The 55,837-nt window shown below is 46.2% G+C and carries 62 protein-coding genes and 1 pseudogene; 28 read left to right on the forward strand and 35 right to left on the reverse strand.

Annotated features, from left to right (window positions below; genetic code table 11):
• The 5 genes from CXF70_RS05620 to CXF70_RS05640 all read right to left on the reverse strand — a co-directional run.
• Positions 1-194, reverse strand: a 194-nt coding sequence (locus CXF70_RS05620; RefSeq protein ID WP_145990704.1) for a ParA family protein, incomplete at its 3' end; no start/stop codon positions are given.
• Positions 195-306: 112 nt separating this feature from the next.
• Positions 307-1,500 (reverse strand): restriction endonuclease subunit S, encoded by a 1,194-nt coding sequence (locus CXF70_RS05625; protein WP_101801869.1) that lies wholly within the window; start codon positions 1,498-1,500, stop codon positions 307-309.
• Positions 1,475-3,058, reverse strand: coding sequence for a type I restriction-modification system subunit M (locus CXF70_RS05630; protein WP_101801870.1), 1,584 nt, complete (start codon positions 3,056-3,058; stop codon positions 1,475-1,477). Before CXF70_RS05630 ends, CXF70_RS05625 begins: the two co-directional genes overlap by 26 nt.
• A gap of 168 nt (positions 3,059-3,226) precedes the next feature.
• Complete coding sequence (locus CXF70_RS05635) at positions 3,227-5,986, reverse strand: type I restriction endonuclease subunit R (protein WP_101801871.1); 2,760 nt, start codon at positions 5,984-5,986, stop codon at positions 3,227-3,229.
• Positions 5,987-6,144: 158 nt separating this feature from the next.
• The gene (locus CXF70_RS05640; protein ID WP_101801872.1) at positions 6,145-6,603 is read right to left on the reverse strand and encodes a hypothetical protein; all 459 of its coding nucleotides are present in this window, start codon (positions 6,601-6,603) and stop codon (positions 6,145-6,147) included.
• Positions 6,604-6,808: 205 nt separating this feature from the next.
• Between CXF70_RS05640 and CXF70_RS05645 the strand changes: the two genes are divergently transcribed.
• A complete protein-coding gene (locus CXF70_RS05645) occupies positions 6,809-7,297 on the forward strand; it encodes a DUF2975 domain-containing protein (RefSeq protein ID WP_101801873.1) in 489 nt (162 codons plus the stop codon).
• Positions 7,298-7,702: 405 nt separating this feature from the next.
• Here the strand turns inward: CXF70_RS05645 and CXF70_RS05650 are convergent, their stop codons facing one another.
• Positions 7,703-8,920, reverse strand: a complete 1,218-nt coding sequence (locus CXF70_RS05650; RefSeq protein WP_101801874.1) for an aminotransferase-like domain-containing protein — start codon at positions 8,918-8,920, stop codon at positions 7,703-7,705.
• 337 nt (positions 8,921-9,257) lie between these two features.
• On the opposite strand from CXF70_RS05650, the gene CXF70_RS05655 reads away from it, so the two are divergent.
• Together CXF70_RS05655 and CXF70_RS05660 are read left to right on the forward strand one after the other, a co-directional pair.
• Complete coding sequence (locus CXF70_RS05655) at positions 9,258-9,554, forward strand: DUF4190 domain-containing protein (protein WP_101801875.1); 297 nt, start codon at positions 9,258-9,260, stop codon at positions 9,552-9,554.
• A 45-nt stretch (positions 9,555-9,599) separates the two neighbouring features.
• Complete coding sequence (locus CXF70_RS05660; RefSeq protein WP_101801876.1) at positions 9,600-9,917, forward strand: DUF4190 domain-containing protein; 318 nt, start codon at positions 9,600-9,602, stop codon at positions 9,915-9,917.
• 456 nt (positions 9,918-10,373) lie between these two features.
• Here the strand turns inward: CXF70_RS05660 and CXF70_RS05665 are convergent, their stop codons facing one another.
• The gene (locus tag CXF70_RS05665) at positions 10,374-10,658 is read right to left on the reverse strand and encodes a putative quinol monooxygenase (protein ID WP_101801877.1); all 285 of its coding nucleotides are present in this window, start codon (positions 10,656-10,658) and stop codon (positions 10,374-10,376) included.
• A gap of 3 nt (positions 10,659-10,661) precedes the next feature.
• Positions 10,662-11,339 carry a type 1 glutamine amidotransferase domain-containing protein gene (locus CXF70_RS05670; RefSeq protein WP_101801878.1) on the reverse strand — a complete coding sequence of 226 codons (678 nt, stop codon included), beginning with the start codon at positions 11,337-11,339 and terminating at the stop codon, positions 10,662-10,664.
• Between the two features lie 380 nt (positions 11,340-11,719).
• On the opposite strand from CXF70_RS05670, the gene CXF70_RS05675 reads away from it, so the two are divergent.
• Positions 11,720-12,097, forward strand: a complete 378-nt coding sequence (locus CXF70_RS05675) for a hypothetical protein (RefSeq protein WP_101801879.1) — start codon at positions 11,720-11,722, stop codon at positions 12,095-12,097.
• Positions 12,098-12,258: 161 nt separating this feature from the next.
• A complete protein-coding gene (locus CXF70_RS05680; RefSeq protein WP_101801880.1) occupies positions 12,259-12,975 on the forward strand; it encodes a 3-ketoacyl-ACP reductase in 717 nt (238 codons plus the stop codon).
• 122 nt (positions 12,976-13,097) lie between these two features.
• Here the strand turns inward: CXF70_RS05680 and CXF70_RS05685 are convergent, their stop codons facing one another.
• Together CXF70_RS05685 and CXF70_RS05690 are read right to left on the reverse strand one after the other, a co-directional pair.
• Positions 13,098-13,877, reverse strand: a complete 780-nt coding sequence (locus CXF70_RS05685) for a 2-keto-4-pentenoate hydratase (protein WP_101801881.1) — start codon at positions 13,875-13,877, stop codon at positions 13,098-13,100.
• Between the two features lie 157 nt (positions 13,878-14,034).
• Positions 14,035-14,661: a hypothetical protein gene (locus CXF70_RS05690; RefSeq protein WP_101801882.1), complete on the reverse strand. Its 627-nt coding sequence runs from the start codon at positions 14,659-14,661 to the stop codon at positions 14,035-14,037.
• A gap of 1,071 nt (positions 14,662-15,732) precedes the next feature.
• Between CXF70_RS05690 and CXF70_RS05695 the strand changes: the two genes are divergently transcribed.
• Entirely contained in the window at positions 15,733-16,074 is a 342-nt protein-coding gene (locus tag CXF70_RS05695; protein WP_101801883.1) for a hypothetical protein, read from the forward strand.
• Between the two features lie 483 nt (positions 16,075-16,557).
• Here the strand turns inward: CXF70_RS05695 and CXF70_RS05700 are convergent, their stop codons facing one another.
• Positions 16,558-17,448 carry a glycerophosphodiester phosphodiesterase gene (locus tag CXF70_RS05700; protein WP_369916922.1) on the reverse strand — a complete coding sequence of 297 codons (891 nt, stop codon included), beginning with the start codon at positions 17,446-17,448 and terminating at the stop codon, positions 16,558-16,560.
• 277 nt (positions 17,449-17,725) lie between these two features.
• Between CXF70_RS05700 and CXF70_RS18125 the strand changes: the two genes are divergently transcribed.
• From CXF70_RS18125 to CXF70_RS05710, 3 genes are all read left to right on the forward strand, one after another.
• Positions 17,726-17,887 carry a hypothetical protein gene (locus CXF70_RS18125; RefSeq protein WP_158241158.1) on the forward strand — a complete coding sequence of 54 codons (162 nt, stop codon included), beginning with the start codon at positions 17,726-17,728 and terminating at the stop codon, positions 17,885-17,887.
• A gap of 24 nt (positions 17,888-17,911) precedes the next feature.
• The gene (locus CXF70_RS05705; RefSeq protein ID WP_101801885.1) at positions 17,912-18,184 is read left to right on the forward strand and encodes a hypothetical protein; all 273 of its coding nucleotides are present in this window, start codon (positions 17,912-17,914) and stop codon (positions 18,182-18,184) included.
• Positions 18,185-18,311: 127 nt separating this feature from the next.
• Positions 18,312-18,701: a VOC family protein gene (locus CXF70_RS05710; RefSeq protein WP_101801886.1), complete on the forward strand. Its 390-nt coding sequence runs from the start codon at positions 18,312-18,314 to the stop codon at positions 18,699-18,701.
• Between the two features lie 334 nt (positions 18,702-19,035).
• Here CXF70_RS05710 and CXF70_RS05715 read toward each other — a convergent pair whose 3' ends face one another.
• The 4 genes from CXF70_RS05715 to CXF70_RS05740 all read right to left on the reverse strand — a co-directional run bounded on the left by CXF70_RS05715 (position 19,036) and on the right by CXF70_RS05740 (position 23,136).
• Positions 19,036-19,401 carry a hypothetical protein gene (locus tag CXF70_RS05715; RefSeq protein WP_101801887.1) on the reverse strand — a complete coding sequence of 122 codons (366 nt, stop codon included), beginning with the start codon at positions 19,399-19,401 and terminating at the stop codon, positions 19,036-19,038.
• Positions 19,402-19,551: 150 nt separating this feature from the next.
• Positions 19,552-20,031, reverse strand: a complete 480-nt coding sequence (locus CXF70_RS05720) for a DinB family protein (RefSeq protein ID WP_101801888.1) — start codon at positions 20,029-20,031, stop codon at positions 19,552-19,554.
• 297 nt (positions 20,032-20,328) lie between these two features.
• Complete coding sequence (locus CXF70_RS05730) at positions 20,329-20,763, reverse strand: DUF4181 domain-containing protein (protein ID WP_101801890.1); 435 nt, start codon at positions 20,761-20,763, stop codon at positions 20,329-20,331.
• A gap of 303 nt (positions 20,764-21,066) precedes the next feature.
• The gene (locus CXF70_RS05740) at positions 21,067-23,136 is read right to left on the reverse strand and encodes a penicillin-binding transpeptidase domain-containing protein (protein ID WP_101801892.1); all 2,070 of its coding nucleotides are present in this window, start codon (positions 23,134-23,136) and stop codon (positions 21,067-21,069) included.
• 171 nt (positions 23,137-23,307) lie between these two features.
• Here CXF70_RS05740 and CXF70_RS05745 point away from each other — a divergent pair, with 171 nt between their 5' ends.
• Positions 23,308-24,102, forward strand: coding sequence for a DUF817 domain-containing protein (locus tag CXF70_RS05745; RefSeq protein ID WP_101801893.1), 795 nt, complete (start codon positions 23,308-23,310; stop codon positions 24,100-24,102).
• Positions 24,103-24,299: 197 nt separating this feature from the next.
• Here CXF70_RS05745 and CXF70_RS05750 read toward each other — a convergent pair whose 3' ends face one another.
• The gene (locus CXF70_RS05750; RefSeq protein ID WP_101801894.1) at positions 24,300-24,854 is read right to left on the reverse strand and encodes a hypothetical protein; all 555 of its coding nucleotides are present in this window, start codon (positions 24,852-24,854) and stop codon (positions 24,300-24,302) included.
• A 124-nt stretch (positions 24,855-24,978) separates the two neighbouring features.
• On the opposite strand from CXF70_RS05750, the gene CXF70_RS05755 reads away from it, so the two are divergent.
• The 4 genes from CXF70_RS05755 (at position 24,979) to CXF70_RS05770 (ending at position 27,926) form a co-directional block, all read left to right on the forward strand.
• Positions 24,979-26,028: a hypothetical protein gene (locus tag CXF70_RS05755; protein WP_101801895.1), complete on the forward strand. Its 1,050-nt coding sequence runs from the start codon at positions 24,979-24,981 to the stop codon at positions 26,026-26,028.
• A 53-nt stretch (positions 26,029-26,081) separates the two neighbouring features.
• Complete coding sequence (locus tag CXF70_RS05760; RefSeq protein WP_101801896.1) at positions 26,082-27,194, forward strand: hypothetical protein; 1,113 nt, start codon at positions 26,082-26,084, stop codon at positions 27,192-27,194.
• A 112-nt stretch (positions 27,195-27,306) separates the two neighbouring features.
• Positions 27,307-27,540, forward strand: a complete 234-nt coding sequence (locus CXF70_RS05765; protein ID WP_101801897.1) for a hypothetical protein — start codon at positions 27,307-27,309, stop codon at positions 27,538-27,540.
• A gap of 14 nt (positions 27,541-27,554) precedes the next feature.
• Entirely contained in the window at positions 27,555-27,926 is a 372-nt protein-coding gene (locus tag CXF70_RS05770) for a hypothetical protein (protein WP_101801898.1), read from the forward strand.
• A gap of 414 nt (positions 27,927-28,340) precedes the next feature.
• On the opposite strand, the gene CXF70_RS05775 is transcribed toward CXF70_RS05770, so the two are convergent.
• Entirely contained in the window at positions 28,341-30,449 is a 2,109-nt protein-coding gene (locus tag CXF70_RS05775) for a M14 family zinc carboxypeptidase (RefSeq protein WP_233208557.1), read from the reverse strand.
• Positions 30,446-30,706 (reverse strand): hypothetical protein, encoded by a 261-nt coding sequence (locus CXF70_RS18430; RefSeq protein WP_233208558.1) that lies wholly within the window; start codon positions 30,704-30,706, stop codon positions 30,446-30,448. Before CXF70_RS18430 ends, CXF70_RS05775 begins: the two co-directional genes overlap by 4 nt.
• A 622-nt stretch (positions 30,707-31,328) precedes the next feature.
• On the opposite strand from CXF70_RS18430, the gene CXF70_RS05780 reads away from it, so the two are divergent.
• Together CXF70_RS05780 and CXF70_RS05785 are read left to right on the forward strand one after the other, a co-directional pair.
• Complete coding sequence (locus CXF70_RS05780) at positions 31,329-32,135, forward strand: alpha/beta fold hydrolase (RefSeq protein WP_101801899.1); 807 nt, start codon at positions 31,329-31,331, stop codon at positions 32,133-32,135.
• The gene (locus CXF70_RS05785; protein WP_101801900.1) at positions 32,132-32,764 is read left to right on the forward strand and encodes a CPBP family intramembrane glutamic endopeptidase; all 633 of its coding nucleotides are present in this window, start codon (positions 32,132-32,134) and stop codon (positions 32,762-32,764) included. Before CXF70_RS05780 ends, CXF70_RS05785 begins: the two co-directional genes overlap by 4 nt.
• A gap of 248 nt (positions 32,765-33,012) precedes the next feature.
• Here CXF70_RS05785 and CXF70_RS05790 read toward each other — a convergent pair whose 3' ends face one another.
• The 3 genes from CXF70_RS05790 to CXF70_RS05800 form a co-directional block, all read right to left on the reverse strand.
• Positions 33,013-33,318 (reverse strand): hypothetical protein, encoded by a 306-nt coding sequence (locus CXF70_RS05790; protein ID WP_101801901.1) that lies wholly within the window; start codon positions 33,316-33,318, stop codon positions 33,013-33,015.
• Between the two features lie 187 nt (positions 33,319-33,505).
• Complete coding sequence (locus tag CXF70_RS05795) at positions 33,506-34,162, reverse strand: DUF4085 family protein (protein WP_101801902.1); 657 nt, start codon at positions 34,160-34,162, stop codon at positions 33,506-33,508.
• 221 nt (positions 34,163-34,383) lie between these two features.
• On the reverse strand, positions 34,384-35,298 hold the full coding sequence (locus CXF70_RS05800) for a TIGR01777 family oxidoreductase (protein ID WP_101801903.1): 915 nt from the start codon (positions 35,296-35,298) through the stop codon (positions 34,384-34,386).
• 185 nt (positions 35,299-35,483) lie between these two features.
• On the opposite strand from CXF70_RS05800, the gene CXF70_RS05805 reads away from it, so the two are divergent.
• On the forward strand, positions 35,484-35,705 hold the full coding sequence (locus CXF70_RS05805) for a hypothetical protein (RefSeq protein WP_101801904.1): 222 nt from the start codon (positions 35,484-35,486) through the stop codon (positions 35,703-35,705).
• A gap of 236 nt (positions 35,706-35,941) precedes the next feature.
• On the forward strand, positions 35,942-36,676 hold the full coding sequence (locus tag CXF70_RS05810; RefSeq protein WP_101801905.1) for a hypothetical protein: 735 nt from the start codon (positions 35,942-35,944) through the stop codon (positions 36,674-36,676).
• Positions 36,677-36,724: 48 nt separating this feature from the next.
• Here the strand turns inward: CXF70_RS05810 and CXF70_RS05815 are convergent, their stop codons facing one another.
• Positions 36,725-37,270, reverse strand: coding sequence for a 2'-5' RNA ligase family protein (locus tag CXF70_RS05815; RefSeq protein WP_101801906.1), 546 nt, complete (start codon positions 37,268-37,270; stop codon positions 36,725-36,727).
• Between the two features lie 123 nt (positions 37,271-37,393).
• Positions 37,394-38,221 (reverse strand): undecaprenyl-diphosphate phosphatase, encoded by an 828-nt coding sequence (locus CXF70_RS05820; RefSeq protein WP_084242911.1) that lies wholly within the window; start codon positions 38,219-38,221, stop codon positions 37,394-37,396.
• 195 nt (positions 38,222-38,416) lie between these two features.
• Between CXF70_RS05820 and CXF70_RS05825 the strand changes: the two genes are divergently transcribed.
• The 3 genes from CXF70_RS05825 (at position 38,417) to CXF70_RS05835 (ending at position 39,509) form a co-directional block, all read left to right on the forward strand.
• Positions 38,417-38,635 carry a hypothetical protein gene (locus CXF70_RS05825; RefSeq protein WP_101801907.1) on the forward strand — a complete coding sequence of 73 codons (219 nt, stop codon included), beginning with the start codon at positions 38,417-38,419 and terminating at the stop codon, positions 38,633-38,635.
• Positions 38,636-38,739: 104 nt separating this feature from the next.
• Positions 38,740-39,042 carry a TIGR04104 family putative zinc finger protein gene (locus tag CXF70_RS05830; protein WP_101801908.1) on the forward strand — a complete coding sequence of 101 codons (303 nt, stop codon included), beginning with the start codon at positions 38,740-38,742 and terminating at the stop codon, positions 39,040-39,042.
• Positions 39,043-39,065: 23 nt separating this feature from the next.
• Positions 39,066-39,509: an HIT family protein gene (locus tag CXF70_RS05835; RefSeq protein WP_101801909.1), complete on the forward strand. Its 444-nt coding sequence runs from the start codon at positions 39,066-39,068 to the stop codon at positions 39,507-39,509.
• 264 nt (positions 39,510-39,773) lie between these two features.
• Here the strand turns inward: CXF70_RS05835 and CXF70_RS05840 are convergent.
• Positions 39,774-40,217 (reverse strand): annotated as a pseudogene (locus tag CXF70_RS05840) (DUF4385 domain-containing protein); the annotation flags it as partial.
• Between the two features lie 542 nt (positions 40,218-40,759).
• Between CXF70_RS05840 and CXF70_RS05845 the strand changes: the two are divergent.
• Complete coding sequence (locus CXF70_RS05845; protein ID WP_101801910.1) at positions 40,760-41,320, forward strand: maltose acetyltransferase domain-containing protein; 561 nt, start codon at positions 40,760-40,762, stop codon at positions 41,318-41,320.
• A gap of 303 nt (positions 41,321-41,623) precedes the next feature.
• On the opposite strand, the gene CXF70_RS05850 is transcribed toward CXF70_RS05845, so the two are convergent.
• Together CXF70_RS05850 and CXF70_RS05855 are read right to left on the reverse strand one after the other, a co-directional pair.
• Complete coding sequence (locus tag CXF70_RS05850) at positions 41,624-42,052, reverse strand: helix-turn-helix domain-containing protein (protein WP_101801911.1); 429 nt, start codon at positions 42,050-42,052, stop codon at positions 41,624-41,626.
• Positions 42,053-42,118: 66 nt separating this feature from the next.
• Positions 42,119-42,520 carry a hypothetical protein gene (locus CXF70_RS05855; RefSeq protein WP_101801912.1) on the reverse strand — a complete coding sequence of 134 codons (402 nt, stop codon included), beginning with the start codon at positions 42,518-42,520 and terminating at the stop codon, positions 42,119-42,121.
• Between the two features lie 124 nt (positions 42,521-42,644).
• Between CXF70_RS05855 and CXF70_RS05860 the strand changes: the two genes are divergently transcribed.
• From CXF70_RS05860 to CXF70_RS05870, 3 genes are read left to right on the forward strand one after another with little or no spacing between them, the layout of a single operon-like run.
• Positions 42,645-43,001 (forward strand): DUF1801 domain-containing protein, encoded by a 357-nt coding sequence (locus tag CXF70_RS05860; RefSeq protein ID WP_084242917.1) that lies wholly within the window; start codon positions 42,645-42,647, stop codon positions 42,999-43,001.
• A 12-nt stretch (positions 43,002-43,013) separates the two neighbouring features.
• Positions 43,014-43,271, forward strand: a complete 258-nt coding sequence (locus CXF70_RS05865; RefSeq protein WP_084242918.1) for a hypothetical protein — start codon at positions 43,014-43,016, stop codon at positions 43,269-43,271.
• 38 nt (positions 43,272-43,309) lie between these two features.
• Positions 43,310-43,492, forward strand: a complete 183-nt coding sequence (locus CXF70_RS05870) for a hypothetical protein (protein WP_101801913.1) — start codon at positions 43,310-43,312, stop codon at positions 43,490-43,492.
• 148 nt (positions 43,493-43,640) lie between these two features.
• On the opposite strand, the gene CXF70_RS05875 is transcribed toward CXF70_RS05870, so the two are convergent.
• A complete protein-coding gene (locus CXF70_RS05875) occupies positions 43,641-43,979 on the reverse strand; it encodes a YobA family protein (RefSeq protein WP_101801914.1) in 339 nt (112 codons plus the stop codon).
• Between the two features lie 521 nt (positions 43,980-44,500).
• Between CXF70_RS05875 and CXF70_RS05885 the strand changes: the two genes are divergently transcribed.
• Both CXF70_RS05885 and CXF70_RS05890 read left to right on the forward strand, forming a co-directional pair.
• The gene (locus tag CXF70_RS05885; protein WP_101801916.1) at positions 44,501-44,980 is read left to right on the forward strand and encodes a DUF2975 domain-containing protein; all 480 of its coding nucleotides are present in this window, start codon (positions 44,501-44,503) and stop codon (positions 44,978-44,980) included.
• Positions 44,981-44,990: 10 nt separating this feature from the next.
• Positions 44,991-45,215, forward strand: a complete 225-nt coding sequence (locus tag CXF70_RS05890; RefSeq protein ID WP_084242922.1) for a helix-turn-helix domain-containing protein — start codon at positions 44,991-44,993, stop codon at positions 45,213-45,215.
• 48 nt (positions 45,216-45,263) lie between these two features.
• Here the strand turns inward: CXF70_RS05890 and CXF70_RS05895 are convergent, their stop codons facing one another.
• The 6 genes from CXF70_RS05895 to CXF70_RS05920 all read right to left on the reverse strand — a co-directional run bounded on the left by CXF70_RS05895 (position 45,264) and on the right by CXF70_RS05920 (position 49,393).
• Positions 45,264-46,022: a class I SAM-dependent methyltransferase gene (locus CXF70_RS05895; RefSeq protein ID WP_101801917.1), complete on the reverse strand. Its 759-nt coding sequence runs from the start codon at positions 46,020-46,022 to the stop codon at positions 45,264-45,266.
• Between the two features lie 360 nt (positions 46,023-46,382).
• Positions 46,383-46,577 carry a hypothetical protein gene (locus tag CXF70_RS05900; protein WP_101801918.1) on the reverse strand — a complete coding sequence of 65 codons (195 nt, stop codon included), beginning with the start codon at positions 46,575-46,577 and terminating at the stop codon, positions 46,383-46,385.
• A gap of 138 nt (positions 46,578-46,715) precedes the next feature.
• Positions 46,716-47,003 carry a DUF5316 family protein gene (locus CXF70_RS05905; protein ID WP_084242925.1) on the reverse strand — a complete coding sequence of 96 codons (288 nt, stop codon included), beginning with the start codon at positions 47,001-47,003 and terminating at the stop codon, positions 46,716-46,718.
• Between the two features lie 72 nt (positions 47,004-47,075).
• Positions 47,076-48,113, reverse strand: coding sequence for an ABC transporter permease (locus CXF70_RS05910; RefSeq protein ID WP_101801919.1), 1,038 nt, complete (start codon positions 48,111-48,113; stop codon positions 47,076-47,078).
• A complete protein-coding gene (locus CXF70_RS05915; protein WP_101801920.1) occupies positions 48,110-48,832 on the reverse strand; it encodes an ABC transporter ATP-binding protein in 723 nt (240 codons plus the stop codon). The genes CXF70_RS05910 and CXF70_RS05915 overlap by 4 nt, the downstream gene beginning before the upstream one ends.
• 18 nt (positions 48,833-48,850) lie before the next feature.
• Positions 48,851-49,393 carry a GNAT family N-acetyltransferase gene (locus tag CXF70_RS05920; protein ID WP_101801921.1) on the reverse strand — a complete coding sequence of 181 codons (543 nt, stop codon included), beginning with the start codon at positions 49,391-49,393 and terminating at the stop codon, positions 48,851-48,853.
• A gap of 248 nt (positions 49,394-49,641) precedes the next feature.
• On the opposite strand from CXF70_RS05920, the gene CXF70_RS05925 reads away from it, so the two are divergent.
• Positions 49,642-51,120, forward strand: coding sequence for a phytoene desaturase family protein (locus CXF70_RS05925; protein ID WP_101801922.1), 1,479 nt, complete (start codon positions 49,642-49,644; stop codon positions 51,118-51,120).
• A gap of 1,845 nt (positions 51,121-52,965) precedes the next feature.
• Here the strand turns inward: CXF70_RS05925 and CXF70_RS05935 are convergent.
• Positions 52,966-54,918, reverse strand: a complete 1,953-nt coding sequence (locus tag CXF70_RS05935; RefSeq protein WP_101801924.1) for a bifunctional 2',3'-cyclic-nucleotide 2'-phosphodiesterase/3'-nucleotidase — start codon at positions 54,916-54,918, stop codon at positions 52,966-52,968.
• A 402-nt stretch (positions 54,919-55,320) separates the two neighbouring features.
• Complete coding sequence (locus CXF70_RS18515; RefSeq protein ID WP_255400065.1) at positions 55,321-55,449, reverse strand: hypothetical protein; 129 nt, start codon at positions 55,447-55,449, stop codon at positions 55,321-55,323.
• Positions 55,450-55,837: the final 388 nt, after the last annotated feature.

The raw sequence follows: 55,837 nt of genomic DNA on the forward strand, positions 1-55,837 counted from the left end.
TAGTCTAGACTAGAATATTGGTCCATCAGTGTTTGAGTCGCATTAAACTGTGGATCAATATCTATAAGTAAGACTTTTTTATTTTCGTAATTTGCTAAGTAATCGGCTACTCCGACACAAAGTGTAGTTTTCCCAACTCCTCCTTTCATATTTATAAAAGAAATTATTGACGCGTTATGAGAAGTTGTTTCCATATAAATTTCCCCTTTTTTAAAATTAATTGTTTAAGACAAAAATGAAACATCTAGCGGATTAATTTATATTAACCCTGATTTTTGCGATTCTTAATAATATCCACAAGTTCTTTCAGATAAACATCCCCTGCATAAACCCTTTCTTCTGCTCCTCCAGAACCATCAACTTTTCTTTTTCCTTTTCAATTTTAAAGTCAAAAGAAGTTAATGCCATATGGATTTTTTGTTGTTCTTCTACAGAGGGAATTTTAATAGTAATATTCCCCATTACTCCATTCATTAATTTAGGATTACCAACATAAGAAACATGTTTTGGAGTTTCTAAATTTAGAATTTCAGCAAGTAATAAATTTGCATAACCTTTAGTTTCTTTTTTTTCTACAAGAACTCCACATACGTTAGTACATCTGAATTTTCCATCCCTTGAAAAGACTCTACCAGCATTCGCTCCATCTGTAGTCCATGTAAGAAAGTCTCCTTCAAAATCGTAAGTGGAAGCCCAGCCTAAAATACCTTTATTTTTGGTTTGGGAAGAATATACGGGATAAGGATGGGTACTAGATTTAATTTCATTAATACTAGGTTTTGCAATTACAGTACCTCTCGTAATTTCAAAAATATCTCTAACTTTCTTCTCTTCCCACTCCGAAAACTCCCCACCATCCTCATCCTTAAACCGCAGCTCCTGCGAGAAAATTTTCTGCATCATACCTTTTTTAAATTGCTGCAGTTTTTCAATTTTCTCTTGCAGCTTTTCAATTTTCTCATCAATTAGCTCAAAGAATTCAGCAATTTTATTTTGCTCATTTATACTTGGAATTCCTATTAAATAATCTTGCAAATCTGGAGTGTTAACCGATTGAACTGTTGTCCCACCTTTAACGACGTTACTCAACATCGCTTTTTCATTTTTCTTCATCCACTGATACAAAAATAATGGGCGAAGTTTCTTATCTTTAATAATCATGGCTTTAATATCCTGATTTATTGCCATAGGAACCGAAGTTATAGATAATGGAATTTTTCTTACAAGAATGCCGCTTCTAACTACTAATAATAGAGTATCCTTGTCAACCATCTTTGTTGATGTTTCTGAAACGGCTGCTTCTGTAATATTAAATGTCGTCTTATCTAGTTTTTTAGATCCTACCTCTTGTGAAGAGACCCAAGGAATATGACCATCTTGCCAATACCTTTTTTCAGACTTCAAAGGAGTCGCTCCACCTTCTAATTTAACGAGCTTTTTTAACTCGAAATTCTCCCATTTCCCATCAAACCCACTAAATCTCAACTGAGGTACGTTCACCTAAACCAACCCCCAATTCCCTAAAATACTCCTCAAGCTCCCGGTCAATCTCCTCTATCTCCTGGTCGATCTCCTTCAGCCTCACCTGCACCGCTTCCAAGTCCACCGGTTCTTCCTCGACAAAGGTATCGACATAGCGCGGAATGTTCAGGTTATAGTCGTTTTCTTTGATTTCTTTCAGCGTCGCAGCATAGGAATACTTATCGATCGTTTCGCGCGATTTATACGTATCGACGATTTTGTCGACGTTTTCGTCTGTCAGGTTGTTCTGGTTCTTGCCTTTTTCGAACTCGTTCGATGCATCGATGAAAATCACATCGGCACCCGCTTTGCGGTTCTTCTTGAAGACCAGTATGCATGTCGGAATAGACGTGCCGAAAAAGACGTTGGCCGGCAAGCCGATGACTGCATCCAGATAATTCTTTTCTTCGATTAGGAATTTGCGAATAACCCCTTCAGCCGCTCCGCGGAATAAAACACCGTGCGGCAAGACAACAGCCATCGTGCCTTTATCGTCCAGTTGATGGATCATGTGCTGCACAAAAGCGAAATCCGCTTTCGATTTCGGCGCCAGTTTGCCATAATCGCTGAAACGTTCATCGTCCAGGTATTTAGCGTCTGCGCTCCAGTTAGCGGAATACGGCGGATTGGCTACAACCGCTTCAAAGCGCATATCGACATGTCTCGGATTTTCCAAAGTATCTTCATTCTGAATATCAAAATCCGTATAGCGCAGGTCATGCAGCAGCATGTTCATGCGCGCCAAGTTGAACGTGGTTGTTGTCAATTCCTGTCCGTAAAACAGTCGGACATTCGACTCTTTGGCAACTCGCAGCATCAAAGAACCCGAACCGCAAGTCGGGTCATAGACATTCTTCAAATTCGACTTTTCGTGTGTGACGATTTTCGCTAGGATTTTGGACACTTGCTGTGGCGTGTAGAACTCGCCTGCTTTTTTTCCTGCGTTCGCCGCGAACTGCGAAATTAGATACTCATAGGCATCACCGAGTACATCAATATCGACGTCATCGTGCAGGAACGGAATATCGTTGATGCTCAGCATAATTTTTGCAATCAGTTTCGAACGCGATTTCACGTCACGGCCAAGCTTCGTTGAAGTCAGATCCATGTCGTCAAACAGATGCTCAAAATCCTGCTGGCTGTCTGTCCCAAGTGTCGATTCCTCAACCGCTTTGATCGCTTTATGTAAAAGCTCCACATCGAATTTGCCCAGTTCGCCTTTTGGTATTTCTTTGATCATCGTAGAAAACAGGAAGTCCGGTTCGATGACGAAACCGATTTCTTCAAGCAAAGCTTCCACTAAGCCTTCGCGGTACTCTTCGTCTTTCCATGCATCTTCATATGAGATATTGTCTTCTTCCAAGAACTTCTCGATACGTGCTTCCGTCTTTTCCGACAGGTATCGGTAGAAGATCAATCCGAGAATATAGTTCTTGAAATCATATGCTTCCATCTGGCCACGCAGATCATTGGCCATCGTCCATAGCTTTTTATGCAGTTCAGCCTGTTGCTGGCGCTGCTTTTCTGAAGTTGTCATTTTTGTTCTCCTTTGAATGGGTATATATTTTTTTACTACTCTCGAATTGCGCCCCCGCGTAAAACGCAATTTGAGGAACAATTGCGTTTTTCACCGTGGCGCGAGGTATTGGTGTACCGCCCCTATTTGAGAAACAACTGCGTTTGTCACCGTGCCGCGAAGAGAGCGTTATGAATATTTCTTTACATTCGAATAGATGAAATCCTTCAATGCCTGCACGCGTTTTCGTTTCTCCTTGAATGGTGCTTTGATGGCATCGTTGATTTCCTGGTCAGGTGATACGCCGGTGAACTCATATTCTTTCATGAAATATTCCAGCTTGTCTTCCCCGACCTGCAATTGCTGCGACATGGCCTGGATTTCGTGCTTGCGGCGCTCGTTTTCGAAGTCGCGGTATTTCTGATCGACGGAATCGTTGTTGGTCAGTGTCGGTGCGACGCCTTTCAGGAATTCGAGCAGCAAGTCGCGCTTCAAGCGCATTTCATCGCTCGATGCTTCGTTGACTTCTTTAATCGCACGGCGAACCGCTGCGTCCCGCTCATTTTTATTCTCGAAGTTCGTATTGCGCAAGAGCTCGAGAATGTAGTCTACATTGATGCGGTCGGTCTGCATCAATTCGATTTCGAAATCGATGTCATTGATGACAGAAACTTTTTCTTTTTCACTTTTCTCTTTTTCATACAGATGCAGGTATTTGCTGCGGAAGTCTTTATAGGTCTGCTCGCTGATGCCCATGTCGGCCTGATTGAAATCATACTCAACAAACGTCTTCAGTTTCGTCAGGACCCGCGTCAAATCACGGAATGCGATGACGAATTCTTTCTGTTTCGTCTCACCTTCCAGTTCATCAACTGATTCCGGTGTTAATGCGACATCGAGCAGCTTATCCAATTGGTCTTTAAAGTCGGCCAAGTATTCATTATAACTCTTCATGAGTACTGTTCCTGTATCACCGGTTTGAGAGAATAAGCGAACTGCAATGTCGGTCGCTTCTTTCAAATTGCGGTAACAGACAATATTGCCGTACATCTTCTTCGGACCTGCAACGCGGTTGGTGCGCGAGTATGCCTGAATCAAACCGTGATGCTGCATGTTTCGGTCGACGTAAAGCGTGTTCAAGGTTTTCGCATCAAATCCGGTCAGGAACATATCGACCACAATCAGCAGATCAATCTGTGCCGTCTTCACCTTTTTCGAGACGTCAGCAAAATATGACGAGAAGTTCTCCGTATTATGGTTGGTGCTGAATTCTTTATTGAAGTCCTGCATGATGCGCTCAAGTGAATGGCGCGTATGCTCTTCGCCTTCAACACTTTCTTCGTTTGTGCCAAAACTGAAAATCGACGTGATTTTCATATCTGAATTGATCTTTTTGAATGCGTCGTAATATTTGATGGCTGCCGGAATGCTTTCCACCGTCAATAAGCCTGTGTACTTCTTGCTATGGGTTTTATTCGAATGGATCTCCGCAATGTGCTCGGCAACCATTCCGATGCGCGAATCCCCCATCCACAATTCCTGCTGGTCGATGCCAGGCACTTTCGTGACGTCATCGACGCCTTCCTTGCCTTTCATTGTGCTGATGTATTCCACGGAGAAGCCGAGAACATTGCCGTCATGGATTGCATCTTTGATGAGATAGGTATGGAGGCAATCCTGGAACAAGTCGGAAGTCGTGCGGCCGTCCTGCGATTTATTGTCGACAAAACGCGGTGTGCCGGTAAAACCAATATACTGCGCACGTTTAAAATGGCGTTTGATCAGCAGATTCATCTCGCCGAACTGAGAACGGTGGCATTCATCGATAACGAAGACGACTTTTTCGTTTTCATACATGTTCATTATATCCCGGTAACGTTCAGTTTTGACCGCATGCGCCATCTTTTGGATCGTCGTGATGATGCGTTTGCGGTTCGGATCTTTTAATTGCTTCACAAGGACACCGGTTTTCGTCGTGCGGTCTACCGAGTCTTTCTCGAATTTATTGAATTCCTCCATTGTCTGGGAATCGAGGTCTTTCCGGTCGACGAGGAAAATCACTTTCTTGATGTCTTCCTGCTGCGCCAGAAGTTCACTCGCTTTGAACGACGTCAACGTCTTCCCGCTACCCGTCGTATGCCAGACATAGCCGTTTTCTTCTTTCTGGATTGTCTGGTGCAGAATGCGCTCGACGGCATAGATCTGGTAAGGGCGCATGACCATCAGGTGCTTATCAGTTTCGTTGATGATCATGTATTTGGAAAGGACGTTCTGCAGCATCACCGGTTCCAGGAATGAAGCGGTGAATTCGTCGAGTTTCGTGATACGTTTATTGGCATCGTCCGACCAGAAAAACATCAGGCTCTTCATAGGCTCGCGGTCAGAGTTCGCGAAATACTTCGTATCGACGCCGTTCGAAACAACGAAAACCTGCAGAAAGTTAAATAAGCCACCGTAGGAATCTTTCCGGTAGCGCATGATCTGGTTATAGGCTTCCGCAAAATGGAGGCCGCGTTTTTTCAGTTCAATCTGCACAAGCGGCAGACCATTGATGAGCAGCGTCACGTCATAGCGGTTCGTGTAGCGACCAATGACGGTTGTCTGGTGGGTTACTTGGAGTTTGTTGTTTTGGTAGTTTTGCGTGTCGAACATTAATATGTATAGTGTGCTGTCATCATCGCGTGTAATGATTTCTTTATCGCGAAGAATTTTCGCGGATTCAAATACGCTCTTCCCTTCTATCTTCAGAAGCAGGCGTTCAAATTCCTTATCGGATAAAGGCTGGCCATTCAGTCTTTCTTCGTTCAGCCGGTTGATCTGTTTGCGGAAATTGGCCTGAAGCTCCTGGACGGAAGGAATTGAGACCCGTTCAAATCCCTGTTTGACGAGCTGCGCAATCATCTCGTTTTCCAGCTGCGCTTCGGACTGTGTTCGTGTTTGATGTACCATAGATATCCCCCTCTTATGGTAGTCATTCTATTTAGATAATTTTACCACATTTAAGCTGAGGTGTAACTGCTATGAAAGGCTATAGTAATATAAGAAAAGGAACCAAATCCATATGGACTTGATTCCTTAGCTATGTGTCACTTAATTTTTGAGGAAGTTTATTTCAAGTTAGAAATGTCAGTGGCAGTTTCTATGCCCGTGTAATTTTCTTTTGAAGTTAATTCAATAGATTGGTTTTTCTTATTTAAATCGAATAGATCTTCCGCTTTCATTTTCGAAGTTGCCTCAGCCACCAACTTCACTGTTTTTTGTTCGATTTTGGCGAAGTCTTTAGCAAGTTCGTTTATTTCATTCGATTTTAACTCTGCTTGTTTTTTATAGAATTCATATTCAAATAGATGTTTATTCTTAACTTCTTCTGTTTCAGCTTTCTCAGCTTTTGCAAAACTTTCCTTTGCACTATTTAAATGGTCTTCCGCTTTCTTCTTCTCTCGTTCAGCCATATATGTAAAGATAACTTTAGTTAAACCTCTTACTATCTCTTCACCGTACACTTTAAGCAATTCTAATATGATTGGAAATGCCTTCTTTAAAAACCATTCGATAACTTTACCCACAATCTTCACCTTCTCATCAAAATTTTTTAGAAAACTTATATAACTCATTTAATAATAGCATTTATCAAAAAATTTACATTACTTTCCTAAAAATTTATTTTTAATTTTTCTAGTTCAACGAACTCAATTATCAACATTTATTTATTGATATTCAATAAATTAAATGCTATATTCAACGTACCAACAAATGAACGGAGTGTTTTCTATGACACGCAAACAAGCTTTGACGCTCTTCCTGAAAGTGGTCCTGCTGCTGATGGCTCTTGCATTGCTCGTCTTGTGTGTATTCGGGTTGCCGGGAATGGCAGCAATGGATGCCAAGCTGCATCCGGAGACGGCTTATCTGCAGTATCCGTTTTTGATATCGGCTTATGTATTTTTCATTCCCATTCTTATTGCCATGTATCAGGCCTTCAAGTTATTGACCTATATCGACCGGAACCAGGCGTTCTCGGAACTGGCGGTGAAATCGCTGAAGATCATCCGGTATTGCGCGTATGCGGTCATCGTGTTTATCGTGCTTGGCGAGCTGGCGACGATTGCACTGATTCGGGGTGAGGACATTACGCATATCATCACGCTGGGTGCTATCGGTTCGTTCGCCAGCATTGTCGTTGCGGTTTTTGCTGGATTGCTGCAGAAGCTGTTGAAGGATGCGGCCCGTATCCGGTCGGATAATGAGATGATTGTATAGCAGGATTCGCGAAGTAGAGAAGGGTGTATCATGTTATCAGCCGCAAAACTTAAGCATGTATTTCTTTATAGAAAGTGATCAGAGGTATGGAGCAAAACAGCGAAGACTCCCAGAGGAGTAGAAAGGGAGTTGGCATTCCAACTCCCTTTCTAGCGAAGTGCTGAGATCCACTCGGTCGAAGTGGAACGAGACCGAGTTAGCTCAGTGCAAGCCCCCAGGAAAGCGAAGCTGTTTTGCGGAATATCGGCTGCTACAGATTATTTACTTCAACTTATATAGAGGAAAATTTTCATGGCGAAGCTGGATCGAGTGATCGCAGAAGCGATATTATAAATCTATAAAGTAAGAGCCCCTTCTTTGTGGAAGGGGCTCTTTCAATATGACTCGCTGCTGGAGTCACAGCGTTTATTTGACTAATTCTTCAATAGGTCGATTCACTGAACTGAATTCACGGTGCAGCACTTCAGCAATGCGCTTCATGCCTTCTTTGATCTGCTCCGGATTAGAGTTGGAGAAGTTCAGCCGCATCGTGTTTTTTTGTGCTCCTTTGATATAGAATGGTGCACCGGGTACAAATGCCACGTTATTTTCCATGCATTTCAATGCTATGTCGCCGGCATTCATGGAATCAGGAAGCTCTGCCCAAATGAATAATCCGCCCTCTGGTTTATTGAATGAAATGTTTTCAGGGAAATAGTTAGCGATGCAATCCAACATGGTTTCACATCGTTCCCTGTAGACGGCTTTGATGGTTTCGATATGGGCATCCAGATCATACAGTTCCATATACTTGGCGGTCATCTGTTGTGCCAGGCCGTCGGTATGCATGTCAGCGGATTCTTTGAAACCTGCATACTTTTCGAGTATTTCCTCTTCTGCACATATCCAGCCCAAACGAAGGCCAGGTGCAAAGATCTTCGAAAACGAACTGAGGTAAATGACGCGTCCTTCTGTATCAAATTGTTTGATGGGCGGAATCGGGGTTCCTGAAAAACGGATGGCTCCGTACGGATCGTCTTCCAGGATCAAGACATCGAATTGATTGGCGAGTTCAATCATCCGCTTTCTTCTTTCAAGCGTAAGCGTCCTGCCCGTTGGATTCTGAAAATCAGGAATCGTATAAATGAATTTAGCCTTCGGATTTTCTTGAAGGCACCGCTCCAGCGCATCCATTTTCATGCCGTCTTCATCCATTTCCACGTCCACGATATTTGCATGATAGGCGTTAAAGGCGTTGATGGCCGCAAGATAAGTCGGACTTTCGCAGATGACGGTATCGCCTTCATCCAGAAATACTCTTCCTGTCAGGTCAATCGCCTGCTGGGATCCTGATGTGATCATGACTTGCTGCAAATCCGATTGGATTCCGATGGCTTCCATTCGCTCCATCACCGCTTGTCGTAGCGGGATATACCCCATCGTGGATGTGTATTGCAGAGACGCAGCTCCCTGATCCGTCAGGACCGCATGGCTTGCCGCTTTCAGTTCTTCGATGGGAAACAGCTCCGAGGCCGGAAGCCCGCCCGCAAACGAAATCAATTCCGGCCGTTCCGAAGAAGATAAGATCAGGCGCATTTCAGATGGCTCCAGTGCATTGGCTCTTCTTGCATATTTATGTTGCATATTTTATTCCTCCACCCGAAAATCCTTTTTCATATTTCCATTCGATTCATAAGATTGCATTCTTCACTAGTGGCATGCATTTAATTGGCATTGCAAATATAGCAGTATAATTTGCTATTCCTCACATTGTACAAGCTTTCGAGTTGAAATGAAATCACCGATGCAGCTGTTCACAGCAGTTTTTTTAGAATTCAAATTTAAGCCCCTTCTGTTGAAGGCGCTGTTTTTATTTGAATGAAAATTTAAAATTCTTCTATATTAGATGGAAATTATTGGTACAATGAATAGAAGAAGATATGAAAAGAAATAGAAGATTGAACGAGGGGGAGAGATTAAATTGGTTGAAGAAAATTATAATAGCAGGAAGCTGGAGACCAACAGCAATTCGATCATTACGTTAACGTTGGGAATCCTTTCAATCCTGATCCCATTGCTGGGGCTGTTTCTTGGAATCATCGGCTTGGTGGTCTACCGAAAAGCGAGAAAAGAGATAGCCTTGACTGGTGAAGGCGGCAAAGGACTGGCAATTTCCGGCTTGATCTGCAGTATCGTCGGGATTCTTTCACAGTTGTTCATGGTATTGATGTGGTTCCTGTTTTCATCTATAGCATTCTTTGACATGGCGATTATGTAATTCCGCTTTTATAGCTGTTCCATTAAAATATTGAGGAGAATAAAAATGGTCGATAACACGCCTCCAGATAATAGTTCGGTGACTAATGGTAAAGCTGTAGCCACTTTAATAGTTGGGCTGCTTTCAATTCCGCTGCCATTTTTCGGTTTATTTTTTGATATTTTTTCATACGTTTTACCTTTTTTCGGGATAGCTATCGGCATCTTCGGTATCGTGTTATACAAAAAAGCTATTAATGAGATGGCATGGACAGGCGAAGGCGGCAGAGGCATAGCAGTCGCGGGCCTCAATTTCAGTATTGCCGGGATTCTTATACAATTGTTTATGATAATGGGTGTAATAATATTCAGGTCTATTTTTTGATATTGGAAGTACTATATGGAAGCAAATTAAAATTGATTCAGCACCGTCATCCGGCGGTGCTGTTTTTATTCTTTGTTATGGTTTTCGGTTTTTATCTTACGTTTTGGTTGTCTTATCTTACGGTTTCGCCTTTGTATCTAACGAATCCATTTTTTGCCCACTCTCTGATAAAAAGCTGAATGGTCGCCGTCCGCCGGGGCGGACTGCTTTGGGCGGGGCTGCAGTCCCGCCCGTTTTTCGGATAATAAATGGGGTTGTTTTCGTATAGCGGGGATTTGTTGTCGTATAGCCGGGTGATGTTGTCGTATAGACTCTGTTTGTTATCGTATAGAACCCTTTTAGTGTCGTATAAGCGGATTCACTTAATATTTACACCTCCCCCCTCCCCTCCGTCTGACAACAAAAAATGCAGAACTCCGCAATCGTTCGCGGAGCTCTGCATTTGGTTTTATTTATTTAAAGTGCCTTCAGCTTGAAGACTTCCCGCTTTTCCACCAGATCCGCCGTATTCGTGCGGTATTCCTGGTAATGGGCGGAGCCGATGTGGCTCTGCAGCGCGTCGATGTCCTGCCATGTTTCGTGGAGGACAAACGTGTCGTCTTCAATCGATTGGTGGAGTACATAGTGCAGGCAGCCGGCTTCAGCGCGCGACGCTTCCTGTACTTTGTTCAGTTCCGCCAATAGCTGCGTTTCCATATGTTCCTTGGGTTTCAGGATGGCTGTAACGACGATGGGTTCCATCGCTCAGTCCTCCTTTTTGCTGCGTTTATCCAGTGCTTTCACCAATTCGTTGCCCAGATCTTCAGCGGAAAACGGGTCGCGTCCCGTCAATAATTGCTCATTGCCCCAGACCACTTTTTGGTCTGCTGAGTAGTTCCCCACTTTATCCATTTCTTCTTCAAGGCTGAATGGCAATAAAGCCGGAAGGCCTTCGGGTTCAACGTTTTCAGGATAGCCCGTTACGTCAAGTCCATCGATGATGCTTTTGCCGTCCGGACGTTTCGTCCAGATCAACGGAGCCGGTCCGTGGCAGACGGCCGACACGATGTTGCCGTTGTCGTAGACGCCATTGATAATCTTGTGCAAGGTCTCGTTTTTCGCCAGGTCAAACATGGCACCGTGGCCGCCTACGATGAACACTGCATCATAGTCTTCGGGATTGATGTCCGACAGCTTTTTGGTATTGTCAGCCAAGCCCGCTTCATACATTTTCTTGTACTTCCCTTGTGGATCCGTTTCTTCCGTCAGGCTCGCCTGATCGATCGTCGGTTTGCCGCCGAGCGGTGAAGCCAGTTCCAATTCATGCCCCGCCTTTTCCAATATCTCCATCGGCGCAAACAATTCTTCACCCCACCAGCCGGTTTCGTAATTGTTTTCCTCGTCTTTGTGTCCGCTTGATAGGACTGCTAATACTTTAGCCATTTATGTTTCCTCCCTTAAATTAAAAATCAACTTGTCTGGTAGTGTTCCCGAATTTTTCAGGTGTAAACAAACTGTGTATTAAGAATACTGATAATAAGATACTTCCTTTATTTGGTTGTTATGCTTACAATTTATATAAAGAGTGTTTCAGATGAGCAGAATAGAAATGTTTATAAGTTAAGTTCATTACTAAAGGAGGCATTTATCTGAACAAAATAATACTGCTCTTCGCTGCTATAATTGCTGTAGCGGTTATAGGGTTTTCTATTTATTATACGAATGAATATTATATCGAAGATAATGAAGCAGCCATTCAATCCAATCTGGATACCTGGCTGAACCGGCCACCCAGCGAAGAGCTTAATCCTGAAGTATTAGAGGTGAAACAAATAGCGGATACCACTTCCCATATCATCTTTTTTCAATTGGATGATGGGGATTTCGGTTATGCGCGCTTGTTGAAAGGGTTGAATGGAAAGTTTAAGATCGACCATGCAGGATATGGCTCCGGTTTCCTTAACTCTTCTTATCAAGTCATTGAGACCAATAAAGGAGAATATTTGATTTTATACGGCGAAAATCCTGATTTGACGGTTGACCATGTTTTAGCAACGGCTCTCAGCGGGGAGTATGATATTACATTCGATATATCGGATGATCAAAGATTTTTGCAATCCGTGAAGATACCAAGTGACGTGGAACGAGCTTTTCCGGTTGATTTAACCTTTTATGATGAGGGAGATAATTTGATTGAATAATTTCTTCCACCATATATGAACAATTAAATCACCTTCCACTAACAGCAGACCCCCACCCTGCTGTCTTTTTTATTCCTCTCAAGTTCTCAACTTGGATTTCCACCTGCCTTCTTTGCTACACTAGAGGACGAAACTGATTGAAATTAGAGGAGCTGTTCACTATGCAAGATATAAAAGGGAAAAACGCATTAATTACAGGAGCCGGTAAAGGGATCGGCAGAGCTACGGCAATCGCTTTCGCAGCAGAAGGCATCAACGTCGGACTTGTCGGACGCACGGCGGCAAATTTGGAGAAAGTGGCTGCGGAGCTTGAACAATACGGCGTGAAAACGGTATTCGCTGTGGCGGACGTCGCGGATATGGAAGCGGTCAACGCAGCAGTTGAACATATAACAGAAGAACTTGGATCGATCGATATTCTGATCAACAACGCCGGCATCGGCAAATTCGGCAAGTTCATGGAACTGTCGCCGGAAGAATGGAAAGCGATTATCGATACAAACCTGATGGGCGTTTATTATGTGACGCGTGCCGTTCTGCCGCAAATGATAGAGCGCGAGTCTGGTGAGATCATCAATATCGCGTCGACTGCGGGCCAAAAAGGTGCACCGGTAACGAGCGCGTACAGCGCATCGAAATTCGGTTTGATGGGACTCACGGAATCGTTGATGCTGGAAGTCAGAAAGCACAACATCCGCGTGACTGCCTTGACGCCAAGCACCGTTGCGACTGACCTCGCGATCGAGTCTAATTTGACGGACGGCAATCCGGACAAAGTCATGCAGCCGGAAGATATGGCGCAGATGATGGTTGCCCAGTTGAAGCTGCACCCTCGAGTGCTGTTGAAATCAGCTGGACTTTGGTCGACGAATCCTTAATCTCAAATAAATAAAACACCTCCAAACCGGTACAGTCGAAACTTGTACCGATTCGGAGGTGTTTTTTTGCGCACATAAATGCAGAGCCCTGCAAAGTTCTGTAGTATGTACAAGCGATTTTATTATGCTGAAAAAGTGATTTCCGCTTGGCCCAAAGTGGAGTATTTCACCGTATATGTGCCTTCTTCGGCGGCGAGCGGCGAGATGAATGTGCCCGATGAAATCACCATGCCTTTTGTTAAGGCTTTCCCGTTGGCCGCCAGCTTCCGGGACAGCCAGGCAACAGCTGAAGCGGGATTGTCCAGCACGGCAGAAGCCGTTCCTTCACTGATTTTCACGCCGTTGTGAAACAGTTCCATCTGGATATTCGCCAATTCCTCGAAGGATGGCGGGTACACAGGTTCTGAAATTACGACCAATCCGACCGCTGTGTTATCACAAATCAAGTCAGCCAAAGAGAAATTGGGAAACCAGTCTTTATACCGGGAATCCGGAACTTCAATACCGGCGGCAATCTTGCTTTTCCGTAAAACCTCTTCCTCGTCTGCTCCTGCAGAAAGATCTTTCGTTAAGATGAACATGATCTCGGTTTCAATCAGCGGCGAAAACAGGCTTGGAAGTGAAACCGTCTCCCCACTTTTTAGCACGTGCGACTTCAGCAACGTTCCATATGCCGGCTCATGCGTATTCGCGATCGCCTGCGTCGCCGCACTGGTCATGCTGATCTTATACCCGGCAAGCTCGCCTTGCCCGGCCGCGCTTAATGCATCGACCACTGCATCCTGTACAGCATAAGCCGTCTGTTCATCCACCGTATACTGATGGCGGATAAATTCTGTGGCCTCCCCCGCTTCATGTGCTTCTGTAATCTTTTCGGAAACTTCCTTCACAAGATTCGTCATTTTCACATCTCCAATTCAGTAAGGTTTAAAAATGATCATTTCTGCTGGATGCATCATTTAACTATAAACTATCCCTCATTTCCCGGTGAGAGTCCAGTGTTAATTTGGCAGAATATTTCGCGTTAAATATTTTGTTACTGATTGGAGTTGCTTTTGTTTACTGCTGGGATTCCTGCAGTTCAATCAACCGTATGACGTCTTCATCATTTCCCGTATCAATCGCCACGAGTTCGGTGTCGTTGATGATTTCTTCATAGAAATCCTCCCCCGCCGGATACTGTCCGTCCCAGCGCAGCGGCACATTATAGACATTAATCGTGCCGTCCCCGTTGCCGCTGTATGTCACGGATCCATCGACCAGACGCGAACCGGCCAGCTGGATGACGTCTTCCGGATAAACGCCGCTCGTCTCATCATCGGGGTTGAGCGGCGTGCCCGCCGGGATTTGCTTCACGTACAAGCCGTCGAGTTCCTGGTTCGGCCCAAGCTGCAGCCACACTCTGGCGTATTCGATCTGTTCGCTGGAGTAGGCGTCCAGTGCTGATTCCGCTGTTTCAGCATCCGTGTTTTCTTCGTCTGCCGTCTCGGATTCTTCGGCCTCGGAGTCGTCTGTTTCTTCTTTTTCATCTTGGTCAGCTGCCGCGTTTTCATCTGCTTCCTCTGCTGGCGTTTCAGTTGCAGCGTTCGGAGTGGAATCTGTCACTTCCGGCTCCGGATCGTTGCCGCAGCCTGCCAACAGGGCGATTGCTGCGCTGAAATAAAAGGCTCTCGTCATCTTTTTCATGTGTTTTTTCGTTCCTTCCCAATATTGTTATTGGTGCAATGAATTATGTATGGTCTTGTGTCGGTGAGTGAGCACCTTTCTACCAATTTAACCCAAATCAAGGGAGGGTTCAAGATGGATTTGTGATTTGTGATTTGTGATTTGTGATGACGTTTAGAATGGAGTTGGTGTCGTATAGCGTGATTATTGTGTCGTATAGATCTGTTTTAGTGTCGTATAAAATGTTTTTCCTCACGGATAGCGCATTATACTTAACGACTCCAAATTTTCATCGCTTCTCTCCAGGGCAAAGAGCTGATCGGTCGCAGTCCGCCCCGGCGGACTGCTGGGGGCGGGTCTGCGGCCCCGCCCATTTTTCGGGCAATAAGGGGTTGGGTTTTCTCGTATAGCATGGATATGGTTCGTATAGCTTCCTTATTGTGTCGTATAGACTCGTTTTGCTGCTGTATAAAATGATTATCCTCACAGATAGCGCATTATACTTAACGACTCCCAATTTTCATCGCCTCTCTCCAGGGCAAAGAGCTAAATGGTCGCAGTCCGCTCCGGCGGACTGCTTTGGGCGGGGCCACCAGCCCCGCCCGTTTTTCGGCCAATAAGGGGTTTTGTTTTCTCTTATAGAATGGATATGGTGTCGTATAGCGTAATTATTGTGTCGTATAGACTCGTTTTGGTGCCGTATAAAATAATTTACCTCACGGATAGCGCATTATACTTAACGACTCCCAATTTTCATCGCCTCTCTCCAGGGCAAAGAGCTGATTGGTCGCAGTCCGCCGTGGCGGACTGCTGTGGGCGGGGCTGGTGGCCCCGCCTGTGTTTCGGCCAATAGGTGTTTTCACTTCTCGAACGAAGTCTTCTGATTTTCTTTTCTTTCTTACGGTTTTCGTATTTTATCTTACGTTTTTGATTTCTTATCTTACGGTTTCAGCTTTCTATCTTATGTTTTCGCCTCTCTATCTTACGAATGTGCTCAACCCACTCTCTTCATATAAAAGGTTTCCCCCTCCAGAATCGGGTATAGAACAACATACTGAAAATAGGTTTTTTATTCCCGAAGGAGGACTATACATGCATTATCAATTGAATTTGCATCTGTCGAGTGCGAAGAAGGATTATTATTGGCTGTTCAAGAGCGAGGAAGATACGATATCGGTGTTCAATGAAGTCGTAGAGACGTTCCGGCAGTATGAGCCGCGCGATGTGGATGCGTTCGCGAAGGAGAAGCGGCGTGAGATTGACGAGACCGGCAAGAGCAATTCAGTACAGATCGAGGTAGTGAAAGTCGATAAGGAAGCGATTATCCGTTCCGCTTCGTATAACGAGATGTTTTACGAAGAGCATCATTTTGATGATATTTACAATACGTTGACGGACCGGCTGGGTACGCCGGAGGAAGAGTCTGTAAGCTAACGCAGCGATGCAGGGACAGACGCGTTCCGCAGGGAAGACATTGGCCGAGGCTTGCGAGGGCAAGTCTTTGCGACGAAGCAGCGCAGCGATGCAGGAGCACATCTTTGCACTTCGCCGCCTGCTGCTACATTTTAAATCTAAAGAAACACGTGATTATTCTCTTGGAAAACAAAAATAGTTAGATTACTTCTTTATAGAAAGCGGTTCTAAGACATGGAACAAAACAGCGAAAACTCCCAGGTGAGTAAGCGATGTTCTGAGATCCACTCGGACGAAGTGAAACGAGACCGAGTTAGCTCAGTGCGAGCCAAGAGTTGGCCGAAGGTAGTGAGGCCGGCTCTTTGCGACGAAGCTAGCGCAGCGATGCAGGAGCACGTTTTTTGGAAAGCGGAGCTGTTTTGTGGAATGTCGGTTTCCTAGCTTTCTCAATAAGTTGAAAACCCGAGCGGCAATGCCACTCGGGTTTTTTACTATTAAATCTCTTTAATCCCCTCTGCTTTTCAGCACTTCATCCAAACGGTCCGGGAAATTTGTAAACATGCCAGTGACCCCCCAATCCAACAACCGTTCCATGTCAGCTTTTGAATTAACGAGGAAAGGATGAATCAACAATTCATTTTCCCGAATTTTTTCGACGTACTCTTTATCAATACTCGTATAACTGGTCCCAATGCCAAGTGCATATTCTTTAATCACTGATATCTCCTGATCAGTAATCGTTGCCGGTTCTGAGTAAGAAATCAATTGGATCAAAGGAATTTCAGGATCCAATTCATGCATTTCTAATAAACTGTCAGCGCTGAAAGATTGAACCAAAACTTTACTGGACGCCGCATTTGATCCAATCAATTTATGTTTATATAGAACCCGCAGTAATTCTTCTTGCATTTCCGGATATACATCCGGACCCTTGGTTTCGATATAGTATCTCGACCCTCTGCCAAACTCCTCAATAATTTCTTCCAAAGTCGGCACTGTAAGCCCTGCGTATTCCGGTTTAGCTTTATCCGGATAAGCTTCATTGAACCAGGATCCGGCATCAAGCTGCTTAATTTCATCCAATGTCATGTCTTTTACAAATCCGGAACCATCAGTTGTCCTATCGACCTTTTCATCATGCATGGCTATAAGAACTCCATCTTCAGTCATCTGCAAATCAACTTCTATAAAATCCCCCTTCATCTGCTCTCCCAATTCATACGCGGCTAATGTATGCTCAGGAGCATGACCGGAAGCACCCCGGTGTGCCACATTCAAAATTTCATTGGAATTGAGAGTAGAGCGCTCCCCATTTCCAAATTTTAAATTCAAATAAAGTAAAAATACCAGGATCAACATCAATAAAATAACCAGACTATACGAAATTTTTTTCAAAGGATTCATCTCCTCGTTTTATTTTGAGAGCCAAAACAGAGAGAATCTTCTTTTTAAATTTTTACGAAACTACTACTTTTCTATTGTTCTTATAAACACTACTCCGATTATCAGAATAAATAAACAATATTGTATTTCTGGATTTGCACATTAATTTAACCAAAGAATCCTGTTCAACTTTATGTAAGCTCACATCATTTATTAAACTGATGGAAATTCCTACTATTGAAACATTTTCCAAGTATAGCCGTATAGTATGTACAAGGAGGGATGATTGATGATGGGTGACGCGATGTTTACGATATTTCCGGTTATAGGACTTTTACTTTCTTTATTGCCAATCGTAATTGCGATATTTGTGATTGTCATGTGGCTGAATTTGACGAAGGAACGCAATGCATATCTGAAGCAGATTGCTGAGGAGCTGCGCAGACGGTAGATATTCCGGAAGGGGATGAATCGGATGGATTTGATCAGGTTTTTATTTTTCAAGAAGAAGCATTTGGTGTATACGGCTTTTGGGCAAGACAGCTATTACCGGGCGTCGAGCCGTTTGAATGGCGCAGGGATCGACTTTGATGCGAAATTGAAAATAACTGCTAAGACTTACGATTCATCCACGCATATGGCCGACCAGTTTGTGCGGAATGCGATTGTGGATACTACGGAATACGACTTTTTTGTGCAGAAAGAAGATAAGTATAAGGCGGAGCAGGCTCTGTCGAGAGAGAATTAGTCAGGTTAACAGGTTAACGTCGGGACATGAGTTATTGTCCGGACGTTTTTTATTTTCATGGAAGGTTTTTGGCATTGGCATCCCGAATTTTATTTCGTAGAAGATATTTGTCGAAGGAGTGGTTGGGTTGATCAAGAAGCTCGGGCAAGTGATGGTGTATGTGGCGGATCAGGACAAGGCGGTGAAATTCTGGACGGAGAAGGCTGGGTTCACGGTGATTGCGGATGAGGGTTCGGAGGAGATGGGCATCCGGTGGATCGAGATTGCGCCGGCGGAGGATTCAGCGACGACGATTGTTCTGCATGACAAGGAAGTCATTTCGAAGATGTCGCCGGAGCTGAATCTGGGCACGCCTTCGCTGATGTTCTATACGGACAATGTCGACAAGCTGTACGCGGATTTCAAGGAACGCGGCGTGGTCACCGGCGAGCTGGTGAATATGGGCATCGGCCGCAGCTTCAATTTTGCGGATGATGAAGAGAATTATTTTGCGGTGATGGAGTTGTTGGAGGAGTGATTTTAAACGCCTGGACATTTTTGTGTCCAGGCGTTTTAGTTTTTGAATAAAGTAACGTATAAATCGATATTGCGTAAAACAGCTTCGCTTTCCTGGGGGCTTGCGTTGAGCTAACTCGGGCTTGATCCCCTTCGCCCGAGTGGATCTCAACACTTCGCCGAAATGGAGTTGGAAAACCAACTCCATTTCTACTCCCCTGGGAGTCTTCGCTGTTTTACTCCATATCTCAGGATCCTTTTTATAAGTTAAGAAAATCTGAAAATAAATTTAGAAGTTGGCAAATTCTCTACACCTTAATAATTTTTTAGCTAACAACTGCTCAAACATTTTAACGTCAGAACCGATAATCACGGATGCCAGCGTTCCCTCCTTTTGTGATATTGCGCGGGATGAAATGTGTTTTCTCCAGCCGGCGCGAGTAGGACCATTCAATTTCGATGACCACCCGGATCAGCATCCAAATGGAGAGAGCTGTCTGCAGCACCATCATACCGATGAATAAAGCTTCGGAAGCGATATTCCACGCAATGAATATTCCGATCAGCAGTAACACTTGTGCCGCCAGCACTTTTCTCACACGCATGAGCAACGACAGCCACAGCACGACAATCGCCGGGATGAACAGCCATAAATTTTCCTGCATAAGTGACAAGAACGGAACGTCCTGGGTTAATGTTGGAATGAAAGATAAGCTGAACATGTGAATCCTTCCTTTCTTATTTTTATGTATTCGTGGAAACGTTCCGTTCTTTAATTTCATCTTATGCCTGTTTGGTGGTGATTCCCTTGATGGGCGTCAAGTTTTTGCATATGAAAAGAGGACAAAGATATCACTCTTCGCCCTCCTGCTTTATTGATTATCGCTTAATCCCCTGCCCAACAAATCCGCTGACACCGGTTCGCGGTCCAGTTCCCGTGACCAGACCGATAATTGGCCGATGTGATGGATTTCGTGCGCGATGATATGCCGCATCACTTCGCCCCACGGATCGGTGTATTTGGTGCCGTCTTTGCCGGTGGAAACGAGCACGCGGTCTTCCATGCTGCTGTCCCAATTGGCGACAAACTCCTCGACTTCCGGCTTGAACCGGGCATCCAGTTCGCGCACTTTTTCCAAGCTTCGGTAGCTTTCGAAGTCTTCCTTGAAATCATCTTCCCCTTTTAACACGCGGATCCAGCTCCATTCCACGTCGATGTTGTGGAACAGCGTTTCCAGGATGCTGCCGACGCCCCCTGTTCGTTTCTTCAGCAATTCCTCTTCACTGACTCCTTCGCACCATGCGTACCATTCTTCCCTGACTTTCCAATTGTAATGAAACAGCATTTTCATGAGAGACCTCCAATTGAAGTTGATGTGTTGTTAATAATCTATTCCTTGTGTGAGCTAGATATTCCTCTATTTTGCTTTACTCCCAACTTTGGTCCGAATACTCCCAACTTCATGCGATTTACTCCCAACTTTGCTGTGTTTACTCCCAACTTCACCGCTTTTATTCCCAACTCGCAAAAAACTGCCTGGGCCACTTGGGCCAGGGCAGTTTTCGGTCTTTCGCACTTTCGCTTTTCGCCTGCGAAAAGCATCTATTTGGGTTTTGACTGGTGAATAACCCTTAACATCATTCACAGATTATAATAATCCCCAGAAATCAGTCAGGTATAACGTTAAGAAAATGAACATAATAAAGACACTTTCACTGATTGTCACTTTATATCTGTTTCTGTTTTCCGCATACTTACGCTCCATTATTGCTTTCGCTGTTTGTGAACTGAAGATAAAAAGAAGCAGAATAAACCAGGTTTGGAAAAACCAGAACCATTCGGTTGGATTCCGTGTGCTGTTTATAGCGAATCCTATGATCAGAAGAGCAATCGTCGAAAGCCTGATTGTCCAATCAACTTTCTTATGCTTTTCATTAATATGGTTATAGGAGAAGAGTTTCTGCCGCTCCACCTTGAATATTCTTCTTGTGATGAAATTGAATGCCATTAGCAAAAGAATCACAACTGCCATCAGCAACAGCCACTTCCACCAAAAATCCGGGTCTCCTCCTTGTGCATACATAGATAAATTGCCCCTTTACCTCTTATTTCGTCTCCTTTAAGCTTAACATAAGTATTCTGAATAAAATGGTAAAAGAGGAGGATTTATACAGTCATTCTATTATTAAGTTTTATCTCATCTTGAAAACAAAAGGCAGGCGCTGCCTCCCAAAATTTTATGCCCAACTTCATGCGGAATATGCCCAACTTTACTCCATTTATGCCCAACTTTGACCCATATATGCCCAACTTCACCCGTTTTATGCCCAACTCGCCAAAAAACCCAAAAAAAGAAGCAGCCGCAGCCGCTTCTTCCCTCACATCTTTATTCCTTGTGCGCCTTCAACACGCCCGCCACTTTGCCGGCCACATAATCACTGCCGTTCGACTCGTCTTCGATTCCTTCGATCATCATGGCAATGATGGCGTTCGGGTTCTCGGAGTCGTAGCCGACGAAGTAGCCGTTTTCCTTGCCTGCGTCTCCTGTGCGCATCTTGAGTTCGGCGGTGCCTGTCTTGCCGGCGACAGCGACTTCGCCGATATTGGCGGATTTCGCGTAGCCGTCAGTGATGGCGCTTCGCATCGCTGTCTGCAGCAGCTCCGCGTGGTTGTCGCTCACCAGTCCTTCTTTCCAGACGGTCGGCTCGTCTTCTTCCAGGAAAATCGATGCTTCGTACATTGTGCCGCCGTTCAGGAACGGCTCGTACATCGCCGCGAGATGCAGGATGTTGACGAGCATCTGCCCCTGGCCGTAAGCCGTGTCCGCTGTCTGCCCGTCGGAACCGAGCGAGCCGTTATTTGTGATCTGCGACGGCTGCAGGTTCAGCACGAACGGAATATCTTCCGTGAAGCCGAAGTCCTTGAAGCCGTCGATCATGTCTTCGCGGCCGATATCCAGCCCTTTTTGCGCGAAATAAATATTATCCGAATAGACCAATGCTTTGTGCAAATCGACCGGATTTTTGACGTCATCGTGAAGGCGCGTAATATGGAAGCCGCCCCATGAACCGTTCAGCTGCCAGCGTTTGCCTTCGATGTCGATGCCTTCTTCCGGATCGATGGCACCTGATTCAAGCCCGATCGCCGCGGTCACCGGTTTGATTGCCGAGCCCGGTGAATAGGAAGCGGCAAAACGGTTGAACAGCGGTTTGTTCTTGGCATCGTTCAGCTCCTGGTAGCGTGAGCCGGTGATGCCTTTCACGAATTCGTTCGGATTGTAGGACGGTGAACTGACCAGTGCCAGGGTTTCACCGGTTTCCGGGTCGACCGCAGCGCTGGCACCGGGCTCACCCGCCATCGATTCGAATATCGATTTCTGCAGTTCGGCATCGATCGTCAGTTTGATGACTTCGCCTTCGCCTGCATCGTTTTCATACAGTGTCACAGGATCCGTGCCCGCTGCCGGTTTATGGGCGATGACCTGCATGCCCGGTTTGCCGCGCAGGCGGTCTTCGAGCGCCCGCTCCAATCCTTGGCGGCCGATCATATCATTCGGGCCGTAGCCCTGGTCTTTCAACTGCTCCAATTGCTCGCCCGTAATCGGCCCGATATAGCCGATCAGATGCGCCAGCGCTTCGCCGTACGGATATTCACGGAACTCCGATGGCTCCTGTTTCGTGCCCGGCACCGCAAATACGCGGTCAAGGGTCAGCTGGTCGCTCGACGGCACTTGTTTGATCGGCACGAAATAATGCGGCTGCACCCAGCTTTTATTCATGGCCGCTTCGATTTCCGATACATCCATCTCGAGTGCCCGAGCCAGTTTTTCCTTCTGCTCCGGCGTATTGAAATTCTGCGGCACGACGCCGACCATCATCGCGTCGCTGTTGACGGCAATCGGTTTGTCATTGCGGTCGACAAGTTCACCGCGCACCGGTTCCGTCAGACGCACCTCGACTTCATCGCCCATTTCAAGACGCGGCAAAATGTACGTCGGGTTCCATTCGACAAACCAGTCCTCCATCTCCTGATGGGTCTCGTACAGGAGCGTCAGCGTCTGGTCGAATTCAACCGGCCCCGCCATCGTCTCCATCTCCACGTGGATATCAAAATCCGCCGGCATGTCCGCCGTGTAATCCACCGCTTCTTCCGGCGGCGTATACGTCACATTGACATCGCTGACCCCGAGCTGTTCATAAATGTCTTCCTGCCACGCCACAAAATTTTGGGAGCCGTAGACGTCTTTCGACCCCTTATTCAGGAAGGAACCATACATCTTCGAAAATTCCTGGTTGTTCCACAGCTCGATGTACTGCTGCGCCCGCGTTTCCGCCTGCGACGTCTCTTCCGATTTCGCTTCGTCCGGCGTCGTCTCTTCTTCCGGTTCTTCCTGACAGCCTGCAAGGAGAATGATCAAAAGTATAAATGCAAAAATCCCGAGAAGCTTTTTGTCCATCCGTTTCCCTCCATTCAATTCTGCTCAAGCGACATTAACCATATTCTTTATATTTATAAATTCTCTGTAAATTCTGATAATCCTTTATTTTTCTGCAGGAAACCTGATCCCCGGCACTGTCGTCTTCTTAAGCTAAGAGCTTTATTCGAATAAAACCGGAGGTGCCGAACCGTGAAATACCTCATCCATTTTACGTGGCAGCAAGCGCTTGCCTGCATCTTCCCGCTCATCATCTTCGCTGCGCTGGCCGTTTCGAAATTTGTCGAGATTCCCTATTTGCCCCGCTATGATTTCCTGCTAATCGCCTGCCTTCTCGGGCAGGTGTTCATGCTGGCGTCGGGCCTCGAGACGAAAGACGAACTGAAGACGATCTGCGTCTTTCACTTGATCGGGCTGGCACTCGAAATCTTCAAAGTGCATATGGGTTCCTGGGCGTATCCAGAAGACGCCTACAGCAAAGTGTTCGGCGTGCCGCTCTACAGCGGCTTTATGTATGCAAGCGTCGCGAGTTACATCATCCAGTCGTGGCGGCGACTCGATCTGCAGATGATCCACTGGCCGAAAGCCGTTTACGCCGGCGGCATCAGCGCGCTGATCTATCTGAACTTTTTCACGCATCATTTCTCGTATGATGTGCGCTGGGTGCTGAAAGCGCTGCTGGTTGTCGTGTTCTTCAAGACGTTCGTGTCGTTCCGCCTGCTCGACCGCGTCTTCAAAATGCCCCTCCTGCTGGCATTCGTGCTAATCGGCTTCTTCATCTGGATCGCCGAAAACATCACCACCTTTTTCGGCGCCTGGCAATACCCCGACCAGCAAGCCGCCTGGACCATCGTCCACATCGGCAAGATCAGTTCCTGGGCGCTATTGGTCATCATCAGCATCATCATTGTCGCGCAGCTGAAGCGGGTGAAGAGTGGCCTTGGGGAGAGGGAGCTTGTTGGTGAAAGCGAATTGAAACTGGAATGAAAGAAAGCAGCTGCGATTGCCGCAGCTGCTTCTTTTGGAGGTTTGGGGTGGCGATGTCGTATAGGTTTAATTTGGTGTCGTATAGCTTGCTTATGGTGTCGTATAGCGGCGTTATAGTGACGTATAAACTTTTTTGCCGTATAAATCCAGTCATCCAGTAAAAGATCTGGATGGTCACATCTGCTTTCTTCCCTTAATTAAAACTGCAAAAATTGCTCATAACCCTCCGCAAAAAAGTTGAACCTGTTTTCGATGGCGGGTTCCGGAAGCACAAATGTCAAAAAGTACTCGCCGTCATATTTGTAGGTCACTTTGAAAAACCAATGCTCCTCGGTCTTTTCTTCATTTCTAAAGACAGTCACACGGTGTTTTGAAAGCACTTGGAAATCATCCACATAATCATTTTGAAATGTCTCTTTAGCAGTAAGCTCCGCGATAGCAGGCCCATCAGCTTCCGTTAATGCCGTACCTTTTTCAATAACGGCATATTGGTTGGCATAATCGCCGCCTTTATCGAGATACTGCTCAACCACGTAGATATTCTCGCTGTCGAAGTAACCATAATTTCTTGGAGTCAGCAGAAACGCCCCTTCGACTTCCCCGAATTCCACCAGATCCCGTTCACGCACCATTTCTTCAACTTCTCGCTGATCGGGTGTCGGCTCATATATTGCGATGAACCACATGGCAAGCCAGCCGACGACAATTACAGCAGCAAGTCCAGCCAGAACCATCAAAAATCGTTTCCCCATAACCGCTCCCCCCTTCTGACTCCAGTTTTCACAAGCTTTTTTCTTTTCATTAATATTACCAAAAAAATCCATGACAATATACAGAATTGTGGTTTAATTAGAGTAGAGCTGGAGGGGGATAATAGTGAGCAAAACGATGAAAATTATTCTAAGTGTGGTTGGCCTGTTCGTTGCCTTGATTGCAGTCAGTATCGGCTATCTCTATTTTCAATTCTCTCCGTTAATGGAAAATGCTCCGCCTGATTATGTCGTCAAGAATTATATAGAAGAAAAATATGGCTTTGAAATAGATATTATCGAGACACGGACGTATGGAATGGGCGCCTCGCCTGAATTCATCGTATCTCCTGAAACCGATGAAGATATACGCTTTAATGTCATTGTTGATTCTTCCGACCATTCAGTAATCGAAGATGATTATTCATATGCACTGGAAGCGGATAAAGAATTTCAGAAATTAAAAACCGTTATTCCGGTTATTGAGGAAATGGGTTTCACAGGTGAAGAGCATCCCGACATTCGGTTGAATTATAATTATGAATCCATTTCCTTAATCTTGATGGATCATGAAGGTATAAATTTTAAAATGTTTGCGCCAGATGGACTGGACCGTTACTACGCCCTCTACCAGTTGATCGTGGAGAGTCAGGCCGACCTTGATAATATTGTTATCGCCGATGAATCCTCCCCCTATTCCCTGGATCTTTTCATGGAACCACTCGCTGCAGCTAAAAATAAAGAAGAGTTTTTGACCATATTAAAGACATACCACCCGCTAATAGTTTCCCATGAATTGGTGCGACAGCTGCAAGATGAAGCAGCGGCTATTGAAAACGAGCGTTTCTATTTCGGCAATCAATTTGCCAAAGAGCACGGGGATGACGAAGACCCTTGGTTACACTGTATAGAAGTGAGCGAAACTGCCGAATGCACATCTGCTCATATAACAATTACGTACCAGGAAGGTGGCTTCACTTCGAGCAACCTTTATTTTGCGGAAGACCTGGAAACAATCTTTGATTTCATTTCCACCCACGTGGAACCAGAAATCCGTGTTGAACTCCTTTCGCTCGAAGCGGATGATCTTTCGGGTGACAGCCTGGAAATCGGGTATGAAGATCGGATGAAATATGAAAATGTTAATGAGCTGATTGCGTTTTTATTGAATAAATAATAATCGCTCTATGGATCATTAACCTTGAATTGAGGAATCGAGGGATAAAAACTGTGAACAAAAAAATGATAGTCCTCTTATGTATAGCCGGATTTTTTATCGCAACAATCGCACTTGCCTTTAGTTTTTTCTATTCGAAGGAAACTCCATTATCGAATAAAACTGAGACTGAAACCACAGTAAATGAAACCAAAGCTGAGGAAGTCGAACCGGAACCTGAGTTGACTGAAATCGAGCAATTGGCAAAAGATTATGCGGAAGAAAAATATGGCTTTGAAGTGGATGTTGTCGAAGATGACTGGGCTGTAGTTGGCGCACCGGATGAAGTGATCGTATCACCGACAAATAATAAAGACATCAGTTTCCGAGTGGTAACTGACCCTTCTAATTTTACGGTAATTGAAGATGACTATCATTTTGCTTTAGAAGCAGACAAAGAATTTCAAAAGCTAAAACCTGTTCTGCCTGCTATCGGAGAGTTGGGTTTCACTGGAGTTGCGAATACCAATATTCGCATCAGTTACAATCATGACTCCGTTTACTTATTTCTTGAAAGCAAAACAGACGTTAGTTTTGAAAACTTTGCGGAAGAAAATTTGGATCGTTACTATGAGTTATATAGACTGATCAGAATGAGTGAAGCTGAAATAGGCAGTTATGCCGTGGCTGGGAGCAAGCTTGATGAAGGTATATCTTTATACTGGGATCCATTAGCCAAACTCTACAATAAAGAAGAATTCTTAATATTGATGAAGGAAACGCATAAAGAAATTATAAATCATGAAATTGAAAGCCAGTATGCCACAGAAGTGAAAAATCTTAATAATGATCGTTTCAATTTCGGAAACCATTATGATCACACATACGATGATCCTTTTGACTCCTGGTTATACTGCACTGAAGTTAACGAGTCTGCAGAATGTACTTCTGCAGTGCTATCGGTTACTTATCAAGAAGATAAGCTCAACGCGGGCAATCCTCATTTAAAAGAAGATTTGACGTCAATTTTCACATTTATCGAGATGCATCTGGAACCTGAAATCAAAATCGAGTTTGTTTATATTGATGGAAAAGTTCCATCACTAGAAAAGTTAGAGATCGGATATGAAGATCGGATGAAATATGAGGATGTTGATGAGCTGATTGCGTTTTTATTGAATGAATAATAAAAATGGTGCATCCTCATTGAAATCATGGTTTTCATTTTTGAAACTTGTCGTACAGTTAGAACGTATTAATAATCAGAATCTTTTATTAAGAGGAAAAGGAGGGGTGCCAATGACAAGGGAACGGCGGAAAAAGCATGTGCTGCTATACGGCGGAATTGCCATGATTCTCTTATCCTTCTTGGCAATCCACGAGTTAACGGACCCGCGAATCGGACCGATTGGGGATGGCAGCAGCATCCCGCCGCCCGCTTTGATATGGGGGATCTTCTCTTTATTCATATTGTGCGGTATAGGATTTATTATTTGGGGAATCTATAGATTTTTGTTTGAAGATGCTAAATAAAAGGAGGCTGGAATATGGAGAATTTCATAGGCTATATTTTTGTGGCGCTGACGATAGCCGGATTCGGATATGCGCTGGTGTGGCAGATTCGGGATACATTGGAAATCAAGCGGACGACACGGTGGGAAACGCGTTTCGATAAAAGAAAACTGGGTGGGCATTATTTGATGGTCATCGCCTTCGCCGGATTCTTCGGTTCGTACTTGCTGAATGTGACGGTCGGCACGCTGTCTCATATTCGTCCGGATACTGTGCAGCATGCGCTCATCAACAGCAATAACACGGGGTTTGCCTGTTTCCTGTTTTTGGCGGCGTTCCTAGTTTCCAAGTTTATGATTATGCCGAAGGAAGAAGAAAATCAGCGTTTGTTGAAAGTGAAAATTTGAATAGGATTTGTTTCAAAGGAGCTGCGGTTAATCCGTGGCTTCTTTTTTATGGAGGGGTGATGTCGTATGGATGCCGTTTGTTACCGTATAGCTCTCTTTTAGTGTCGTATAGCGTCGGTTTGTTGTCGTATAGACTCAATATCCTCACGTGCCCCAATCCACATCCACTCACTCGGCTGGAGATCCGATTGGTCGCAGTCCGCCGCGCGGACTGCTGGGGCGGGGCTTCGTCCCCGCCCGTTTTCGGCCAATCAGGGGTTTGGTTCTTTGGGTGACGGTTAGATGTCGTATATGGGATTTTTAATGTCGTATAGATTGCTGTTGTTGTCGTATAACGTCATTTTGGTGTCGTATAAGCCAAACAAGCTAACACCACAAAAAAGAGAGAAGCCCCATGGCTCCTCCCTCTCATCTTCATTTAGTGAACAATGCATTCGACACCAGACGGAACAGGTAATCGGTGTGGTCGCGGAATGTTGGCTCGAGACCGATCAGCGTTACGTCCTTATCATTTTCCTGGATTAATACAGGCTGGCCGGTTGCGGCTTCGTTGCCTTTCCAGTGGCCGGCGATGAAGAAGTCGCTTTCGTCGTAAGACGCTTGCACTTCATCCTCCTCGACTCCGCTGTACCAAACCGGACGGTAAACAAAGCCGATGTCATCCTGCGTGTAGCCGGCAGTCAGGCCGCTGCCGTCATAATCGACGGAGACGATGCCGTTGCTGTTATAGCCGCCGACATTGACTGTCGCATCGGTCAAGCCGAGTGTTTTGGACGCGCGTGATGCACCGGCGCCTGCTGCGATGTATTTGCCGCCGTCAGCGATAAAGCTTTCGACATTCGCTTTAAAGGCGTCGTATTGGGCTGGATTTTCGAATCCGAATTCCTGGTTCGCTGCACTGAGGCGCGTAGCGATCAGGCTTTCAGTGCCATTGTAAATGAAAGCATCGAATCCGCTAAGACCCGCCTCCACCACTTCGACTGGCGATAATTCCGTGACTTCAAATCCGAGACGTTCAAGTGCCAAGTTCATGCCGGCGTGGGTCTGTTGTTTATTCATCCCGCCGTCTTCAAGCAAGGCCACTTTGACGGAAGAGATGGCTTCCGCGTCAGCTGGAACTTTTGCTGTTTCGATTTGCAGGCCGGATTCTTTTACGGCAGATGCGATTTTATTCGCTGGAGCTGCTGTGTAGAAATCACCTTCCTCACTGCGCTTCACTTCAACGCCTGAAGCGAGCAGGTTGTTGACGAGCTCGACCGCTTGGACGGAAGAATTCGGGATGATGAACGGCCCTTTGCCGGTAACGGAGCCCTGGTTCTTCACTTCTTTGACTTTGGCCGCCGCCACATCAACAGCGGTTGTCACAGGATTTGCCTCGAAGCCCCAAAGTTCAGGCAGGCTCCATGCGGAAATATCGTACATGGAAGGCGTGTCGTCCGTGATGTCCTCCCCGTCCCACAGGAATGTGTTGGCAAGACCGGCTTTCGCCTGATCCATGTGGACGATATACGAACCTTTTTCGTAAGTGACACCTTCAACTGTGAAGGCTTTGGATGCGCGCACCACGTCGATGTCGTTTTTGATCAAATGGTTGACCGCTTTTTCAGTGACAGTCGGATCTTGTTCATCGACCGGCAGGACGTACGCTTTCGGGAAGAAACCTTCCGCGTGCGTCGGGTGGTCGAAATTGATGCCGCGTTCGAACACTTCCATCTGGTCAGAAATCATTTCCTGTTTATTGTCTGTCGCGTATTTTAACGCGCCCATCACTGCATCGTACATCCATTTCACGCCGTCTTCATCGTTGGTCGGCGCTTCAAGGGTGTGACCGTATGCACCGTGGTACATGGCATACATCGGTGTGAAGATTGGCGGGTAATCGTCCCAGCCGGCCGCGTCATCGCGCTGCGGCACGTAAGTACCCGTCATGTCCTGATAAAGCGCGCCTTCGTATTCGGCTTTATTGTCCATGATTTCCGCTTCCATCGCTTCAGCTTGGCCATAAGCCCATTTATTGTACAGATCATATTCATAGTTCGGATTATGCGGCGGCGTACATGGCTCGATCAGGCCCTGCTTGTTCGGCGCATAATTCTTCACGTAGCCGTGGGTGTCAAGGAACACCATCGGATTCCATTCGGTAATCAAATCAACGGTCTGCTGCGTTTCCGGCTGCGACTGCGTGACGAAATCGCGGTTCAAATCGATGCCTTCGCCGTTAAAGCGCGTCGCGTCGACACGGCCATCCGGGTTGGCCACGACGTTGAAAATGAGGACGTTATTCGCCAAAATATCTTTTGTCGTGTCATCGTTTTGCGTCGCAAAACGCTCGATCAGCTGCAATGTCGCGTCACTGCCGACAAATTCCGTGCCATGAATCGAGCCGTTGATCATGATCGGCACTTTAAAATCTGGATTTTCCGCTACCCAATCCTGTGCTTTCGCCGGATTTTTGAACATCTGCTTGCGCAACGCCTGGATTTTGCCGAACTTGCCTTGTGACTCCGGATCCGCAATCGTCACGACGTATAATGGATGTCCTCAGACGAGGTTCCTGTCACTTCCACTTTCACGCGGTTCGATGATTTCGCGATTTCCTCAAGCTTCGGCCCGATTGCCGAAAACTTCGTGAAATCATAATTCTCGCTGTTGAATTTGCTGCCATCCTGCTCTTCCAGCGCGTTCACGTATGTAACTTTCGGCGAGTACGCCACAACCGATGACCACGGCGCAGACGCCAAAAGGCTCGCTGCCAATAAAACACTGACTGACTTCTTCATATTCCACTCTCCCCTATTTGAATAAAAATGTATAAATATTAACTAATTTTAATAATATACATAATTTATGCATTAATATATCGACCGAATGAATTATTATTGCATGGTCCGAATAGGTTAAATTAAACAATAGTTCTTGTTTTTACATCAAATAATTTATGTATCTGCATCCATTCTCATATCTTGGGTTGCGAGACGCGGGATGAATTTGTGGGGGGGGTGATGTCGTATAAGCGATTTTTAGTGTCGTATAGATTGCTTTTGTTGTCGTATAACGGCGGTTTGCTGTCGTATAAACGCAATATCCTCACGTGCCCCAATTCACATCCACTCTCTCGTTTGAAGATCCGATTGGTCGCAGTCCGTCGCGCGGACTGCTGGGGCGGGGCTGCGGCCCCGCCCGTTTTCGGCCAATAAGGGGTTTGGCTCTTTGGGTGACGGTTAGATGTCGTATGGATGACGTTTAGTGTCGTATAGATTACTTTTGTTATCTTATAGCGGCGGTTTACTGTCGTATAGCCTCCATATCCTCACACAAGCCCAACCCAACACGTTTTACCCCTCCCTTTTGAAGGGTATTCCACTTAGACAATCATCTATCATTTAGGAGTGATTCCCGTATATGCCCTATGCTAAAATCGATGACTCGCTGACGCTTTATTACCAGACAAAAGGTGAAGGACTGCCAATTGTCTTCATCCATCCGTTCGTGATGGCGCATAATGTATTTATGCATCAGGAGCCGCTGGCCGAGGAATACCGGACCATCTTTTTCGATATGGCCGGCCACGGCAATAGCACGAAAGGCGATGTGCCGCTGACGATCCATCTGCTGGCGGAGCACCTCAGAAAACTGCTCGACCGGATCGGCATCGACCAAGTCGTCGTCTGCGGCTATTCGCACGGCGGCCTCGTGGCGCAGGAATTTGCGCTCAATTATCCTGAACGGACGATTGCCGTCATCCTGTCCGGCGGTTATTCGGAGCTGAATAATTTCTCACCGAAATTCTTCATCAAATCGGTGATGTACCTTTCGAAATTCCGGATGGTACCGGTCGCTGCAAAGCTGCAGGCAAAGCTCAATAAATACTATCCCGGTGATGATAAAAAGATTTACAGTCTTGCGCGGAAGTCGGATCCGCAGCGTTCGTATGAATTCTGCCGGACCGGCTTGGATTATGTGTCGACCCATTCGCTGCACCGGCTGAAGATGCCGATCCTGCTCGTTTACGGATCTCTCGAAAAACCGATGCATCATTACCGCATCCCATTTCAGCGAGCAGCGCCGCAGACGCAAGTCGTGTTCATTGAAGGCGGAGACCATCAGGTGCCGCCTCGTTCATTCAGGAAATTTAACGCTGTGGTCGATGGCTTCTTAAGGCCGATTGCAGCGGACTACTACGCAGATGATTCGGAGAGATTGCGATGAAAATGATGTTATTGCTGATCGGTCCGACGATCATGATGTACATCGGCCTCTATGTAATAGAAAATGTCGCGGCTACGTTTATGCTTTTTTATGGCTGGCTGCTCGGAGCGCCTCTTCTCGGCAAAGCTTTTCCGAAAGAGCGCATGCGCTTATCGAAGCAAGGCCTACTTTTGGGAATTACCAGCGGAGGGATTTTCTTCATCTTCATTTTCGGCGGGATGATCTGGTTGCATGAATACCTGCTGGATGTGGAAACCTTGCGGGAACTGCTCGTCGATTGGGGCTTCATCGGACCGGCTGAGATTTTGCTTGTGCTGGTGCTGCTGCTGCTCAATCCGGTGCTGGAAGAAGTCTATTGGCGGGGTTATATGTTTGAAAAGATCCACAAAAAAGGCAGCGCCGCCACTGCCATTATCGTGACTGCAGCCTTTTATACGCTCTATCATGTGCTGACGGTCATGCAGCTTTTCGAAGTCGCCTACACGCTCGTCGCCGTCATCCCCGTGCTGATAGCCGGATTGTTCTGGGGCTATATCCGTGAACGCACCGGTTCGATCACCGCCACCATCATCGGTCACGGCCTCGGCGATCTGGGGATCGTCTGTGTTTATTGGTTTATTGTTCGTTAACTATATTATTTCAACTAAAGATTTACGGTAAATATGCCGTTCCTTCGCTGAAATCCACTTTTAGATATGGAGCAAAACTGCGAAGACTCCCAGGCGACCAAGCGAAGTGATGAGATCCACTCGGGTGAAGTGTAACGAGCACGAGTTAGCTCAGCACAAGCAGCCAGGAAAGCGAGCTGTTTTGCGGAATATCGACTACCGAGTTTTATTATTGGAACTTATATAACAACAAAAAAGCTGCGGATCCGTTATCCGCAGCATACTTGTGGTTCTATTGAATTCAGGCAAATTGCCCGCGGCCTGGGCCGCTCCTTCATCTTGGCGCGGCAGCATTCGATCAACAGTAATGCCAGCCTTTTATCGCCCATGAATTCATGCGGTTTTTGCCATACTTGTTTAAATACCTGTGTGACAAGCTGCTCGCAAATGCGATGATCGGCTTCGGCTTCAGCGACAATTTTCCACAGCAATAAATGGTAGCGGTCGTATAATTCTTCGAACGCTTTTTTATCCCGCTGCAATAAAGCTTTGATCAATCGTTCATCTGCTCGCATTCCGTCACCCCTCTATCTCAAACTACCCGCCTCATCTAAGGCTAAACTCCCAGTTGAAATAAAAGGTGTAATTTTTGCAAATTTCATTCAAAAAAGATGATTTTCATGTATTTTGTATACTTTATAGGTTCTAACGGCTTATTATAAGGAATTTATTAACAGATAAACTCAAAAAGAAAAACTGGTTTTATTCCAATTCCTCAATTTCAATGTCCTTGAACACGATCGTCACTTCCGTCATCGGGGTATCGAACAGCACATGTAACTCAACTTGATCACCGTTCAAATAAATCTCATTATATAACCACCAGGCACCGGTAATGTCTTCAGGAATTAGGGCTTCGCTGACCCCGGTGAATTTCACTTTGACATCCTTGAAGTAATGGAAGCCACTGCTGCAATCGATCACGAGGACGAGTTCGCCGTCAGCTGGATGATCCACGTTTTTCACAATGCAGTCATGCAGGCTTTTTTCCGTCAGCTGAATCGCACCCGGCGGCAAAAATTCCTTGATGGATTCATAATGCCGGCTGTAATCATCCAGCAGCGCGTCAAAGCGGGTTTCGTAATCCGCTTCCCATCTGTCCGCCATTTCGCGGAGTTCCGGAGTCGGATACGTTGAATTGAGCGTACCGTCATAAATATATGGATGAAAGGAATCAGGCAAAAACTTCAGAAGATCCTCTTTCTTATCTTCAAGGTCACGGCGGTGCACTTCTTGCGGGTCGATGCCTTGTTCCCGGTAGGCGGCCTGGCCTTCTTCCCATTCTTCTTCGGTTTCAGGGAAGGTCAGAAAACCGGACACTTGCATTTCGTCATACCATTCTTTAGTAAAGTATTTCATCGTCTTCCCCCTTATCTCTTCTTTTAAAAGATTATACTCGGTCTTGTTTGAGAAATGAATTTTTATCTCGAAAATGACTGAACCGGTGGAATCTGGACACCGGAATCCATGTATTAATCCGTTGTTACTATATTCCCCAAACTTCCTGGATTTCCTTTGTCACATGCGAATTCTCTTCTGTATAAATCAAAAAACTGCTCCGCAATAAAGCGGAACAGCGTCTAATACTGTTCTTGTTCTTGCTTTTGTTCCTGGAGAATTTGCCATAAGGCGCGGTCCAGGCGGTCATAGCTGAAACGGAACCCCGCTCTTTCAAGCCGCTCCGGCACCACCCAGCGGCTTTTCAAAATCAGTTCCGTTTCGGTGCCGAGGAATACGGCGCCCATTTCGAGCATCCATCCCGGTGCAGGCAACCCTCTGCGGCGTCCCATCACTTTTCGCATCTGCTCCATCAATTCTTTATTGGTCACCGGATTCGGAGAAGAAGCATTGAAGATGCCGCTCAAATCTTTTCGCTGTTTCAGGAATTCGATGATCCGGTAGACATCTTCGATATGAATCCAGCTGAACATCTGCTTGCCTTCGCCTTGCTTGCCGCCGAGGCCGAAGCGCACCATATTGATGTAAGGTTCCATCACGCCGCCGTCCGCTCCGAGCACAATGGCAAGGCGCAATGCGATTTGACGGGTTTTAGGCAGATTGAAACGGAAGAAGACGTCTTCCCACGCTTTTCCGACATCCACTGAAAATCCTGTGCCGAGCTCCCCCGTCGCTTCCGTCATCGGCCGGTCTTCCGCGTGGCGGTAAATCGTTGCCGTGCTGGAATTGATCCATAGCTCCGGCGGGTTCTGGCATTTCCCGATCGCCTTGCCCAGCGCTTCCGTCGTCCGCGTCCGGGATTCATAGATTTCCCGCTTGTTTTTTTCGTTATAACGGCAGTTTACCGATTTCCCAGCTAAATTAATGACCATACCCGCATTTTCCAGTGCATCCACCATCGCCGCCTCGTCGTTCCATGAGATCTGCCCCGGCTGCCTCGAAATGATATGTACGATATAGCCCTGATTTGTATATGTGCGTTCCAAATATTGTCCGATAAAACCGGTGCCGCCTGCCAGTACAATCTTTTTCAGCATACAAAAAACCCCTCTGCTTTTTTCCTATATCCTTTAGACGTTTGAACTACTGGAAAAGATTCACTTTTTTACGGATTTATCAGATTTCATTAATTTTTTTGGAATTCGGCTGTCACTCCTGCCAAATTATGTTAGCCTTTAGTTATGTTAATAAAACCATCTAATGTCTGACAGGAGTGTCCCTCATGAAAAACAAATTGAACGCGTGGCAAAAATTATTCCTTTTATTCGCGGGAGTCCTGCTGATTTCAAGCGCCGTCTTCCTAACACAATCCTATTTCAGTTACCAGCAGGTCAAATCGTCTTCGGATCAATGCTATGACCAGGGCGGCTTCCCAAAAGTCGTGAAGTCCGGCTTTGAAGTGAAAGTGTTTGAATGTAATTTCTATAATGAAGCGGACGAATAAAGCATGATAAAACCGATATGCAGATAAACCTGTTAAAAAAGCGCCCCTCAAATCAACGATGGATTTGAAGGGCGTTTACTTTAAGGTGAAACGTTTTCAGCTGGTTGCAGTCTACTGGGTATATAGACGAATCATTTAGTGGCTAATCATAAGAAGGCAGTATCACATGACACTTAAATGACATAAGAACGTCATAGCCCTTTCTTAAAAAGCGTCCATTCGAGAGGAGTAAAGAGATGAAATTCAAATCATTGCTTGCAGTAAATCTGCTGTTTATTGCATTAACCCTTACTGCGTGCGGCACCGAGGACACAGTCGAAGAAACAGTTTATGATGACGAAATTGACCAATCTGCAGCCACTCACTACGAAGACGATAAAATGATCGGCACATCCGGTCCGCCGGATAAGGAACGCAAGATTCTGGGAGTCGGGATTGGAGAATGGGAAAAGCGGCATGACGGGCCTGAAATCACCCATGAAGGAATCGGCTACGATGCCCATTATGACGACGAAACTATCGTAAGAAATGAAGACGGCACTGAAGCTTCTCTTGATGACATCAAATTCGGGCAAAAAGTGCAGATCAACCCGCCAAGAGGAGACAGTTTTGAAGGCTATGCGGAAGAGATTATTTTATTGGATATGACATACGATGAAAAATACGAACAGCTGCTGGCGTCCAACGATGGAATAAGAATTGTAATCATGTATGAGTACGGGGAAAGATTGCCTAAAGAGATGAAGGATGCCGAACCCCTATTCGAGAAGGCGAATGAGATACTCGAAGAAACCGGGAAACAGGTTAATGCTTCATGGCACGAATACGACAAGGATTTCGTGGTAGATTTCAAAGAAGAACTGGAGATTGAAGAGTTCCCCGTAGTCCTCGTTTTCGATGGGAAAGGCATGCTGTTCAAGTCGGATGATGTAGAGGAGATGTTTGATTTTTTGAGGGGGATGAAAAAGTGAAAAAAGAGATGCTGTTTTGAGTAATATACTCACTACAGCATCTCTTTTTTAGTTGGACATCTTTTTCAGCGGCACTTCCAAATACTTTTCGTAACTCCGCTGTTCATCCTGCTTCCGGTAGATCCAGATCGTATCCACTTGAAAATGCGGATATGGCGCTAGTTCGTGACTTGCTGCTGCCGCCATTTTCTTCAGTTCTTCCCGCGACACGCCGTGCGACGTCTTGGCTAAGGTCAGATGCCCCACGAACTGGTCCAGTTCAAAATATTGGGCAATCTGTTCCGGGTTGGAGCCGACCGCTTCGACCAAAACGCTGTGCAGTTCGCTGACTTCCGGCGAATCCATGCTCAGATACAAAACGTCTTCGCCGAAAAAGCGCGGTTCCGCGAGTTGGACCCTGAAAGCCGGAAAGTCAGCGGCCGCCGCTTTCACGTTCTCGAGCCAGCCTTCGTCAGCGCTGAGGCCGCCTTGCGCTTTCAGCGTGATATGCGGCTCGACCAAATCATCGATTCGGTTCGCCGGCCATTGCTTCCTGAATTCCTTCAGTTTCTTCAATTCATTTTCAGGCGGTACAATGCCAATAAAATACTCCATCTCGACTTACCCCTTTTTTCCATTTTTGTCATTTTACCATAAGGCTCTCTTTTGACACTGAATTTTTTCCATAAAAATAGCGGATCAAGAGCAATCTACCACACTCGATCCGCTGGTTTTATTTTAGAAGAAAACGATGACGATCAGGATTGCCGCGAGTACCAGTCGGTAAATGGCGAACGGCATCAATTTGACTTTCGAAATCAGTTTCAGGAAGAAACGGATGGAAATCAAAGCGAAGAGGAATGCGCTGACGAAGCCGACGATGTAAAACGACAGGTAATCCATCGACAATGTGTCCCAGTTTTTCAGGACCGACACAAGGCTTGCGCCGAACATGATCGGCACGGCCATGATGAAAGTGAAATCCGCGGCGGTGCGGTGGTTGAGGCCGAACAGTACGCCGCCGGAAATCGTTGCGCCCGAGCGCGAAAAGCCTGGCCAAAGCGACAAACATTGCACCATTCCGACTTTGAATGCCTGTATATAAGTGATTTCATCGAGACTGTTGACAGTTGGCGTCTTCGGACCGAACTTGTCGGCGGCGATCATCAGGATCGAGCCGGCGATCAAGGCGTAAATGACGGTTTCGACGCCGAATAAATGGTCATCGATCAGGTCTTTGAAAGCAAAGCCGAGCACGACTGCCGGCAGCATGCCGACGATGACGTGCAATAAGTTGAAGCTGGTATTGGCAGTCTGCCCTTCGATTTTATACAAGCCGACCAGGCTGAACAGCCGCTTCCAGAACACGACGACCACTGCCAGAATCGAGCCTAATTGTATGACGATCTTAAATGTATTTGCCGGGTATTTCCCGAGGAATTCCTGCGATTTCAGCCACATATCATCGACGATGATCAAGTGTCCCGTTGACGATACCGGCGCAAATTCTGTCATGCCTTCCACAAAGCCCAAAATAAGGGCTTTCAGTAAATCCAACCATTCCATGTTTCATCCTGCTTTCTATTGTTATCTCTTCCTATTAAACGCTTCTTTTCGAGGGAGGTTGCGTGCTCCGCTCCTATTTTCAATTTATATTTCACAAGAGGAATTCCATGAAACTTCCAAGAGTTCCAATCGTATAAATACTATAGCATGATATTAATGAAACCATCAGGAAATTTTTTGCAAGGGGTGAGGAAGTTGGCGGAACGAGTTGACATGAGTTTCAAGAATAAAGAAGTGAAGATGTGGTTTATGATTATGGTCCCTGTTTTTATCCTTGGTTCCATCGCTTTGTTCACAAATGAACCCACATCCAGATATTTGCCCTTTTTAATAATGATGATCGGTTTGGCCATCTATTATAGCTGGCGTTTCAGCTACCGCAAAAAGAAGAAGGAATCGGACACTAAAAAGTGATTCAATTCTTCAACAGTTTTTATTTCCCGGGAAATGTTGTGGAATTTATTGGCTGCATGCTTTAGCATGAAAAGAAATTATTGGATTCGAATGGAGGACTTCAGATGCCACACTGCGAGAATTGCAACAATGAATGGTCATGGGGAACGACTTTGCGTAAATCGTTTACGCTCGGCGAAGGAATGGAATGCCCGGAATGCGGCAAAACGCAATACCTGACCAAGAAATCACGGAAACGATTGGGGATTGCGAACTTTTTTCCGGCACCACTTTTAATCGGGTCCGCCTGGCTGTTTGACTTGGAAATCGTCTCAGTACTGGCGGTAGCGCTGTTTCTGTTCGCCGTCTTCATGCTGACGTATCCGCAAATGGCTGAATTGACAAACGAAAACGAACCGATGTGGTAATAAACCCGGGAGGAGCACAGGATATGAAAAAGATAGAGGACTGCCTGGGCTGCAAGCTGGCCAATAACGAATTGGAAACGCATGTGGTTTATGAAAACGAATGGATTACGTGCATCCTTGACCACGACCCGTTCAATGAAGGCCATGTGCTGATTTTGCCGAAACAGCATTACAGATTCATCGATGAATTTGATACAGAAACGGCTGTATCGGTGATGAAGGCGGCGCAATTGCTCTCGCGTGCCATCAAAATGGCGTATGCACCGGATGGCATTTCAATCTGCCAGAACGGCGGCACCTTTGACGATCTGACGCATTTCCATATGCACATCGTGCCACGCCAGGAAAATCAGGACTTCTCCAGCTTTTATACGGATGATGTCTGGGATAATGAAGCTATCAAAGACAGGTTGCCGGAGACGCGTGAGCGTCTGGCACAGCTTGTCAGTGAAATGGCCGCAGTTTAAAACGCCGTTCCTATTGGAATGGCGTTTTTGTTTTCACTTTTTAAATTCCAGTCCTTTTGAAGCGAGTTCCTGCTTCAATACTTTAATCGCTTTCGGACCGACGCCGTGCAGCTCCCGGATTTCTTTTTCAGTAACGTCTTTCAATTGTTCGACCTTCGTGTAACCCGCTCCGATCAGCGCTCTTGTCGCCGGCTTGCCGACTCCTTTTGGAAAGTCATTCTCGCCCATTGATTGATCCGCCTTTTTATTTTTAGATTTTAACTCACCGTATTTATGCTGGTGCTCCCGTTTGCGCCGGTTGTAATCCTCGTCTTCCCGGATTTCATCCCAGCGCTTCTTGAAAATCGCCGCCGACTCGGCTTTCACCGGGTCAATCTGCCGCTCTTTGATGGTGCGGTCTTCATTGTATTTGCGGCCGCCTTTGTAATTCGTGTAACGCCGCGCCCGCGTATAGCCCATCTGGATGAATTTCCGCGCCATGTCCATGCCGACAAAATCATCCTGCTTGCGGTATTCCTCAAACATATCCGAAATCTTGTCACACGACTCCTGTGCAATTTCCGGCGTCTTGAATCGCCAATGCGGCAAAATCTCACTCTTGTAAGGCTCCACCAGCAACACGCCCTGCTCCCCTTTGCCGACCCGGTACAGCTCCGGATTCTTCCGCAGATCCAATTTCTCATAATCCAAATCATAATCGAATGCCATCCCTATCACTCCTTATGGAACTCATACCCCGTTTTTTGGTGGAAAATGCCTCCGGCTTGAGAGTGGTTTATTTCAATTGTGAGATGAAAATTTCCATACGTTAATAAAATCTGTTTATACGATACTGCCTTCTATCCATACGACAACAAAAGGCTTCTATACGGCAATAAAGCTTCTCTATATGCCATCGAACCTTCAGCCAAAGAGCAGCCCCCTTATTGGCCGAAAGACGGGCGGGGCTCTGGCCCCGCCCCAGCAGTCCGCGCGGCGGACTGCGACCATTCAGCTTTTTTACTGAGTGAGTAGTAGTTAAGAGAGTGTTGTGATGTTAAAAAGCTTATGCGACAACAAAAAACGCTTATACGACAACATCCATCATCTATACGACACTAACATCTTGCTATACGGCAGCTCACATACGTTGTCTGTTAAATGAACATAATCCTTCTTTTAATTAACAGCAATTCCGCATTTATTGGAGGGAGCGCAAAGGAAACTGCTATAATAGCCGTAGCAAGTTTCAGACAAAGGGGCGATGCAGGGTGAAAAGCGAAAAGGAGAAAATGTTGGGCGGGGAGATGTATGATCCAACGGACAATACGCTTCAGAATGAGCGGTTGAATGCGCGGCGGCTGAGCCGGCTGTTCAATAAGTCTTCCGAGATGGACGGCACGGACCGGAAGCTGCTGTTGAAGGAATTGATCGGATCAACGGGCGATAAGTTTTATGTGGAGCCTAATATCCGCTGTGATTACGGCTATAATATCCACATTGGCGAAAATTTCTATGCTAATTTCGATACATGCCTGCTGGACGTCTGTGAAATTCGTTTCGGTGACAATTGCCAGCTTGGACCTGGTGTCCACATTTATACAGCTACCCACCCGCTCCATCCCGATGAACGAAATGCCGGCAAGGAGTTCGGCAAACCCGTGATCATCGGCAATAATGTATGGATTGGCGGACGCGCCGTTATCAATCCCGGTGTGACCGTCGGTGACAATGCCGTTATTGCATCAGGCGCAGTTGTCGTGAAAGATGTGCCGGCCAATACAGTTGTCGGTGGCAATCCTGCCCGTGTTATCAAGGAAATCGAAGTATAAACAGAACGCCACGGCTGATTTGCAGCCGCGGCGTTTTTTGGCGGAACTTTTTTAAAAACCACTTGATTGGATGCATTTCGCAAGCGAAATGCATCTTTTTTTGTTTTTGGTTTTAGGGTCTGCTCTAATCAGGGCTTTTCGCTGGCGAAAAGCGTCCTTTCTTATGCTTTTGACCTTTGTGAGAGGGAGAATCGAATAAGAAATATATAGTTTTCGACGGATATCTCCGTTCAGGAAATTATATCAACGCTCAGGAAAATATATCAACGTTCAAAAAATTATATCTACGTTCAGGTGATTATATCAACGTTCAGCCTTTTCCGCCTTCACCTTCGCTAACGTATATAACTCCAACACATCCTGCTTGCTCAACTCTGATGAAATCGACAGCAGCCTCTCCAGATAATCCGCCTTCGTCAATTCCACCGGCAGCCAGTCCTCCGGCGCAACTTCGTCTTCCGCCGCGATGCCATTCATGATATCGTCCCATTCCGCGTCGCTGTAATGCACGACTTCTTCCTTCGGCGTAATGAGCAGCACATCCACCGGCACATCAAGCACACTGCTCAACATCACAATCCATTTCGCCGACGGCACGGAGTCGCCGTTTTCCCAACTTTTGATGCGGCTGGCCGACGTCCCCAGCTTTTTCCCCAGCGACAGCATCGATAAGCCGTCATGCTCTCTCAGAAACCGCAGAATCTGCCCGAAATTTTTAGCATTAAACTCCATTTCCTCACACCTTAATTTTTATTTATAAATAAAATATAGCATAATTTAATTTTTAAATAAAACTATTTACGGTCGATAGCCATAACCGAAGTTGAAAAAAAAGTGAGAGAACAGGAAAAGCAGCGTCACTGGAATGATGGTCAGCACAATCAGCACCTTAGCCCAGGCTGTATCCACCCGCATAATCCACCTGATATAGATATAGACAAGAATCACAAAAAGCGGCACATACAGAAAATGACTCATATTGTAGACCCATTCGGAATTTTCGTCCCAATAAGCTTCCGGTACCGGCAGTATGCCTTCGTATATTTTATCGATTTCATTTCTGCCGGTGATGAAAATATAAGCAAAAGCGATGTAATAGATTGTAATTATCCCCTTCATCCACCATTTGAAATAACGGCTGGTGAACACAATCAATAAAATCAATGCAATCGTAATTAGAAACCCTTGGTATTGCTGCACGTGAAGTCCCCCTTCCAGTAGTTTCCAGTTTTATTCGAATAAACGATTCTGTAAACTATCCCCAATTGGCACATCATTAACGTTATAATGAGTATAACCATAGACGAATAAGGGGGCGGCAAGAATGCAAAGCAGATTGGATCCGCAAGTGGACGAATGGATCGATGGGCTGGGCGAACCGGTACAGGCAATCGTCAAACGCTTGAGAGGCGTGGTGTTTGAAGCTTATCCGGAAATCGAGGAAGGGATCAAATGGTCAAAACCGAGCTATTCGAAAGAAGGGCTCGTGTGCTATATGCAGACTGCGAAGAGCCACGTGAATTTCGGCTTCTACCGCGGCACCGAACTGGAAGACCGCAACGGATTGCTCGAAGGTGACGGCAAGAAAATGCGCCACGTCCGAATCCGTAAAGCAGACGAAATTGATGAAGAAAAACTGAAGTTCCTGATTTGGGATGCGGTTGATCTTAACAGGAAGTAAGGTGGAGTTATTATGAAGGTTGGTACAGTCATTAGTTCAGGTCTGATCATGATATCAGTCGCGATTTTTTTCTTTGTGATTGATCCGATGTTCGCTTCGAACCGCATCGCCGCCTTTCTGATTTACATGGTTCTTTTCTTCGGGCTGATGTTTGTCATACAGAAACTCGAAGACCGCTTTGAATTCTTTCAAAAGAAAATGGATGGGCAATTGGCCGTAATACTTATAATCGTCATTTTGGCGCTGCCATTCTTTTGGAGTATGGTTTGAAGTAAAAAATCCAACACTTTTACAAAAGAGGTGAACCCGTGAACCAGCTCAAAGGATTATACATAAGCCTGATTCTCATCATGTTCGTCAACTTAGCGAATTTCAGTTTCTTTGACGGCGATTATTCAGGGATTGTGACGATGCTGACAGTTATTCTTTTCATCATCGCCACCTTGTTTTACATTAATGCCAGCCACCGCATGAAGGATGCGGGGCAATAATAGAATAGGAAGGAATATCGGTTTCCTTCCCTTCTTTCCCAACAAATTATAAAGCTCAGTTCACTGAACTGAGCTTCATTTTCTGTCCTATTTTCAATAGCTAATTAATCAATTTCATTAATACTTTCACTAATTAATAATCAAGAAATCAATCACGGATTACCTCTACATAATCTGCTTTTGCTTGTTCCGGAAAGGATTCTGCCACACTTCCGCTTATCCAAACTCTTACTTTTTGTCCTTCTCTGAATCGGAAAAAGTTATACTTGCTGACCCAAATCGCCTCCACGTTCGAAAGGTTCACAACTTCTATCTGATTCATATTTTCCGCTTGTTCTTCAGATATACCGCTGACAACTAAAAGTCTGTTAATGTCTGCTTCTACTACATAACCTTCTACATAAGGCTCGAATTCAGGAGGATTATCAAAGTAGAAAAAAATAAAGAAAATAAGTACCACGCCAATCAGGAGCAACACCTTTTTCATAATATCCTCCCCCTTTTCAAATATTCCTTTATCATGCAAACTCTGTATTCATTTTACCATTAATATTCATCTTATTTTTTTGCTTAAAGAAATGCCACTTTCTTTAGTCTGGAGGAATTAGATTGAACTTGCGTATACTTGAGCTTTCCTGGTCCCTTCCTTTATTTGTTTTAACGATCATCGGTTTAACAATAGGGCTTTCTTTAGTTATGAAAAATAAAAATTATCGGAGATTCATACCGGTCATAGTGATTATATATGGCCTATTTTACTGTGTATTGCAGATATATGTACTTGGCAAGGGATACTCAGGAATTCCCTTCGTATTGATTGCCTGGTTGTTGTTAGTAATACTATTGGTCGCTATTATATGGATCTTTATATCAAATTCCGAGAAAACCTAAATCTATTCCTCTAACTTTCAATCCCTTTAATTCAATCATTACTCAATAATTATTTATTGATATTCGATAAAATATATGGTATCTTCAATATAAGAAATTGTGAACGAGGTGCTGAATATGAAACGGGAAACCATCTTTTTGAAAATCGTCATCGTTTTGATGGCGCTGCCGGTATTGGCAATCTGCATATTTGTCGTGCCGCCGCTCAGCTCATTTGTGGCTGAACTCTTGCCGGAATGGGCATTCCTGCGATGGATCTTCATGATTGCCCTCTATATAACGGCAATCGCCTATTTTATTGCGCTGTACCAGTCGCTTAAGCTGCTGAGCTATATCGACAAGAACATCGCGTTCTCGGAACTGTCGGTCAAGGCGCTGAAAAACATCAAGTACTGCGCGCTGACCATAACGGGGATTTACATTCTGTGCCTGCCGCTCATCTTGTATATGGCACAGGTCGATGATGCGCCTGGCCTTGGCGGACTTGGCATGGTCATTACATTCGGTGCCTTTGTCATCGCCGTTTTTGCGGCAGTGCTCCAAAAGCTTTTTGAAAATGCGATTGAAATAAAATCTGAAAACGATTTAACGGTCTGAGGTGACGATAATGGCGATTATTATCAATATTGATGTTATGTTGGCAAAACGGAAAATGAGCGTGACGGAACTGACGGAAAAAGTCGGCATCACGATGGCGAACCTGTCCATCCTGAAAAACGGCAAAGCGAAAGCGATCCGCTTTTCAACTCTCGAGGCCATCTGCAAAGCCCTCGATTGCCAGCCCGGCGACATTCTGGAATACCGGAATGACGAAGAAACGACAGCGAAATAACCCCAAAGATAAGAGCCTGGAGAAATCTCCAGGCTCTTTTTGCTTCCATTATTTCTCCGCAACCGCTTCAAACGTGATACTCTGCTTCGGACTCTCCGGATATTGTCCGTATTGGTAATCGGCGGAAATCACAATATCGCGGTAGCCGTGATTCTCAAGAATCGTACGGAATTCCTCAACACCGTACCAGCGCATCGCAAAACGTTCGAGCTCCGTATCCAGCAGCTTGCCGGATTTCCAGCGCTCATAGCGGTTATGCGACACGCTGAATTGATTGATGTGATCGATTTCTTTTGTCGTCGTTTCAAGCGTGATCACTTCGCCGTCTTCCAGTTCCCACGAACGCAGCGTCGAATTCCCGACTTCATTGTCCGTCGGCAAATACAGATCCAAGATCAGCTTGCCGCCCGGTTTCAAATGCTGATGGAAATTCTTCAGCGCTTTGATCGACGCTTCCCTTTCATGCAGCAGCAGGAAAGTTCCGGCCGGCACGACGATGGCTTCATATTCCGTGCCAAGTGAAAAAGTGAGCATATCCGCTTCAAACAGATTCGGGGCCAACCCCCGCTCCTCACAATTCTTTTTGCACATCTCCAGCATTTCCGGTGAACTGTCGAATCCGTCCACGCTCAGATTATTCTCAAGCAAAGGCACGAGCATGCGCCCGGTCCCGGTTGCCGGTTCAAGAATGCGCCCGGTGATGCCGGCCAGCCGGTCCAGATAGAATTCCACATCGCCGAACGATGTCCCTATCGGTTTATCGACTCCATAGACTTCCGTTGATAGCTTGCTGTAATATCCCAACATCGGATGCCCTCCTTCGCTTCTAAAAAAATTTGTTCCCAAAGTATTCCCCTTTTTCTGAAAATGGAAACCTTGTGGTGTTCTCTGTTGTTTCCGCGAAGTAAATGTAATATTTTAGATTAAAAACCAATTGAGATATGGAGCAAAACAGCGAAGACTCCCAAGGGAACAGAAGCAGAGTTGGCTTTCCAACTCCGCTTCGAGCGAAGTACTGAGATCCACTCGGGTGAAGTGAAACGAGACCGAGTTAGCTCAGTGCAAGCCCCAAGGAAAGCGAAGCTGTTTTGCGTAATATCGGTTTTACAACCAATACTATTTTCAACAAATTAAAAAATCCCAACCTAATTGAGATTTTTCTTCTCATTAATCCTTATCTTTATTTTTATGCTTATCCCAATCGTAGGGCACTGCCACCCACTCCTTGAACGCGATAACTCCTAAAGCTATGCCGCCGTATATCAGAATATTTTCTAAAATCATTCCTTCACCATTTCTTATATCTTTCATGATGAATCCCAGAACCATAAGTGCGGCACCTATCAGAATCTTCTTTAGCACATCGCGCCTCCTCAACCCTTTTCCAAATTATCTCATATACCCAGATTTAATTCGCCGTAATGTTTTAAAAAACCTTTATGCAAATAAAAAAATAACCTCCCAGCCTATTTGGCTCGAAGGTCATTTTGGTAAGTCCTATCAGAAAATCCACAAAGCTGCGAGGGCAGCCAATAGATTCGGCAATGCGAATAGAAACGCGTTTCTCATTCTCGCGTTGCGTCTTGCGCTTTCCTTGCGGCGTTCAGAGCTGGTCATACGCTCCATGCCGCTGTTCCCTTTAAGTACACCTGAAAACAGCAATGCCCAAAGGACACCGACGATTCCGAGGATTCCTGCGATCAGGAATGCCAGGTTCCAGTCTTCCAGGAAATAGCCGAGCAAGAGGCTGATGGCCGCCGTGACAATTCCAATTCCTAAAAATTTCATTCTGTCTTCCTCCATGCTGTAATTTATTGTTTCTCTATTATTCATGATAAACGGGGACTGGGCTAAAATAAACTATAATTTTCTATACCTCTTCAGCGCCAGGATATTCAAGACGATGAATAATAACGCGAAAAGCCCCAATACCAGCAGATCTTCCCATACATCGATGAGCCCTTCCCCTCTGTACATCACGGCTTTTAGCGCATCGGCCCCGTAATAGAGCGGCATGATGCGGCCCAGATTCTGCAGCCAGTCCGCCATGCCGTCGAGTGGAAAAAGGCCCGAGAAAAAGATTTGCGGCACAATGACCAGCGGGATGAACTGGACCATCTGGAATTCAGATCCCGCAAACGTGGACAATAAAATTCCGAGCGACAGCGCCACAAGCGCGAGCATCAAATTGATGACGATGACATGCCAAATTTCACCTTCCATCACCATATCCAGAATCCAGATGGCAAAGAAAACGACGATCGTCGTCTGGATCACCGCGAATATGCCGAAGCCCGCCAAATAAGCCGCAACGATTTCCCAGCGTTTGACGGGTGTTGCCAATACCCGTTCCAAAGTGCCGGAAACGCGCTCCTTCAATAAGCCGATTCCTGAAATGAGAAAAACGAAAAAGAAGACGAAGAAGCCGACCAGAATCGGTCCGATCACATCAAAAAATTCTGTGTCTTCATTGCCATAAATATAATCGGTTTCGAGTGCAGGGCTGGAAGTGTTTTGTTCCGCAGATCCTTGCCCATGCAGCGCCAGAATCTGGCTGATCTGCGCCAACAGCGCTTTCGCTTTCGCCGGATCATCGTTCTCCAGCGTCAACATCGCGCCATCAGCTTCTATTTCAAGCAAGCCGTCCAGACTTTTTTTCAATACTGTCCTGCTGTCAGCCGACTCAAAATCCGCCACTTGGATTCCTTGCGTTTCCAGGGTTTCAATGAGCATCTCGCTTCCGCCCACTACACCCAATGTCATTTCTTCCTCATTGCTGTCGAAAATCAGGTACATCAATGTCAGAACCAGCAACGGCGCCAGAAACAGCAACGCCAATGTCCGTTTGTCCCGGAACATCTGCAGCATGATGCGTTTCACGAGAGCTGAAATTCTCATTCCGCTCCCCTCCCCGCTGCCAGAAAGACGCCTTCCAGATCAGACGCGCCGAATTTCGCTTTCAACTCTTCAGGCGAGCCGCTCGCTAAAATTCCGCCATCACGGACCAACGCAATCATCTCGCATTTCGCCGCTTCATCCATGACATGGGTCGTCAGTATGATCGTTTTGCCCTGAGCCATCAATTCGAGCAGTTCCTGCCACACCGACTGCCGCAATTCGGGGTCGATGCCGACCGTCGGCTCATCCAGGATCAGCAGCTTCGGATCATGGACCAATGCAATCGCAAGCGACAGCCGCCGCTTCATGCCGCCGGAATAGGCGGCGACTTTCTTATTCAAAGAAGTTTCCAGATCCACTATTTTTGCCACGTAGTCAATCCGTTCTTTCAGCCTGCTTCCTTTCAAGTTGAATAGCGATGCAAAAAACGCCAGGTTCTCTTTGCCGGTCAATTCAGGATACAAGGCATCCGACTGTGCCATATAACCGATATCCTGCAGCAGACCCAAATCCGGCACCCGTTTGTCCATGACAGTCACTGTTCCTGAATCCGGCGAATCGATGCCGACAATCATCTTGACGAGCGTCGTCTTGCCGGAGCCGGACGGACCGATCAACCCATAGATCTGCCCTTCAGCCACCGTCAACTCGATGTCCTTCAACACGCGCTGCTTTCCGAAACTCTTGCTCAAACCTTTGACCCGGATCATGTGATTCATGTCAGCACCCCGCTCGTTTTACTTTTTCCACTCCGATGCAAGCATTCCGTAAACAATGTGATCGACAAAATGGTCATACAGCCATTCCACCTGGCGTAGCGTCCCTTCTTCCGTATAACCGAGACGTTCCGGAATCCCGCGGCTTTTCAGATTTCCTGTCGCCACGCGGATTTCCGTGCGGTTCATGCCCAGTTGCCCAAACGAAATTTCCGTCAGCGCTTCCGCCACTCTCGTCATAATCCCGTGTCCCTGATAATCCTGCCCCAGCCAATAACCGATTTTCGCCGTTTTATTCGCCCACGCCAGCTCATTGAATCCAGCCAGGCCAACAACCTCACCTTTATAAACAATCCCTGTATTCAAGGTCTTGTTTTCCGCATAATTCTTGCGGCTCATGCGAATAAAATCACGCGAGTCCTCAACTGTCTTCGTATAATCGAGCCACGGCAGCCATTCCTTCAAATAAGTGCGCGAACCGTCCGTCAGCTCAAACACCCGCTCCGCATCTTTGTCTTCCAATAATTTCAGCGACAACTCTTCATCAATCCGGTATGTAAACATCTTCGATCCCTCCATTTATTGTATTCAGCGTAGCACAACCGGGCAGCTGTGAGAATATGGAATATTATGCATCTTTGCAATCCACAGATTTTCTCGCCGCCAGTAATTATGGTACTTTAATAAATACGTTAAGCTTCGCAATTTTTTTGCCTGGCTATTCCGAAATCTGCATCTTTTCCACATTCAAATAAATTTTATTGCAAATAAATTCGATTGTGTATCAGTAAAATTCCCAAGGAGGGGTGGACATGCCGAAAAACATCTTAGTTATAGGCGCCGGCATCGGCGGATTGACCGCTGGTGCGCTGCTGGCAAAAAACGGGGAACGCGTCACACTTCTCGAAGCATCTTCGGAACTGGGCGGATGCGCAGGGAAATTCAAACGGCATCAATTCCTCTACCCTGCCGGCGCCACGCTCGGCATGGGCCTGGAGAGCGGCGGCATCCATGAACGGGTTTTCCGGTTCCTCGGGAAGCCGTTTTCGCTCGAACCATTGGAAACGGTAATGGAAATGATCCATCCTGATCATAAATTTGTATTCATCAAAGACCGGGACCAGCACGTCGATCAAATCGTCAGCCATTTCCCCGCCTACGAGTCGAAAATCCGTGCCTTTTACAAAGAAATCTACACGACCGCTTCAATCGTCCGCACATTAATGGGCCCGCTTCCTGCACTGCCTCCGGCAACAGCGAAGGAATGGGCAGCCTTGACTGACGCCATCCGCCCGGTCCATGTGAAACTTTTGCTGCATTTCAATAAGACGCTCGGCAACCGACTGAAACACCACGGCCTTGACCAGCTCTCCGCGTTCCGCCATATGCTGGACGGCCTCCTGATCGACAGCATGCAGACCGGCTCCGAAGATGTATCCTATTTGCTGGCTGCGGTAGCGCTCGATATTTATCATGAAGGTGCATACTATGTACCCGGCGGACTGTACCGTTTCGCCGAGCTCATGGGCGACAGCATAACAGAGAACGGCGGCGTGCTGAAAAAGCGCCGTACCGTCACCCAATTGGCGCAAACTGACAAGGGCTGGATGGCAACCGATCACCGCGGCAATCAATACCAATCCGATGCAGTCATCGTCAATGCCCCGCTCCACCTGCTGCCTGGCATGCTGCCTCCTGAACTTGCACGCCAGTTGAAAAAGCCCCTGCTAGAAGGTGCAACGAGTGAAACTTGGACCACCCTGACTCTCTATATTGCGGTCGATTCCAGCAAACTGTCTCAGCCATTGCCTCCTTTCCGGCAGATTTCAACAGGAGCCGGCATGGCTGAAGGCGCTCACTTTTTCATGTCCGCCTCTCTTCCGGGCGACACTTTACGCGCGCCTGACGGCTATCAGACCGTGACAATTTCCACCCATTCCAAAGCCGGCTTTTGGGATACGCAGGAAAAATATGAAGCCACCAGAGAAATCCTAACTGAGCGCATGCTCCAGGCAATCGAACAGCAAATTCCCGGTTTCCGCGAATCAATTGTGCATCTTGAAACAGGCGCCCCAAAAGCATGGGAGCGCTACACCGGCAGACCGAACGGCTTCGTCGGCGGCTTCCCCCAAACCTTGGACTCCGCCCTGTTCAATTCCATCTCGCATCATTCCGGCATTCCGAACCTCTACGTCTGCGGCGACCACGTCTTCCCAGGCGGCGGCACAATCGGCGCAGCCACAAGCGGCATCCATGCCGCCCGCTCCATCGCTTTGAAGCGGTTGGTCTAGAAGCAGACGCAAGAACCGTTAGATAAAAATTCTCAAACGTAAGATAGAATCGCGAAATCGTAAGATAGAACTTCAAAAACGTAAGATAAAAAACAAAAACCATAACACAACAGTGCAAGAACTGTTGTGATCGGGCGGCGCGCCGCCCCAGACAGCTGGCGTGAGCCAGCTGTTTCAAAAACGATTTTGTCCTCTTTGAGAAAAGAACATTTTTGTTGAACGTTTGATAAGAAACACAAACCGTAAGATAGCATGATGAAATCGTAAGATAGAAACACAAAAACATAAGATAGAACTTCAAAAACATAAGATTAAAAACAAAAACCATAAGACAACAGTGCAAGAACTGTTTTGATCGGGCGGCGCGCCGCCCCAGGCAGCTGGCGTGCGCCAGCTGTTTCAAAAACGATTTTGTCCTCTTTGAGAAAAGAACATTTTTGTTGAACGTTTGATAAGAAACACAAACCGTAAGATAGAAACACAAAAACATAAGATAGAACTTCAAAAACATAAGATTAAAAACAAAAACCATAAGACAACAGTGCAAGAACTGCTTTGATCGGGCGGCGCGCCGCCCCAGGCAGCTGGCGTGCGCCAGCTGTCTCAAACCAATCTCTTGTAGCTTCTTATTTGGCGACATTTTTGATAGAAATGAACTAAAATCGGTTATCCGTCACTAAAACCGATCTATACGACACCAAAGCGACTCTATAAGACACCAAAACCAATCTATACGACATCTCCCTCAAGCTATACGCCCCCATTCAATAGAAGGTCCCGAAGAAATGAACTCGAAACAACACACTTCCAGAACCGCTTCTTCTTTCAAGTCTCTTCCTCTTAACCCCTACTCCAAGCAAAGGCGCGGCATTGGAGTGGCCGAAGCAACGAGACTGGCATCACTCCAGCCAGGCTTGTTGCGGGAGGCTTCTCCAGAGCGCCAAAGCGGCTGCAACTTTACCCCCTTCTTTATTCGCATGAGCTAAACTCGGCTATCCGTCACTAAAAACATTTTATACGGCACCAAAACGATTCTATACGACACCATAATCCACTTACACGATATGCCAGGCATGCTATACATTAACCGGCTTCAACTTTCTTTAAATAGAAGGTCCCGTAGAAATAAACTCGAAACAACACACTTCCAGAACCGCTTCTTCTTTCAAGTCTCTTCCTCTTAACCCCCACCCCAAGCAAAGGCGCGGCAATGGAGTGGCCGAAGCAACAAGACTGGCATCACTCTAGCCAGGCTTGTTGCGGGAGGCTTCTCCAGAGCGCCAAAGCGGCTGCAACTTTACACCCTTCTTTATTCGCATGAGATAAACTCGGCTATCCGTCACTAAAAACATTTTATACGGCACCAAAACGATTCTATATGACAACATAATCCACTTATACGATATGCCAGGCATGCTATACGTTAACCGGCTTCAACTTTCTTTAAATAGAAGGTCCCGTAGAAATAAACTCGAAACAACACACTTCCAGAACCGCTTCTTCTTCCAACTATCTTCTTCTTAACCCCCATCCTGAGCAAAGGCGCGGCAATGGAGTGGCCGAAGCAACAAGACTGGCATCACTCCAGCCAGGCTTGTTGCGGGAGGCTTCTCCAGAGCGCCAAAGCGGCTACGAACTCCCTCTTCCTTTAATGTCCCTTTAATATATATGAGGCAAAACCCGCTATCCGTCACCGTTATCAAGTTATACGACATCAAAACGATTCTATACGACATCAAAATAGATTTATAAGATAGCTTACACACCAAAGCGGCTACGCCCCCACTCTTCCACATATAAAAAACCCACCCGCTCCCGCGGATGGGCCACTCACTCAAGATTTTATTAGTCGATCGCAATGCCATACTTGGCAAAACCGTTCACAGTCGGCGCAATATACGTGATGCCGCTGTCTGCCGGAATTTTGTCCTGCGCATTGTTGGATGTCTCAAAGACGATCGACTGGTCGCCAGCAACCGGTGCGAATGTCCAGTTGTTGTCTGCAGAAGGATCGATGGTGCCGAGTCCTTCCAAATAATCAATGACCACTTGGCGGTTCTCATAAGCATAGTCGATCACTTCCGTTGCGTTCACAACGCCCGGGAAGCTGCCGCTTGCGCGGTAATTATTCGTCACTACCAGGAATTCCTGGCTCGGATCGATCGGCTCGCCTGCATAAGAAAGGTTCTTGATGCGGTTTGCGCCTTCATTGATTACATTGCCGGCCAGGTCATATTTCGCCGGCTCCGTTACATCGATTTCATACGTGACACCGTCGATGACATCGAAGTTGTACGTACGGAAATCGTTATTGATCAATTGCTGCTCACCAGCAGCGTTCGGATCGATCTGATTGAATTGGCCAGCTGACATTTCCAGCCATTCCTGCACATCTGCCCCCGTCATTTTCAATGCGAATGTCGTGTTATCGAAAACGTACAGGTCAGCGACGTTTTTAATCGCAATTTGACCGGCTTCGATATCCGTATAATAATCGCCGCCGTTGCGCCCGCCTGCTTTAAACGGTGCCGCAGCTGACAGGATCGGCAAATCTTCGTTCGCAGTGCCAGCTACCTGCTGCTCCACATACCAAGTCTGGGCGTTATTGACCAATTGGATGGATGGATCATCATTTACCAAAGCAAAATAGCTGTTGATCGGTGCTGTCGTTTCAGCAACCGGTGTGTTGACATATTCAATCGTGCCTTCGTGCGCTTCCTCGACCGCTTCCACTACATCCTCAGCAACTTCTCCAGTCGTGGAATCGATTTCGCGCAGTTCCGCTTTTTCGGAAGTCACTACCCAACGCTTGCCGTTGCCGCGCGGGCTCAATGTCAAATCAATGACACCCAGATGGCTGCCGAAATTGCCGGCCATGACAACCGGTGTGCCGTTGATCGTGCCTTTTTCCTGATCGACATTCGGCAAATCACCGTATGCGCCAGGGAAGACATCGTGGTCGTGACCCGTGATGATGGCATCAACACCTTCGACTTGTGAAATCTGGTACGTTACATCTTCTTCACCGATTTCATGAGTTGCATCGCCAATTCCTGAATGCGAAAGAACGACAATGACGTCAGCCCCTTCCGCTTTCATTTCCGGAATGAATTTCTCAACTGACTGCACAGCGTCTTCGGCAATGACTTTGCCTTCAAGATGCGTACGATCCCATTGCATGATTTTCGGTGCAACAACACCGATGACGCCCACTTGCAGCGTACGTGTTCTGCCCATCCCATCAACAACTTCTTTGTCGATCACTGTGTAAGGCTGGTATTTATTTTCTCCCGTTGCCGCATCCAGCACGTTTGCGTTCAGCACCGGGAACGGAGCATCATCCAATGCCTCGTCCAAATAATCCAACCCGAAGTTGAACTCGTGGTTCCCGAGCGTCGACGCATCGAATTCAAGGGATTCGAGTGCCGCGTATGCCGGGTGCAATTCGCCTTCCTCAAGCGGATCCACCGACACTTTATACGCGCCGAACGGCGTTCCTTGGATCAAATCTCCGTTGTCCAATAAAAGATTATTCGGGTTTTCCGCGCGGGCTTCTTCTATTAACACACCCGTTTTCGCTAGGCCCAATTCGTTGGACACTTTATCCTGGTAATAATCGTAATTCATGAAGTTCGTATGCAAATCCGTCGTACCCATTATGCGAAGCGATACATCGATCGGCTTCAATTTATTGCCCTTATCCGGTTTTGCCGCATCCGCGGCTCCTCCGGTAAACAAACCGCTTAAAGCTAATACCAGTGCCGCCAGCACCATCGCCAATCTTCTATACATTGACATTCTTCCAGCTCCTTCTGCTTAGTTTGTGAATCAATTTAATTATACTAAACAGGCGGCTTTTGATAATCATTATTTGATAATTCAATAAATTTTACCTATTTGTAACAATCATTGTGAAGCCGTTTTCAGGAATAAAATCTGTGTGGAGTTGAGATTGGGGAGGCAACTAGGGCAATAGTCGGCTTTGAAAGACTGACCAGCGGGATGGAAGAGGCGCTTTTTATAGATATCTGATGGGCCTTCAGCAGTTTCTAGGTTTTATAATTCGTGGAATTGGACATAATTGCTGATCGTTAGATACGAAACGCGAAGCGTAAGACAAAAAAGTGAAATCATAAGATAAAAGGTCAAAACCGTAAGATAAAAAACAAAAACCGCAATTCAAAAGAAAAAGAGCTGATTTCATCGGGCGGCGCGCCGCCCCAGGCAGCTGGCGTGCGCCAGCTGTTTCAAACCAAGCCCTTCCAGCTTTTTGTAAAGCGTCTTTTGGACGAAATATGAGTTAAAATCCAGAACCGCTTCTTTTTCCACTTCTCTTCCTCTTAACCCCCACCCCAAGCAAAGGCTTCTCCAGAGCGCCGAAGCGGCTGCAACTTTACGCTCTTCTTTATTCGCATGAGCTAAACTCGGCTATCCATCACTAAAAACATTTTATACGACACCAAATCGATTCTATACGACACCATAATCCACTTACACGATCTGCCAGGCATTCTATACGTTAACCTGCTTCAACTTTCTTTAAATAGAAGGTACAGAAGACATAAATCCTAAAAAACAAACCTCCAGAACCTTTCCTTCTTCCAACTTTCTTCCTCTTAACCCCCACTCCAAGCAAAGGCGCGGCTATGGAGTAGCCGAAGCAACAAGACTGGCATCACTCCAGCCAGGCTTGTTGCGGGAGGCATCTCCGGAGCGC

The organism is Planomicrobium sp. MB-3u-38 (genome assembly GCF_002836425.1).
GTDB classification, from domain to species: Bacteria; Bacillota; Bacilli; order Bacillales_A; family Planococcaceae; genus Planococcus; species Planococcus okeanokoites.

Excerpts from the sequence above, each read along its gene's own strand:
- CXF70_RS05835 (WP_101801909.1), top strand. The coding sequence starts at position 39,066 with ATGAAAAAGATAGAGGACTGCCTGGGCTGCAAGCTGGCCAATAACGAA.
- CXF70_RS05665 (WP_101801877.1), bottom strand. The coding sequence starts at position 10,658 with ATGGAACCCATCGTCGTTACAGCCATCCTGAAACCCAAGGAACATATG.
- CXF70_RS18430 (WP_233208558.1), bottom strand. The coding sequence starts at position 30,706 with ATGAAGAAGTCAGTCAGTGTTTTATTGGCAGCGAGCCTTTTGGCGTCT.
- CXF70_RS05720 (WP_101801888.1), bottom strand. The coding sequence starts at position 20,031 with ATGAAAATGCTGTTTCATTACAATTGGAAAGTCAGGGAAGAATGGTAC.
- CXF70_RS05670 (WP_101801878.1), bottom strand. The coding sequence starts at position 11,339 with ATGGCTAAAGTATTAGCAGTCCTATCAAGCGGACACAAAGACGAGGAA.
- CXF70_RS05795 (WP_101801902.1), bottom strand. The coding sequence starts at position 34,162 with ATGAAATACTTTACTAAAGAATGGTATGACGAAATGCAAGTGTCCGGT.
- CXF70_RS05770 (WP_101801898.1), top strand. The coding sequence starts at position 27,555 with ATGGAGAATTTCATAGGCTATATTTTTGTGGCGCTGACGATAGCCGGA.
- CXF70_RS05635 (WP_101801871.1), bottom strand. The coding sequence starts at position 5,986 with ATGGTACATCAAACACGAACACAGTCCGAAGCGCAGCTGGAAAACGAG.
- CXF70_RS05690 (WP_101801882.1), bottom strand. The coding sequence starts at position 14,661 with ATGAAAAAGATGACGAGAGCCTTTTATTTCAGCGCAGCAATCGCCCTG.
- CXF70_RS05810 (WP_101801905.1), top strand. The coding sequence starts at position 35,942 with ATGAAATTCAAATCATTGCTTGCAGTAAATCTGCTGTTTATTGCATTA.
- CXF70_RS05680 (WP_101801880.1), top strand. The coding sequence starts at position 12,259 with ATGCAAGATATAAAAGGGAAAAACGCATTAATTACAGGAGCCGGTAAA.
- CXF70_RS05780 (WP_101801899.1), top strand. The coding sequence starts at position 31,329 with ATGCCCTATGCTAAAATCGATGACTCGCTGACGCTTTATTACCAGACA.
- CXF70_RS05805 (WP_101801904.1), top strand. The coding sequence starts at position 35,484 with ATGAAAAACAAATTGAACGCGTGGCAAAAATTATTCCTTTTATTCGCG.
- CXF70_RS05740 (WP_101801892.1), bottom strand. The coding sequence starts at position 23,136 with ATGGACAAAAAGCTTCTCGGGATTTTTGCATTTATACTTTTGATCATT.
- CXF70_RS18125 (WP_158241158.1), top strand. The coding sequence starts at position 17,726 with ATGATGGGTGACGCGATGTTTACGATATTTCCGGTTATAGGACTTTTA.
- CXF70_RS05935 (WP_101801924.1), bottom strand. The coding sequence starts at position 54,918 with ATGTCAATGTATAGAAGATTGGCGATGGTGCTGGCGGCACTGGTATTA.
- CXF70_RS05660 (WP_101801876.1), top strand. The coding sequence starts at position 9,600 with ATGGTCGATAACACGCCTCCAGATAATAGTTCGGTGACTAATGGTAAA.
- CXF70_RS05765 (WP_101801897.1), top strand. The coding sequence starts at position 27,307 with ATGACAAGGGAACGGCGGAAAAAGCATGTGCTGCTATACGGCGGAATT.
- CXF70_RS05645 (WP_101801873.1), top strand. The coding sequence starts at position 6,809 with ATGACACGCAAACAAGCTTTGACGCTCTTCCTGAAAGTGGTCCTGCTG.
- CXF70_RS05920 (WP_101801921.1), bottom strand. The coding sequence starts at position 49,393 with ATGTTTACATACCGGATTGATGAAGAGTTGTCGCTGAAATTATTGGAA.
- CXF70_RS05730 (WP_101801890.1), bottom strand. The coding sequence starts at position 20,763 with ATGTATGCACAAGGAGGAGACCCGGATTTTTGGTGGAAGTGGCTGTTG.
- CXF70_RS05885 (WP_101801916.1), top strand. The coding sequence starts at position 44,501 with ATGAAACGGGAAACCATCTTTTTGAAAATCGTCATCGTTTTGATGGCG.
- CXF70_RS05850 (WP_101801911.1), bottom strand. The coding sequence starts at position 42,052 with ATGGAGTTTAATGCTAAAAATTTCGGGCAGATTCTGCGGTTTCTGAGA.
- CXF70_RS05650 (WP_101801874.1), bottom strand. The coding sequence starts at position 8,920 with ATGCAACATAAATATGCAAGAAGAGCCAATGCACTGGAGCCATCTGAA.
- CXF70_RS05695 (WP_101801883.1), top strand. The coding sequence starts at position 15,733 with ATGCATTATCAATTGAATTTGCATCTGTCGAGTGCGAAGAAGGATTAT.
- CXF70_RS05630 (WP_101801870.1), bottom strand. The coding sequence starts at position 3,058 with ATGACAACTTCAGAAAAGCAGCGCCAGCAACAGGCTGAACTGCATAAA.
- CXF70_RS05875 (WP_101801914.1), bottom strand. The coding sequence starts at position 43,979 with ATGAAAAAGGTGTTGCTCCTGATTGGCGTGGTACTTATTTTCTTTATT.
- CXF70_RS05895 (WP_101801917.1), bottom strand. The coding sequence starts at position 46,022 with ATGTTGGGATATTACAGCAAGCTATCAACGGAAGTCTATGGAGTCGAT.
- CXF70_RS05715 (WP_101801887.1), bottom strand. The coding sequence starts at position 19,401 with ATGTTCAGCTTATCTTTCATTCCAACATTAACCCAGGACGTTCCGTTC.
- CXF70_RS05925 (WP_101801922.1), top strand. The coding sequence starts at position 49,642 with ATGCCGAAAAACATCTTAGTTATAGGCGCCGGCATCGGCGGATTGACC.
- CXF70_RS05790 (WP_101801901.1), bottom strand. The coding sequence starts at position 33,318 with ATGCGAGCAGATGAACGATTGATCAAAGCTTTATTGCAGCGGGATAAA.
- CXF70_RS05750 (WP_101801894.1), bottom strand. The coding sequence starts at position 24,854 with ATGGGGAAACGATTTTTGATGGTTCTGGCTGGACTTGCTGCTGTAATT.
- CXF70_RS05865 (WP_084242918.1), top strand. The coding sequence starts at position 43,014 with ATGAAGGTTGGTACAGTCATTAGTTCAGGTCTGATCATGATATCAGTC.
- CXF70_RS05890 (WP_084242922.1), top strand. The coding sequence starts at position 44,991 with ATGGCGATTATTATCAATATTGATGTTATGTTGGCAAAACGGAAAATG.
- CXF70_RS05915 (WP_101801920.1), bottom strand. The coding sequence starts at position 48,832 with ATGAATCACATGATCCGGGTCAAAGGTTTGAGCAAGAGTTTCGGAAAG.
- CXF70_RS05820 (WP_084242911.1), bottom strand. The coding sequence starts at position 38,221 with ATGGAATGGTTGGATTTACTGAAAGCCCTTATTTTGGGCTTTGTGGAA.
- CXF70_RS05785 (WP_101801900.1), top strand. The coding sequence starts at position 32,132 with ATGAAAATGATGTTATTGCTGATCGGTCCGACGATCATGATGTACATC.
- CXF70_RS05830 (WP_101801908.1), top strand. The coding sequence starts at position 38,740 with ATGCCACACTGCGAGAATTGCAACAATGAATGGTCATGGGGAACGACT.
- CXF70_RS05705 (WP_101801885.1), top strand. The coding sequence starts at position 17,912 with ATGGATTTGATCAGGTTTTTATTTTTCAAGAAGAAGCATTTGGTGTAT.
- CXF70_RS05685 (WP_101801881.1), bottom strand. The coding sequence starts at position 13,877 with ATGACGAATCTTGTGAAGGAAGTTTCCGAAAAGATTACAGAAGCACAT.
- CXF70_RS05860 (WP_084242917.1), top strand. The coding sequence starts at position 42,645 with ATGCAAAGCAGATTGGATCCGCAAGTGGACGAATGGATCGATGGGCTG.
- CXF70_RS05905 (WP_084242925.1), bottom strand. The coding sequence starts at position 47,003 with ATGAAATTTTTAGGAATTGGAATTGTCACGGCGGCCATCAGCCTCTTG.
- CXF70_RS05815 (WP_101801906.1), bottom strand. The coding sequence starts at position 37,270 with ATGGAGTATTTTATTGGCATTGTACCGCCTGAAAATGAATTGAAGAAA.
- CXF70_RS05800 (WP_101801903.1), bottom strand. The coding sequence starts at position 35,298 with ATGCTGAAAAAGATTGTACTGGCAGGCGGCACCGGTTTTATCGGACAA.
- CXF70_RS05910 (WP_101801919.1), bottom strand. The coding sequence starts at position 48,113 with ATGAGAATTTCAGCTCTCGTGAAACGCATCATGCTGCAGATGTTCCGG.